Source organism: Flavobacterium amnicola (assembly GCF_004122165.1).
Lineage (GTDB): Bacteria > Bacteroidota > Bacteroidia > Flavobacteriales > Flavobacteriaceae > Flavobacterium > Flavobacterium amnicola.
In genome coordinates, this window is sequence record NZ_SBKO01000005.1 from 57672 (window position 1) to 115342 (window position 57671).

Annotated in this window: 53 protein-coding genes and 3 tRNA genes (2 of these 56 cut by a window edge); 28 read left to right on the plus strand and 28 right to left on the minus strand. The window is 33.9% G+C overall.

What is annotated here, in order from left to right; all coding sequences use genetic code 11:
* The 9 genes from lon to EQG63_RS10790 all read left to right on the plus strand — a co-directional run.
* On the plus strand, positions 1 to 1317 hold the 3' portion of the coding sequence (gene lon, locus EQG63_RS10750; RefSeq protein ID WP_129436381.1) for an endopeptidase La. 1137 nt of this gene lie to the left of the window's left edge; only the last 1317 of its 2454 coding nucleotides appear in the window; its start codon lies off the left edge, out of view; the stop codon is at positions 1315 to 1317.
* Positions 1318 to 1406: 89 nt separating this feature from the next.
* Positions 1407 to 2423, plus strand: coding sequence for a type IX secretion system protein PorQ (gene porQ, locus EQG63_RS10755; protein WP_129436382.1), 1017 nt, complete (start codon positions 1407 to 1409; stop codon positions 2421 to 2423).
* Position 2424: 1 nt separating this feature from the next.
* Entirely contained in the window at positions 2425 to 3108 is a 684-nt protein-coding gene (gene cmk, locus EQG63_RS10760) for a (d)CMP kinase (RefSeq protein ID WP_129436383.1), read from the plus strand.
* Between the two features lie 78 nt (positions 3109 to 3186).
* Positions 3187 to 4440, plus strand: a complete 1254-nt coding sequence (locus EQG63_RS10765; protein WP_129436384.1) for a nucleoside permease — start codon at positions 3187 to 3189, stop codon at positions 4438 to 4440.
* A 290-nt stretch (positions 4441 to 4730) separates the two neighbouring features.
* Positions 4731 to 6503, plus strand: coding sequence for a 30S ribosomal protein S1 (rpsA, locus tag EQG63_RS10770; RefSeq protein WP_129436385.1), 1773 nt, complete (start codon positions 4731 to 4733; stop codon positions 6501 to 6503).
* A 159-nt stretch (positions 6504 to 6662) separates the two neighbouring features.
* Positions 6663 to 8609, plus strand: a complete 1947-nt coding sequence (locus EQG63_RS10775) for a DUF7619 domain-containing protein (protein ID WP_129436386.1) — start codon at positions 6663 to 6665, stop codon at positions 8607 to 8609.
* 188 nt (positions 8610 to 8797) lie between these two features.
* Positions 8798 to 9334: a bifunctional pyr operon transcriptional regulator/uracil phosphoribosyltransferase PyrR gene (pyrR, locus tag EQG63_RS10780; protein WP_129436387.1), complete on the plus strand. Its 537-nt coding sequence runs from the start codon at positions 8798 to 8800 to the stop codon at positions 9332 to 9334.
* A 1-nt stretch (position 9335) separates the two neighbouring features.
* On the plus strand, positions 9336 to 10265 hold the full coding sequence (locus EQG63_RS10785; protein ID WP_129436388.1) for an aspartate carbamoyltransferase catalytic subunit: 930 nt from the start codon (positions 9336 to 9338) through the stop codon (positions 10263 to 10265).
* A 27-nt stretch (positions 10266 to 10292) separates the two neighbouring features.
* Positions 10293 to 10625 (plus strand): ribonuclease Z, encoded by a 333-nt coding sequence (locus EQG63_RS10790; RefSeq protein ID WP_129436389.1) that lies wholly within the window; start codon positions 10293 to 10295, stop codon positions 10623 to 10625.
* Positions 10626 to 10674: 49 nt separating this feature from the next.
* Here the strand turns inward: EQG63_RS10790 and EQG63_RS10795 are convergent, their stop codons facing one another.
* The 4 genes from EQG63_RS10795 to aroB form a co-directional block, all read right to left on the minus strand.
* Positions 10675 to 11073: a DNA primase gene (locus EQG63_RS10795; protein WP_129436390.1), complete on the minus strand. Its 399-nt coding sequence runs from the start codon at positions 11071 to 11073 to the stop codon at positions 10675 to 10677.
* Positions 11074 to 11090: 17 nt separating this feature from the next.
* Positions 11091 to 12065: a deoxyhypusine synthase family protein gene (locus EQG63_RS10800; RefSeq protein WP_129436391.1), complete on the minus strand. Its 975-nt coding sequence runs from the start codon at positions 12063 to 12065 to the stop codon at positions 11091 to 11093.
* 82 nt (positions 12066 to 12147) lie between these two features.
* A complete protein-coding gene (locus tag EQG63_RS10805; RefSeq protein ID WP_129436392.1) occupies positions 12148 to 13548 on the minus strand; it encodes an arginine decarboxylase in 1401 nt (466 codons plus the stop codon).
* 290 nt (positions 13549 to 13838) lie between these two features.
* Positions 13839 to 14891 carry a 3-dehydroquinate synthase gene (aroB, locus tag EQG63_RS10810; RefSeq protein WP_129436393.1) on the minus strand — a complete coding sequence of 351 codons (1053 nt, stop codon included), beginning with the start codon at positions 14889 to 14891 and terminating at the stop codon, positions 13839 to 13841.
* Positions 14892 to 14987: 96 nt separating this feature from the next.
* On the opposite strand from aroB, the gene EQG63_RS10815 reads away from it, so the two are divergent.
* The 4 genes from EQG63_RS10815 to pdxH are packed head-to-tail and all read left to right on the plus strand — an operon-like array spanning position 14988 to position 18384.
* Entirely contained in the window at positions 14988 to 16160 is a 1173-nt protein-coding gene (locus tag EQG63_RS10815) for a proline dehydrogenase family protein (protein ID WP_129436394.1), read from the plus strand.
* On the plus strand, positions 16160 to 17065 hold the full coding sequence (locus EQG63_RS10820; RefSeq protein WP_129436395.1) for a ribonuclease Z: 906 nt from the start codon (positions 16160 to 16162) through the stop codon (positions 17063 to 17065). Before EQG63_RS10815 ends, EQG63_RS10820 begins: the two co-directional genes overlap by 1 nt.
* Before the next feature lie 3 nt (positions 17066 to 17068).
* Positions 17069 to 17737: an SDR family NAD(P)-dependent oxidoreductase gene (locus EQG63_RS10825; protein ID WP_129436396.1), complete on the plus strand. Its 669-nt coding sequence runs from the start codon at positions 17069 to 17071 to the stop codon at positions 17735 to 17737.
* A 2-nt stretch (positions 17738 to 17739) separates the two neighbouring features.
* Positions 17740 to 18384 carry a pyridoxamine 5'-phosphate oxidase gene (gene pdxH, locus EQG63_RS10830; RefSeq protein WP_129436397.1) on the plus strand — a complete coding sequence of 215 codons (645 nt, stop codon included), beginning with the start codon at positions 17740 to 17742 and terminating at the stop codon, positions 18382 to 18384.
* A gap of 224 nt (positions 18385 to 18608) precedes the next feature.
* Here pdxH and EQG63_RS10835 read toward each other — a convergent pair whose 3' ends face one another.
* Entirely contained in the window at positions 18609 to 19859 is a 1251-nt protein-coding gene (locus EQG63_RS10835; protein ID WP_129436398.1) for a DEAD/DEAH box helicase, read from the minus strand.
* Between the two features lie 39 nt (positions 19860 to 19898).
* The gene (locus EQG63_RS10840; protein ID WP_129436399.1) at positions 19899 to 20933 is read right to left on the minus strand and encodes a formimidoylglutamase; all 1035 of its coding nucleotides are present in this window, start codon (positions 20931 to 20933) and stop codon (positions 19899 to 19901) included.
* A gap of 119 nt (positions 20934 to 21052) precedes the next feature.
* On the opposite strand from EQG63_RS10840, the gene EQG63_RS10845 reads away from it, so the two are divergent.
* Positions 21053 to 21946 (plus strand): coiled-coil domain-containing protein, encoded by an 894-nt coding sequence (locus EQG63_RS10845; protein WP_129436400.1) that lies wholly within the window; start codon positions 21053 to 21055, stop codon positions 21944 to 21946.
* Between the two features lie 244 nt (positions 21947 to 22190).
* Here the strand turns inward: EQG63_RS10845 and EQG63_RS10850 are convergent, their stop codons facing one another.
* Genes EQG63_RS10850 through panB form a run of 4 tightly spaced genes read right to left on the minus strand, consistent with a single transcriptional unit; the run spans position 22191 to position 25805 of the window.
* Positions 22191 to 22913, minus strand: a complete 723-nt coding sequence (locus tag EQG63_RS10850; RefSeq protein WP_129436401.1) for a hypothetical protein — start codon at positions 22911 to 22913, stop codon at positions 22191 to 22193.
* A 5-nt stretch (positions 22914 to 22918) separates the two neighbouring features.
* Positions 22919 to 24238: an aldehyde dehydrogenase gene (locus EQG63_RS10855; protein WP_164974502.1), complete on the minus strand. Its 1320-nt coding sequence runs from the start codon at positions 24236 to 24238 to the stop codon at positions 22919 to 22921.
* Positions 24239 to 24265: 27 nt separating this feature from the next.
* Positions 24266 to 24961, minus strand: coding sequence for an RluA family pseudouridine synthase (locus EQG63_RS10860; RefSeq protein WP_129436403.1), 696 nt, complete (start codon positions 24959 to 24961; stop codon positions 24266 to 24268).
* Between the two features lie 25 nt (positions 24962 to 24986).
* Entirely contained in the window at positions 24987 to 25805 is an 819-nt protein-coding gene (gene panB / locus EQG63_RS10865) for a 3-methyl-2-oxobutanoate hydroxymethyltransferase (RefSeq protein ID WP_129436404.1), read from the minus strand.
* Positions 25806 to 25989: 184 nt separating this feature from the next.
* Between panB and EQG63_RS10870 the strand changes: the two genes are divergently transcribed.
* The 5 genes from EQG63_RS10870 (at position 25990) to EQG63_RS10890 (ending at position 31446) form a co-directional block, all read left to right on the plus strand.
* Positions 25990 to 26430, plus strand: a complete 441-nt coding sequence (locus tag EQG63_RS10870; protein WP_129436405.1) for a nuclear transport factor 2 family protein — start codon at positions 25990 to 25992, stop codon at positions 26428 to 26430.
* Between the two features lie 89 nt (positions 26431 to 26519).
* Positions 26520 to 27632: a sensor histidine kinase gene (locus EQG63_RS10875; RefSeq protein WP_129436406.1), complete on the plus strand. Its 1113-nt coding sequence runs from the start codon at positions 26520 to 26522 to the stop codon at positions 27630 to 27632.
* Entirely contained in the window at positions 27625 to 28314 is a 690-nt protein-coding gene (locus tag EQG63_RS10880) for a response regulator (RefSeq protein WP_129436407.1), read from the plus strand. Before EQG63_RS10875 ends, EQG63_RS10880 begins: the two co-directional genes overlap by 8 nt.
* Positions 28315 to 28421: 107 nt before the next feature.
* The gene (locus tag EQG63_RS10885) at positions 28422 to 30356 is read left to right on the plus strand and encodes a KUP/HAK/KT family potassium transporter (RefSeq protein WP_129436408.1); all 1935 of its coding nucleotides are present in this window, start codon (positions 28422 to 28424) and stop codon (positions 30354 to 30356) included.
* 13 nt (positions 30357 to 30369) lie between these two features.
* Positions 30370 to 31446, plus strand: coding sequence for an outer membrane beta-barrel protein (locus tag EQG63_RS10890; protein ID WP_129436409.1), 1077 nt, complete (start codon positions 30370 to 30372; stop codon positions 31444 to 31446).
* On the opposite strand, the gene EQG63_RS10895 is transcribed toward EQG63_RS10890, so the two are convergent.
* Positions 31421 to 31798 carry a ribosomal maturation YjgA family protein gene (locus EQG63_RS10895; RefSeq protein WP_129436410.1) on the minus strand — a complete coding sequence of 126 codons (378 nt, stop codon included), beginning with the start codon at positions 31796 to 31798 and terminating at the stop codon, positions 31421 to 31423. The genes EQG63_RS10890 and EQG63_RS10895 overlap by 26 nt on opposite strands.
* Positions 31798 to 33222 carry an L-serine ammonia-lyase gene (locus tag EQG63_RS10900; protein WP_129436411.1) on the minus strand — a complete coding sequence of 475 codons (1425 nt, stop codon included), beginning with the start codon at positions 33220 to 33222 and terminating at the stop codon, positions 31798 to 31800. Before EQG63_RS10900 ends, EQG63_RS10895 begins: the two co-directional genes overlap by 1 nt.
* A gap of 124 nt (positions 33223 to 33346) precedes the next feature.
* Here EQG63_RS10900 and EQG63_RS10905 point away from each other — a divergent pair, with 124 nt between their 5' ends.
* Together EQG63_RS10905 and EQG63_RS10910 are read left to right on the plus strand one after the other, a co-directional pair.
* A complete protein-coding gene (locus EQG63_RS10905) occupies positions 33347 to 35272 on the plus strand; it encodes an LTA synthase family protein (RefSeq protein WP_129436412.1) in 1926 nt (641 codons plus the stop codon).
* A 4-nt stretch (positions 35273 to 35276) separates the two neighbouring features.
* The gene (locus tag EQG63_RS10910; protein WP_129436413.1) at positions 35277 to 35855 is read left to right on the plus strand and encodes a dual specificity protein phosphatase family protein; all 579 of its coding nucleotides are present in this window, start codon (positions 35277 to 35279) and stop codon (positions 35853 to 35855) included.
* 33 nt (positions 35856 to 35888) lie between these two features.
* On the opposite strand, the gene EQG63_RS10915 is transcribed toward EQG63_RS10910, so the two are convergent.
* From EQG63_RS10915 to EQG63_RS10940, 6 genes are read right to left on the minus strand one after another with little or no spacing between them, the layout of a single operon-like run.
* Positions 35889 to 36251 (minus strand): DUF1304 domain-containing protein, encoded by a 363-nt coding sequence (locus EQG63_RS10915; protein ID WP_129436414.1) that lies wholly within the window; start codon positions 36249 to 36251, stop codon positions 35889 to 35891.
* A 2-nt stretch (positions 36252 to 36253) separates the two neighbouring features.
* On the minus strand, positions 36254 to 36682 hold the full coding sequence (locus tag EQG63_RS10920) for an SRPBCC family protein (protein ID WP_129436415.1): 429 nt from the start codon (positions 36680 to 36682) through the stop codon (positions 36254 to 36256).
* Between the two features lie 11 nt (positions 36683 to 36693).
* Positions 36694 to 37272, minus strand: coding sequence for a TMEM175 family protein (locus EQG63_RS10925; protein WP_129436416.1), 579 nt, complete (start codon positions 37270 to 37272; stop codon positions 36694 to 36696).
* Entirely contained in the window at positions 37269 to 37769 is a 501-nt protein-coding gene (locus tag EQG63_RS10930; RefSeq protein WP_129436417.1) for a DUF421 domain-containing protein, read from the minus strand. Before EQG63_RS10930 ends, EQG63_RS10925 begins: the two co-directional genes overlap by 4 nt.
* Complete coding sequence (gene rimK / locus EQG63_RS10935) at positions 37769 to 39139, minus strand: 30S ribosomal protein S6--L-glutamate ligase (RefSeq protein ID WP_129436418.1); 1371 nt, start codon at positions 39137 to 39139, stop codon at positions 37769 to 37771. Before rimK ends, EQG63_RS10930 begins: the two co-directional genes overlap by 1 nt.
* 58 nt (positions 39140 to 39197) lie before the next feature.
* Complete coding sequence (locus tag EQG63_RS10940) at positions 39198 to 41744, minus strand: ATP-dependent Clp protease ATP-binding subunit (RefSeq protein ID WP_129436419.1); 2547 nt, start codon at positions 41742 to 41744, stop codon at positions 39198 to 39200.
* Between the two features lie 259 nt (positions 41745 to 42003).
* On the opposite strand from EQG63_RS10940, the gene gyrA reads away from it, so the two are divergent.
* Positions 42004 to 44571 carry a DNA gyrase subunit A gene (gene gyrA / locus EQG63_RS10945; protein WP_129436420.1) on the plus strand — a complete coding sequence of 856 codons (2568 nt, stop codon included), beginning with the start codon at positions 42004 to 42006 and terminating at the stop codon, positions 44569 to 44571.
* A 68-nt stretch (positions 44572 to 44639) separates the two neighbouring features.
* The gene (locus tag EQG63_RS10950; RefSeq protein ID WP_129436421.1) at positions 44640 to 45914 is read left to right on the plus strand and encodes a tetratricopeptide repeat protein; all 1275 of its coding nucleotides are present in this window, start codon (positions 44640 to 44642) and stop codon (positions 45912 to 45914) included.
* A 49-nt stretch (positions 45915 to 45963) separates the two neighbouring features.
* On the opposite strand, the gene EQG63_RS10955 is transcribed toward EQG63_RS10950, so the two are convergent.
* Complete coding sequence (locus tag EQG63_RS10955) at positions 45964 to 46725, minus strand: C40 family peptidase (RefSeq protein WP_129436422.1); 762 nt, start codon at positions 46723 to 46725, stop codon at positions 45964 to 45966.
* 78 nt (positions 46726 to 46803) lie between these two features.
* Positions 46804 to 47979, minus strand: coding sequence for an acetyl-CoA C-acyltransferase (locus EQG63_RS10960; RefSeq protein WP_129436423.1), 1176 nt, complete (start codon positions 47977 to 47979; stop codon positions 46804 to 46806).
* Between the two features lie 258 nt (positions 47980 to 48237).
* On the opposite strand from EQG63_RS10960, the gene EQG63_RS10965 reads away from it, so the two are divergent.
* From EQG63_RS10965 to EQG63_RS10980, 4 genes are all read left to right on the plus strand, one after another.
* Positions 48238 to 48321, plus strand: a tRNA-Ser gene (locus EQG63_RS10965).
* Between the two features lie 14 nt (positions 48322 to 48335).
* A tRNA-Pro gene (locus EQG63_RS10970) sits at positions 48336 to 48410 on the plus strand.
* Between the two features lie 31 nt (positions 48411 to 48441).
* A tRNA-Arg gene (locus EQG63_RS10975) sits at positions 48442 to 48515 on the plus strand.
* A 73-nt stretch (positions 48516 to 48588) separates the two neighbouring features.
* The gene (locus tag EQG63_RS10980) at positions 48589 to 49203 is read left to right on the plus strand and encodes a M15 family metallopeptidase (RefSeq protein WP_129436424.1); all 615 of its coding nucleotides are present in this window, start codon (positions 48589 to 48591) and stop codon (positions 49201 to 49203) included.
* Here the strand turns inward: EQG63_RS10980 and EQG63_RS10985 are convergent.
* The 8 genes from EQG63_RS10985 to tsaD all read right to left on the minus strand — a co-directional run bounded on the left by EQG63_RS10985 (position 49184) and on the right by tsaD (position 56931).
* Complete coding sequence (locus EQG63_RS10985) at positions 49184 to 49756, minus strand: hypothetical protein (RefSeq protein ID WP_129436425.1); 573 nt, start codon at positions 49754 to 49756, stop codon at positions 49184 to 49186. The genes EQG63_RS10980 and EQG63_RS10985 overlap by 20 nt on opposite strands.
* 6 nt (positions 49757 to 49762) lie before the next feature.
* Positions 49763 to 50941 carry a THUMP-like domain-containing protein gene (locus tag EQG63_RS10990; RefSeq protein WP_129436426.1) on the minus strand — a complete coding sequence of 393 codons (1179 nt, stop codon included), beginning with the start codon at positions 50939 to 50941 and terminating at the stop codon, positions 49763 to 49765.
* A 3-nt stretch (positions 50942 to 50944) separates the two neighbouring features.
* A complete protein-coding gene (locus tag EQG63_RS10995) occupies positions 50945 to 52033 on the minus strand; it encodes an AI-2E family transporter (RefSeq protein ID WP_129436427.1) in 1089 nt (362 codons plus the stop codon).
* Positions 52034 to 52116: 83 nt separating this feature from the next.
* Positions 52117 to 53082 (minus strand): zinc metalloprotease, encoded by a 966-nt coding sequence (locus tag EQG63_RS11000; protein WP_129436428.1) that lies wholly within the window; start codon positions 53080 to 53082, stop codon positions 52117 to 52119.
* A 292-nt stretch (positions 53083 to 53374) separates the two neighbouring features.
* On the minus strand, positions 53375 to 54343 hold the full coding sequence (locus tag EQG63_RS11005; protein WP_129436429.1) for a zinc metalloprotease: 969 nt from the start codon (positions 54341 to 54343) through the stop codon (positions 53375 to 53377).
* A 178-nt stretch (positions 54344 to 54521) separates the two neighbouring features.
* Positions 54522 to 55160 carry a DUF4159 domain-containing protein gene (locus EQG63_RS11010; RefSeq protein WP_129436430.1) on the minus strand — a complete coding sequence of 213 codons (639 nt, stop codon included), beginning with the start codon at positions 55158 to 55160 and terminating at the stop codon, positions 54522 to 54524.
* Between the two features lie 42 nt (positions 55161 to 55202).
* A complete protein-coding gene (locus EQG63_RS11015; protein WP_129436431.1) occupies positions 55203 to 55907 on the minus strand; it encodes a 16S rRNA (uracil(1498)-N(3))-methyltransferase in 705 nt (234 codons plus the stop codon).
* A gap of 1 nt (position 55908) precedes the next feature.
* Entirely contained in the window at positions 55909 to 56931 is a 1023-nt protein-coding gene (gene tsaD / locus EQG63_RS11020) for a tRNA (adenosine(37)-N6)-threonylcarbamoyltransferase complex transferase subunit TsaD (RefSeq protein WP_129436432.1), read from the minus strand.
* A gap of 177 nt (positions 56932 to 57108) precedes the next feature.
* On the opposite strand from tsaD, the gene EQG63_RS11025 reads away from it, so the two are divergent.
* Positions 57109 to 57671 carry the start of a translocation/assembly module TamB domain-containing protein gene (locus EQG63_RS11025; RefSeq protein WP_164974503.1) on the plus strand. The gene runs 3913 nt beyond the window's last position, so 563 of the gene's 4476 nt are visible here — the first part of the coding sequence; it begins with the start codon at positions 57109 to 57111; its stop codon lies off the right edge, out of view.

The following is a 57671-nucleotide window of genomic DNA, read 5'->3' on the forward strand; positions in this document are numbered from 1 at the left end:
AACGATATGAAATCGCCTATTTTGTGTTTTACAGGTCCTCCAGGTGTTGGTAAAACTTCCATTGGAAAATCAATTGCCGAAGCTTTAGGTCGTGAATATGTGCGAATGTCATTGGGAGGTTTGCGTGATGAAGCAGAAATCCGTGGGCATCGTAAAACCTATATTGGAGCCATGCCAGGTAGAATTCTTCAAAATTTAAAGAAAGCGAAAACGGCAAATCCGGTATTTATTTTAGATGAAATAGATAAATTGTCCTCAAGCAATCAGGGTGATCCCTCTTCTGCATTGTTGGAAGCACTAGATCCAGAACAAAACAAGGAATTTTATGATAATTTCCTTGAAATGGGCTTCGATTTGTCGAAAGTAATGTTCATTGCTACTTCTAATAATATATCGGCAGTGCAACCTGCGCTTCGTGACCGCATGGAAATTATTACCATGTCGGGTTATACCATTGAAGAAAAAATAGAAATTGCAAAACAGCATTTGGTGCCAAAACAAATTAAAGAACACGGATTGACACCAAAGCAATTTGTAATTGGTAAAAAACAAGTCGAAAAAATTGTTGAAGGATATACTCGTGAATCGGGCGTTCGTGGTTTGGAAAAGAAAATTGCCCAAATGGTGCGTAATGCTGCTAAAAGTATTGCTTTAGAAGAAGAATACAACGTAAAAGCGACTGATGAAGATGTGGTTACTGTTTTAGGTGCCGCTCGAATGGAACGCGACAAATATGAAAATAATGAAACTGCTGGAGTAGTTACTGGTTTGGCTTGGACAAGTGTGGGTGGCGATATTTTATTTATTGAATCTATTATTTCGGAAGGAAAAGGAACATTAACTTTTACTGGAAATATGGGAACAGTTATGAAAGAATCGATCACTATTGCGATGGAATTTGTAAAAGCGAATGCCAAACAATTAGGAATTTCTCCTGAAATATTTACCAAATACAATATTCACGTTCACATTCCAGAAGGAGCCACTCCTAAAGACGGTCCAAGTGCGGGAATCGCGATGTTGACTTCTTTGGTTTCTTTATTGACTCAAAAGCGTGTGAAAAAGAATATAGCCATGACGGGAGAAATTACGCTTCGTGGTAAAGTATTACCGGTGGGCGGAATAAAAGAAAAGATTTTAGCAGCCAAAAGAGCTAAAATCAAAGAAATCATTCTTTGCGTGGAAAACAAACGTGATATAGATGAAATCAAAGCCGATTATATTAATGGTTTAACCTTTCATTACGTATCTGAAATGAGCGAAGTTTTAGAACTGGCCATCACAAAAGATAAGGTCAAAAATGCAAAAACATTATAAATTAAAAACGGCTAAAATATTTAGCCGTTTTTTTTGTAAAAAATAATATCTTCGCCCTTGCGTTATATAGAAAACGCAATTTTGTATTAATGCACAAGAAACTAACTTTTCTATTACTCTTTTCTACCGTTATTACTGCCTATTCACAAATAGGAGGGGAAAGTGTGTACCGTTTTTTAAACTTGGTTTCTTCACCCAGACAAGCCGCTTTAGGGAGTAAAACGATTACATTATATGATTATGATGTAAATCAACCGTTGTATAATCCAGCCTCCATTAACGAAGAAATGGATGGGAAATTGGCTTTAAATTATGCCAATTATATCGGAGATGTGAGTTACGGGACGGCTTCGTATGCTTATACTTACGATAAGCATGTCAATACTTTTCATGGCGGTATTACCTATATTAATTATGGAAAGTTTGATGGTCGTGATGAAGAAGGTAACGCTACTGGGACTTTTTCTGGAAGTGAAGCAGCCCTTTCATTAGGCTATGCCTATAATGTACCCTATACCAAATTACATCTTGGCGCCAATGCAAAGATAATATCATCCACTTTAGAAAATTATCAATCTTTTGGAGTAGCTGCCGATATTGCCGCCTCTTATATTGATGATAAAAATGATATTAATTATGCGCTGGTTGTTCGTAATTTTGGAACACAGATAACCACATATAGTGGTACCAGAGAAAAATTACCCTTTGAAATCATTGCCGGAATTTCACAAGAATTAGAAAACGTTCCTGTTCGTTGGCATATTACAGTAGATAATTTGCAAAAATGGAAAGTGGCTTTTTCAAACCCAGCACGTAGCGAAGAAACGATAGATGGAGAAGTGGTGGAAGAAAAAGTGAGTTTTTTAGGAAATGCTTTTCGACATGTAATTGTAGGTGCCGAAATTATGCCGAAACGTGCCATTAGTTTTCGTTTGAGTTATAATTTCCGTCGTGCTGCCGAATTGAAATTGTTAGAGCAACGTACTTTTGCTGGAATTTCAGGTGGTTTCGGAATTCGTTTCGGGAAATTTAGATTCGATTATTCGTATTCAAGATACAGTTTGTCAGCCAATGCTTCCTTATTCGGATTAATGATTAATTTATAAGATGTCAGAAAAAATCACCATAGCCATAGACGGATATTCCTCAACAGGAAAAAGTACTTTAGCCAAACAAATTGCTAAAACATTAGGCTATGCTTATGTAGATACCGGAGCGATGTATCGTGCGGTGACTTTATTCGCTATGCAAAACGGATTTATAGATGAAGTAGAGTTATACAAAGAAGAACTAATCAAAAATTTATCCAAAATTCAATTGCGTTTTCAGTTTAATCCTGATTTGGGTTTTGCCGAAATGTTTTTGAATGATGTGAATGTTGAAAAACAAATCCGTTCGCTTGAAGTTTCTAATTTTGTGAGTCAAGTGGCCGAAGTTTCGGAAGTCCGTGCCATGTTGGTCAAACAACAACAAGAAATGGGTAAGGAAAAAGGAGTTGTGATGGATGGTCGTGACATCGGGACGGTTGTTTTTCCCGATGCCGAACTTAAAATTTTTATGAATGCCCGACCGGATGTGCGCGCCCAACGCCGTTTTGACGAACTAAGCGAAAAAGGACAATTGGTTTCTTACGATCGCGTTTTGGAAAATGTATTGCAACGCGATTATATCGATACTCACCGTGAGGATTCTCCTCTGGTAAAAGCAGAAGATGCTATTGAAATTGATAACTCTGAACTCTCCCGAGAAGAGCAATTTAAAAAAGTACTGGAGTTAGTTAATAACATTTAAGTTAAAACTATTTGTAGATTTAATTTTATTATTAGATTTACCACCCTTTTTAAACCAAACAAAAACCAAATCAAAATTATGAATATTAAATTTAGACTAACCGTAATGAGTTTCCTTCAATTCTTTGTGTGGGGAGCGTGGTTAATTACTGTAGCCAATTATTGGTTCGGTACAAAACAATGGAGTGGTGCCGAATTTGGAGCCATTTTCTCTACTCTAGGAATTTCTTCTATCATCATGCCAGCCATTACAGGTATTGTAGCCGACAAATGGGTGAATGCAGAAAAATTATATGGTGTTTTGCATATTTTAGGAGGTTTAGCCTTGCTTTACATTCCTCAAGTCGATAATCCAACTACTTTTTATTGGGTCATTTTTGCGGCGATGATGTGTTATATGCCAACGATTTCGTTGTCCAACTCGGTAGCTTATAATATTCTGAAAGAAAATAAATTTGATGTGGTTAAAGTATTTCCTCCTATTCGTGTTTGGGGAACTATCGGATTTATTGTTGCAATGTGGATTACGAATCTAACTGGAAATAAGGCATCTTATAATATGTTTTATTTGTCAGCTTTTGCAGCTTTTGCATTAGGGATTTATTCTTTTACACTGCCTAAATGTCCACCACAGAAGCTAATTTCAGAAGATGCTTCATTCGGAGAGAAATTCGGATTGAGTGCTTTTAAATTATTTGGAACTTACAAAATGGCATTGTTCTTTATCTTTTCAATGTTCCTTGGAGGCGCTTTACAGTTAACCAATATGTATGGTGATGTGTATTTGTCAGAGTTTGCGAATGTTCCTGAGTATGCCGATTCTTTTGTGGTAAAATATTCGACTATCATTATGTCGATTTCTCAAATCTCAGAAACTTTATTCATTTTAGCGATTCCATTTTTCTTGAGAAAATTCGGAATTAAGCAAGTAATGTTGATATCAATGTTGGCTTGGGTATTGCGTTTCGGACTGTTTTCTTTCGGAAATCCAGTAGATGGATTGTGGATGATTATTTTATCGTGCGTCGTTTACGGAATGGCCTTCGATTTCTTTAATATTTCAGGATCGTTGTTCGTAGAAACGACTACAAGTCCTAAAATTCGTTCGTCTGCTCAAGGATTGTTTATGATGATGTCTAATGGTTTCGGAGCTTTCTTTGGTGGATTGATTAGTGGTGTTGTTATTGATACCTTTTTTACTAACAATGGAGTAAGAGACTGGCACGGCATCTGGTTAGCGTTTGCAGGATACGCTTTAGTAATTGCGATTGCTTTTGCGGTGTTGTTCAAACACAAACACGATCCTAAAGACGTGGAGAGTGTGAGTCATTAATAAACAAATATAAAAATTATTTAACCCTTTTAGAAATCAAATTCTGAAAAGGTTTTTTAGTAGAATACATTATAATTTTATTTCAATTACCATTATAATAGCCTTTATTCTTTTCTCTATTTTCTTTTTTCTGTAATCTATTTGGTAATTAAGAAATTATGACTAATTTTGCACACCTTTTGGTGGAGAAGCGTTTCCTTTAGGGTTCAATCATTTATGTAAAACACTTCTGTAATTTTCTATCACTGTCAGAAACGCAAGAAAATACAGAATACAAATTTTTATCAGACATGTCTGAAACATTAAAATCACAAGAACAGTTTTTAGCAGATTTCAACTGGCATAACTATGCCGAAGGTATTGATGCAGTTGATGCAAAAAACTTACAAGAATTTGAAGATTTAGTAGCGAAAACTTTCATCTCTACAGATCAAGAAGAAGTAGTAGAAGGAGTTGTAGTAAGAATTACTGAAAGAGATGCTATCGTTGATATCAACGCTAAATCGGAAGGTGTTATTTCTTTAAATGAATTCCGTTACAATCCAGGTTTAAAAGTTGGTGATAAAGTAGAGGTTTTAATTGACGTTCGTGAGGACAAAACAGGTCAATTAGTATTATCTCACCGTAAAGCTAGAACTATTAAAGCTTGGGATAGAGTAATTGCTGCAAATGAAACTGGCGAAATCGTTAACGGTTTTGTTAAATGTCGTACTAAAGGTGGTATGATCGTTGATGTATTTGGTATCGAAGCTTTCTTACCAGGTTCTCAAATTGACGTTAAACCAATCCGTGATTACGATCAATATGTAAACAAAATGATGGAATTCAAAGTTGTGAAAATCAACCATGAGTTCAAAAACGTTGTTGTTTCTCACAAAGCGCTTATCGAAGCGGATATTGAAGTACAGAAAAAAGAAATCATTGGTCAATTAGAAAAAGGACAAGTATTAGAAGGTGTTGTTAAAAACATTACTTCTTATGGTGTGTTCATTGACTTAGGTGGTGTAGATGGATTAATCCACATTACTGACCTTTCTTGGTCTAGAATCAATCACCCAAGTGAAGTTCTTGAATTAGATCAAAAATTAAACGTTGTAATCCTTGATTTCGATGATGAGAAAACAAGAATCCAATTAGGTTTAAAACAATTAAACGCTCACCCTTGGGATGCATTAGATGCTAAATTAGCAGTTGGTGACAAAGTAAAAGGTAAAGTGGTTGTTTTAGCTGATTACGGTGCTTTCATCGAAGTTGCTGAAGGAGTAGAAGGTTTAATCCACGTTTCTGAAATGTCTTGGTCTACACACTTACGTTCGGCTCAAGATTTCGTGAAAATTGGTGATGTTGTAGAGGCAGTTATCTTAACTCTAGATAGAGAAGAAAGAAAAATGTCTTTAGGTATCAAACAAATGACACAAGATCCATGGACAGATATTACATCTAAATACCCAGTAGGTTCTAAACATACAGGTACTGTTAGAAACTTCACTAACTTCGGAATTTTCGTAGAATTAGAAGAAGGAATTGACGGTTTAGTATATATTTCTGACTTATCTTGGTCTAAGAAAATCAAACATCCATCTGAATTCATCAATGTTGGTGAAAAATTAGAGGTTGTTGTATTAGAATTAGACGTTGAAGCTCGTAAATTATCTTTAGGTCACAAACAAACTACAGCTAACCCATGGGACAAACATGAAGATGCTTTCGCTGTTGGAACTATCCATAACGGAGTAATCGCTGAGATTGTTGACAAAGGTGCTACTGTAGATTTCGGAGATGATGTTGTTGCGTTTATCCCAACGCGTCACTTAGAAAAAGAAGACGGTAAAAAATTGAAAAAAGGCGATGCAGCTGATTTCAAAGTTATCGAGTTCAACAAAGAATTCAAAAGAGTTGTAGCATCACATACAGCTATTTTCCGTGAGGAAGAAGAAAAACATGTGAAAGCTGCTGTTGAAACTTCTTCATCTAACAACAACGCACCAGCGTCTACGTTAGGAGATAACAACGACATTCTTGCTGAATTAAAAGCTAAAATGGAAAAAGGAGAGAAAAAATAATTCAACCCTTTTTTAAATATAAAGCCCCACAGTAATGTGGGGCTTTTTTAATTACCTGAAAGTTAGTACTCTATATTTGGAAGTAAAATTTTGTTAAAAAAACACAATAATAGTAAGCAACCCTTACCGAGTTTCTTCATCTATTAGAAAACAAACCCCATGAAAAAATACTTATTATTTTTCTTTTTTTACTGCATCGGACTGAATGCACAAATTATTAATTTCCCGGATGCGAATTTTAAAGCGAAGTTGTTGCAAGCATCAACAAGTAATCAAATTGCTAAAAATGGTAGTGGGATTAGTATTGTAATCGATAGTAACGGTAATAATGAAATAGAAAGAAGCGAAGCATTATTGGTTTACCAATTAAACGTTTCTAATGCTGCAATTTCAAATTTAAATGGTTTAGAAGAGTTCTTAAACTTAAGAATATTAGATGTTCAATTTAATTTATTTTCCACCTTAGATATTTCCACAAATCATTATATAGACGAAATTGACTTTAGTAATAATCCCAATTTAATTTATGCTAATTTAAAAAATAGCGTTATTGGTTATGTATTTGGACCTCCTATGCCTGGTGTACCTTTACAATATATATATAGTATACGTTTTTCAAATTGTAATAGTCTTCAATATGTATGTATAGAAAATAATGAACCCGCAATTGTTCAATTTAATGATCTGGCTATAATGAATTACGGTTATACCAATTGTCACATTAATTCCTATTGTTCCTTCGTTCCAGGAGGTACTTTTTACAGCATTCAAGGGAATAATAAATTTGATTCTAACAATAATGGATGTGATGTTTCAGATATAGTTTATCCTAATTTAGAGTTTAATATTACTGATGGATCAAATGTTGGAAGTTTAATTTCTAATTTTACAGGAAATTTTAATATTCCAGTTCAATCTGGAACATACACGATAACTCCAGTTTTTGAAAATCCAAATTATTTTACGGTTGCTCCACCAAATCTTGTTGTAAATTTTCCAACACAATCGAGTCCATTTGCGCAAAATTTTTGTGTTACACCAAATGGAGTTCACTCCGATGTTGAAATAAGCATTTTACCAATTGATAATGCTAGACCTGGTTTTGATGCCAGTTATAAAATTGCGTTCAAAAACAAAGGAAATCAAGTGGAAAACGGTAGTGTTAATCTAACTTTTGAGGATGCTAAAATGGATTTTGTTTCTTCCAATCCAGTTTTCAATAGTCAAGCTACAAATCATCTAACTTGGAATTACAGCAATTTACAACCTTTTGAAACCAGAATGATTGATTTGATTTTCAATATTAATTCACCAACTGAATCTCCAGCGGTAAATGGTGGGGATGTTTTAAATTATACATCATCTATTACTTCAGTTGCAACTGATGATTTGCCAAGTGACAATACGTTTACCTTAAATCAAACTGTTGTCAATTCTTATGATCCAAATGACAAAACCTGTTTAGAAGGTGCCACTATTCCACCAAGTAAGGTAGGGGATTATGTGCATTATATGATTCGTTTTGAAAACAATGGAACCGCCAATGCACAAAATATTGTAGTGAAGGACATGATCGATTTGACCAAATTTGATAGTAATTCTTTGGTGCCAATAAAAGGAAGTCATTCGTTTGTAACCAACATTACTGCAGGTAACAAAGTAGAGTTCATTTTTGAAAACATCAATCTGCCTTTTGATGATGCCAATAACAATGGTTATGTGGCCTTCAAAATCAAAACAAAACCTACTTTGGTTTTAGGAAATACTTTTAGTAATACGGCTAGTATTTATTTCGATTATAATTTCCCAATTGTTACCAATACCGCTACGACTACCATTGCTGCATTAAGCCGACAAGATTTTGAATTTTCAAATTACTTTAGTGTGTATCCAAATCCAGTTAGTAATGTTTTAAATATTACTGCTAAAGAAACTATAGAAATTAATTCCATCAATATTTACAATACATTAGGTCAATTGGTTTTGGTTATTCCAAATGCAGAGAATATAAAAGTGGTTGATGTTTCTAGTTTGACTTCAGGGAACTATTTCATCAAAATAAATTCGGATCAAGGAACCTCAAATACGAAGTTTATAAAACAGTAATCATACATTACAATTTATATTTACCACGAATACACGAATGAATTTTATTTGTGTACTCGTGGTTTTTAATTATTGGTTAAATTGAGAATTCAATACCTAATTTATAAGCACTTTAATTTCTTAAATAACTTATATGCTTATATTGAAATAAAAATTATAAATTTGTTACCCAAACACAACTAACTACAATGAGTCAAAAAACTTTGCTCACAGCTACTGAAGTCAATATCATACTTCATCGTTTGGCTTGTCAACTCATAGAAAATCACCTCGATTTTAAAAACACGGTTCTGATTGGTATTCAGCCAAGAGGCGCGCAATTGGCTACTCGTTTAAAGCAAATTTTAGCAGAAGAATACAAGGTTACTGATGTTTCCTTAGGTTTTCTTGACATAACTTTCTTTCGAGATGATTTCCGTCGTGGAGAAACCTTAGAGGCCAACAAAACCCAAATCGATTTCTTGGTGGAAAACAAAAAAGTCATTTTTATTGATGATGTCTTGTATACCGGAAGAAGTATCAATGCGGCGCTTTCAGCGATTCAATCTTTTGGACGACCAAGCGAAGTCGAACTGTTAGTGCTAATCGACCGACGTTTTAGCCGCCATTTGCCCATTCAACCCGATTATAGAGGAAGACAAGTGGACGCCATTAATAACGAAAAAGTTGTAGTGAAATGGAAGGAAACTTCCGGAGAAGACTCAGTAGAATTAATTACAAAGTAAGATGAAGGAATTAAGTGTAAATCATTTATTAGGAATCAAATACATCACAGAAGAAGATATTCAACTTATTTTTGAAACCGCCGACCATTTTAAAGAAGTGATTAATCGTCCCATCAAAAAAGTACCTTCGCTTCGAGATATTACCATTGCCAATATATTTTTTGAAAACAGTACGAGAACGAAACTTTCTTTCGAATTGGCTCAAAAAAGACTTTCCGCCGATGTGGTAAATTTTGCCGCCTCGAGTTCATCGGTTACCAAAGGAGAAACATTAATTGATACGGTAAACAATATCCTTTCGATGAAAGTGGATATGGTGGTGATGAGACATTCTTCGCCAGGAGCCGCTGTCTTTTTGTCTAAAAATGTAAATGCGAGTATTGTCAATGCTGGAGATGGAGCTCATGAGCACCCGACACAAGCTTTGCTAGATGCTTATACCATTCGCGAAAAGTTAGGGGATGTAGCAGGGAAGAAAGTGGTGATTGTGGGAGATATTTTGCACTCACGTGTGGCTTTATCTAACATCTATGCGCTACAAAAATTAGGAGCACAAGTCAAAGTGTGCGGACCAAATACGTTGCTTCCAAAATACATTAACGAACTTGGAGTGACAGTTGAGCCAAATTTACGTAAAGCACTGGAATGGTGTGATGTGGCTAACATGCTTCGCGTACAAAACGAACGCTTAGATATGAGCTATTTTCCAACTACTCGAGAGTATGCTATGCAATATGGAGTGGACAAGCAATTACTTGATTCTTTGAACAAAGAAATCGTAATCATGCACCCTGGACCTATAAATCGTGGAGTTGAAATTACTTCAGATGTAGCCGATTCTAAGCAATCAGTTATTTTAGAACAAGTTGAAAATGGGGTAGCAGTGCGAATGGCAGTAATTTATTTATTGGCTTCGAAAATCAAGCAATAAACACTATTTTTGTATAAAGCGAATACAATGAAAGTAGATCATAAAGGACATACAACAATTATAAAAGATACAGAAGGTAACACGGAAGCTTTTTTAAAGAAGCTAACGGATCAATACAATTCTTTTAAGGAAACGAATCTTATCCTGGATATCACACATGATAAATCAGTAGATATGGATGGGATTAAACTTTTTAAAGAGTTGTCTAAAGTCCATAAAAAAGCAAAAAAATCATTTGTAATTGTGGCAGATGAAATTGATTTTAATAAAGTTCCTTCTTCTTTGTTAGTGGTTCCAACGTTATTGGAAGCACATGACATAATCGAAATGGAAGAAATTGAAAGAGATTTAGGATTTTAATATAATCTTATTGTATAAAAAAAACCACGCTTTTCGCGTGGTTTTTTGTTTATTCGTCTTCATCGTCAACGTCAGAGTCGGCTACATCATCATCGTCTTCGTCATCGTCGTCATCAGCATCATCAGCGTCACCTTTTTCTAATTTTTCTTCATCGGCAGCAGTATCATCATCAATTTCGAGCTCTTTTAAAGCATCCAATGAATCTTCTGCACCGTTTTCTAATTCATCATCTTCATCATAATTTTCAATACGATCTGCTAATTTAGTACTGACTTTTACTAAATAGATGGTGTCTTCGGTTTTTACTTCTACGGCTTCAATCGTTTCATTTTTTGCATTTTTAAAACGAACAATATCGGAATCGTCATAACCGTCAGGAAATTTATCTACTAATAGGTTTAATATTTCGCCTGTTAATTTAGAATAGTCTACGATAACTCTTTTCATATGGGGAATTCTTGTTTTTATTGACCTAAAACGTACGCAAATATAAGTGGCGCAACAATTGTTGCATCCGATTCAACAATAAACTTAGGAGTTGTAATGTCTAATTTACCCCAAGTGATTTTTTCGTTTGGAACGGCACCAGAATACGATCCGTAACTAGTCGTTGAATCTGAAATTTGACAGAAATAACTCCAAAACGGAATATCATGCATTTCCATATCTTGGTAAAGCATTGGCACCACACAAATTGGGAAATCTCCAGCGATACCTCCTCCAATTTGGAAGAAACCTACTCCTTTTCCAGCACAATTTTTCGGATACCAATCGGCCAACCACATCATATACTCAATACCACTTTTCATAGTAGTGGCTTTAAAATCTCCTTTAATGCAGTACGATGAGAAAATATTCCCCATAGTACTGTCTTCCCATCCTGGAACCACAATAGGTAAGTTCTTTTCGGCTGCAGCTACCATCCATGAATCTTTCGGATCAATTTCGTAATACTGTTGTAATACACCAGAATTAATCATTTGGTACATGAATTCATGTGGAAAATAACGTTCTCCTTTTGAGTCAGCATTATTCCAAATGTCAAATAAATGTTGTTGTAAACGGCGGAAAGCTTCTTCTTCTGGGATACAAGTATCCGTTACTCGATTGTAATGGTTTTCTAACAAATCCCATTCTTCTTGTGGTGATAAATCTCTATAATTTGGCACTCTCTTGTAAGAATTATGAGCCACCAAGTTCATGATATCTTCTTCCAAGTTTGCTCCCGTACAAGAAATGATATGTACTTTGTCTTGACGTATCATTTCAGCTAATGATTTTCCTAATTCGGCAGTACTCATTGCACCGGCTAGGGTAATCATCATTTTACCGTTGTCTAATAAATGTTCTTCATAACCCTTTGCAGCGTCTACAAGAGCGGCCGCATTGAAATGCAAGTAATGTTTTTCAATAAACTGACTGATAGGTCCTTTACTCATTTTCTGTTTGTGTTTTTCGTTTGTTAACGAGTTTTTAATTTTAATTATTGTTACCTAAAGTTAATAATTTTTTGGACGCAAATTATTTTTTATAGTATCCTAATATTTCTAAAACATCTTCTGCTTTTTGCTGTTCTGAAAAAACTTCGGTAGCAAAAATTCCGTTTTTGTCTTTATCGATTAATATGTGTTTTGGTTGTGGAAGAATACAGTGATGTAATCCACCAAATCCTCCGATAGTTTCTTGATAAGCTCCCGTATTAAAGAAACCGATATACAATGGTTTTTCTTTATTGTACTTTGGTAAATACACGGCATTCATGTGTTGTTCGGAGTTGTAATAATCATCTCCATCACAGGTTAATCCGCCTAAAAGTACACGTTCGTACGTTTCATTCCAACGGTTTACGGCGAGCATTACAAATCGTTTGTTAATCGCCCAAGTATCCGGTAAAGTGGTAATAAAAGACGAATCGATCATGTTCCAATTTTCACGATCATTTTGTTTCTTTTGATACAATACTTGGTACAAAGCACCACCTGATTCTCCAACAGTAAACGAACCGAATTCTGTGAAAATATGAGGTACCGGTACATCAGCTTCGTCACAAGCAATTTTGATCTGATTTAAAATTTCATCGACCATATATTGATAATCGTAATCAAAAGCCAATGAGTTTTTGATAGGGAAACCACCACCAATATTTAAACTGTCTAAAGTTGGACACTCTTTTTTCAAAGCGATGTACACTTTCATACATTTTAAAAGTTCATTCCAGTAATAGGCTGTATCACGAATACCTGCATTAATAAAGAAGTGAAGCATTTTTAACTCAACTTTTTTATTGTCCTGTATTTGTTTACGATAAAAAGGAACGATGTCTTTGTATCCAATTCCTAAACGAGAAGTATAAAACTCAAATTTTGGTTCTTCTTCTGCGGCAATACGAATTCCGATTTTAAATTTCCCTTCAATTTGTTCTTGAAGTAAATCTAATTCTTCGTAATTGTCAATTACTGGAATGGTGTTTTTGTGTCCGTTATTGATCAAACGAGCAATATTAATAACATATTGATCGCGTTTAAAACCATTACAAACGACAAAAGTATTTTTGTTGATTTTTCCATCTTCCATTAGTTTTTCAACGATATCGATATCGAAGGCAGAAGAGGTTTCAATGTGAATATTATTTTTTAAAGCTTCATTTAAAATGAATTCAAAATGCGAACTTTTAGTGCAATAGCAATAATAGTATTTGGCTTCATAGTTATGCTTTTCCATAGCATTACGAAACCACATTTTAGCTTTGTTGATATTATCAGAGATTTTAGGAAGGTAGGTGAACTTTAATGGAGTACCATATTGTTCTACCAATTTCATTAAGTCAATGCCGTGGAATTGAAGATTGTCTTTGTTTAATGTAAATTCTTCCTGTGGAAAATAAAAAGTTTGATTGATTAAATCGTAATATTTTGTATTCATCTAGTTATCAGTAAAGTGTAATTAAAAATAATAAAAAAACTAATACAAATTATTCAAACTCTAATATTTGCGAATATGATTTCTAACTCATTAAAGAGCATAGAAATAGATGCAGTCATTTGATTTTCACAAATTAAAAAAGAACCTCTCTTTTTTTCAAAACAAAACGCACCGAACGTTGGATTCGATAACGATTGATTTTGCAAGGAGTAAAGCGGTACTTTCATATGGCAGCAAATTTAAAAAAATTTAATACTTGATAAAAAAAGATTTCAACAAAAAAATATAAATTAATTATAGTCTTTAAAAGCGTTGATAATAGTTTCGTTATCAGTTGTTTGGTTAATGTTACAACCTCCAATTCCGTTTAAAAGTGCGAATTGAATTTGGCCGTATTCATTTTTTTTATCGTGAATGAGCAATTTAAGTACAGAATTAATGTCGTTTTCAGTAAATAAAATCCTTTCAAAAATGCTGTTTAGGGCGTTTTTAATTTCACTGTATTCTGTTGGTGAAAGTAAGCCTTTTTCAACGGAAATAAAACTTTCTAAAATCATTCCACAAGCAATGGCTTCTCCGTGTAGAATTTTTTCTTTAGTTGGATTTTCCAGAAGGTAGGTTTCTATGGCGTGACCGAGTGTATGACCAAAATTTAAGGCTTTTCTGATTCCGTTTTCTGTTGGGTCTTGCGAGACAATATTGTTTTTAATATTGACCGATTCTTCAATAATTTTCTCAAAAGTTGAAAAATCAAATTGAGCAAAGTCTTTCAATAGATTCCAATGCTTTTTATCGGCTATCAAACCGTGTTTTAGCATCTCTGCTAATCCTGATTTTAATTCTCTTTGGGATAGGGTTTCTAAATATTCGACATCAATAACAATCATTTCTGGATTGGTAATGGTACCAATTTGGTTTTTTAATCCACCCAAATCAATTCCGTTTTTACCCCCAACCGAAGCATCCACCATAGCTAGTAATGTCGTTGGAATATTAATGAAAGGGATACCACGTTTAAAAGTAGCCGCAATAAATCCGCCCATATCTGTCACAACACCACCCCCTAAATTTAAAATGATACTTTTTCTATCGGCTCCTAATTCGATTAGTGCTTCCCAAACTCCTATACAGGTTTCTATTGTTTTGTTTTCTTCACCAGCTTCTAATTCGATGATTTCAATTTCCGACTCTGTTTCTAATAAAGGTAAAAGTTTAGGTAAACAAAATTCATTGGTGTTTTCATCGACAATAATGAAGATTTTAGAAAAATTACTAGTAGCCAAAAAACGATTTAACGCTTCGTAATTGCCTTTGTTGAAATGAATTATAGGATTTGTAACCATTTTTGGTTTAAATGTTAGGGATATAATGCAAAATAAAGTAAAAATACTATAATAAAATAGGGCTGTGTTTTATATTTGCATAACAATTACTACATAATGGAAAAAATTTTCAACAATACACAAAATGCATTCACTTTAAAAAGTGATACGGAACTAGAAAGAGCCTATTTTCTTTTCAAATTAATAGATTCGCAACCTTTGGTTAAAATTGGGACAGCTGTTACCAATTTTGCTTTAAAAGCACATTTGCCAGTGGAAGGATTAATACGCGCTACAGTTTTTGACCATTTTTGTGGTGGCGTTTCTGAAGACGATTGTATCCCAGTAGTCGACAAAATGTTTACTAAAGGTGTTTCATCGGTTCTGGATTATTCGGTAGAAGGAAAAGAAGAAGAAGCAGCATTCGATGATGCGTTGAAAATGACTTTGAAAACCATTGAATTTGCCAAAGAAAAGAAAGCGATTCCTTTCGCCGTTTTTAAACCGACAGGTTTTGGTCGCTTCGAATTGTATGAAAAATTGGGGGAAGGTCAAACCTTAAATGAAACGGAACAAGCCGAATGGAATAGAGTAGTAGAGCGTTTTGACCAAGTGTGTAAATTGGCTCATGATTACGATATTGCGTTGTTAATTGATGGAGAAGAAAGTTGGATGCAAGATGCTGCTGATGATTTAGTAGCCGATATGATGCGCAAATACAACAAAAACAAAGCAATTGTTTACAATACCTTACAAATGTATCGTTGGGATCGTTTGGATTATTTGAAGAAATTGCATGCGCAAGCACAAGAAGAAAATTTCTATATCGGAATGAAATTGGTTCGCGGCGCTTATATGGAAAAGGAAAACAAACGTGCGGATGAAAAAGGGTATAAATCGCCAATTTGTGAATCGAAACAAGCAACCGATTATAATTTTGATGACGCCGTTACGTATATGTTAGAGCACATTGATAAAATGGCCATTTTTGCAGGAACTCATAACGAAGACAGTTCCTATAAACTAATGGAAATGATGGCGCACAAAGGAATTGCAAAAAATGATTTCCGAGTGTGGTTCGGTCAATTATATGGAATGAGCGATAACATCAGTTATAATTTAGCGGCCAATGGTTATAATGTTGCTAAATATTTGCCGTTCGGACCTGTAAAAGATGTGATGCCTTATTTAATTCGTCGTGCAGAGGAAAACACTTCAGTTGCCGGACAAACCAGTCGTGAATTAACACTTATTAAAAACGAAAGAGCCAGAAGAAAAGGGAAAAACTAATGCAGTTAACCATATTAGGTTGTTACGCAGCCACACCAAGAACATTTACCAACCCCACTTCGCAAGTATTAGAAATCAATAACCGTTTGTTTCTAATTGATTGTGGAGAAGGAACTCAAGTACAACTGCGTAAGAACAAGGTTAAATTTTCGGCGATTAATCATATTTTTATCTCTCATTTGCATGGGGATCATTTTTATGGATTAATAGGATTGATTTCCACATTTAATTTGTTAAGCCGAAATAACCCGCTTACTGTTTATGGTCCTGTAGGAATCAAAGAAATCATTAAGTTGCAATTGAAACTTTCCAATTCTTGGCCTCAGTATGATTTACAGTTTGTAGAATTATCTTCAAATCAATCGGAAGTAATTTTTGAAGACGATAAAGTACTTGTCAAAACCATACCATTAAAACACCGCGTTTACACTAATGGATTTTTATTTCAAGAAAAAACCAAAGAACGCAAGCTCAATATTGATAAAGTACAAGAATACGAAGTAGAAAAATGCTATTATCAAAATATTAAAAACGGGAAGGATATTACTTTAGAGGACGGACGTATTATCGCTAATGCAGAATTAACTTTTGATCCGCCAAGTCCAAAAAGTTATGCCTTTTGTTCCGATACGATGTATAATGAAAGTATCATTCCGATTATAAATGAGGTTGATGTCTTGTATCATGAAACCACATTTTTGGATTCGGAAGAGCATTTAGCTGAAAAAACAATGCATTCTACAGCGAAAGAAGCTGCTCGAATTGCCAAACAAGCCAATGTAAAACAATTGGTATTAGGACATTATTCTACTCGTTATGATTCGATTGAATTATTTAAACAAGAAGCACAAACGGTTTTTGAAAACGTACTTTTAGCTGACGATGGAGCTGAATTTCAATTTTAAAAGATGTCAAAAAAAGTAGTCATAACAGGAGGAAACAGAGGTGTAGGATTCGCTTTGGTTTCTAAATTTTTAGCGGAAGGTTTTTTGGTAATGGTCACGACAAGAACTGGTGAAATTGCAATACAGCACCCTAATCTTGAAGTGGTACAATTGGATGTCACTTCTGCAGCTTCAATTCATACTGCTGTTTCTGAAATTAAAGAAAAATTTAAAACCATCAACTTTTTAATCAATAACGCAGGAGTGGGTTTAGATTTAGATCAAAACCATCCCGAAATAGATGTTGTTAAAGCCACTTTTGAAACGAATGTTTTTGGATTGTTAAACTTTACAGAATCTTGTTTGGACCTAATTGTTGATGGCGGAACCATATATAATATTTCTTCCGTAATGGGAATGTTAAACAGGGATAAAATTGTACCGAATGCGACTGCTTACCGAATGTCGAAATCGGCTCTGAATATGTATACTAAAACGCTTTCTGCACGATTGGAAGTACGAAATATTAGCGTAAATTCGATTCATCCAGGATGGGTTAAAACCGATATGGGTGGTGATGATGCAGATATTACCCCTGAATTTTCTGCCCAAAGAATTTTTGAATTGTATCTGAAAAAATTGCCAACCGGCACGTTTTGGGCAGCAGAAAATCAAATTCAATTAAATTGGTAACTATGGAAGACTTAAGTAATTACAGAAAATCTTACGAGAAAAGTGAACTTTTAGAATCAGCAATTCCAGAAGATCCTATCAATCTTTTCAATAGATGGTTTCACGAAGTAGAAGATTTTGGCGGTGCTGGAGAAGTAAATGCCATGACCATTTCTACTATTGGTTTGGATGGATTTCCAAAATCAAGAGTGGTTTTGCTAAAGCAATTTACATATGAAGGATTTATTTTTTATACGAATTACAATTCCGAAAAAGGGAAAGCAATTGAAGCCAACCCCAATGTTTGTTTGTCTTTTTTTTGGCACACTATGGAACGTCAAGTGATTATAAAAGGAACTGCCAAAAAAGTGGCGGCGAACATTTCTGATAATTATTTTGCTTCACGACCTGATGGAAGTAAATTAGGCGCTATAGTTTCCAATCAAAGTGAAGTGATTCCTTCACGTGAATTTTTGGATGAAAAATTGAAAGAATTAGAAGCTAGTTTTGTAGGAAAAGAAATACCACGTCCAACCTATTGGGGTGGATACTTGGTTGAGCCCCAAGAAATTGAATTTTGGCAAGGCAGACCAAACCGTTTACACGATCGTATTCGTTACCAATTGCAATCTGATTTTTCTTGGAAAACAGAAAGATTGTCTTCTTAAATTGTAAGAAAAATAATATTTATCAGTATTTTTTATGTATTTCATCGATTTTATTTGGTATTTAATCGATTTTTTATGTACTATTGTGCTGTATTACAAGACACAATATTTGTTTTAGTGGTAAAACAAATTTGAGATAGTTTAGTTTTTTAGTTTGTTTATTTGATAAAAAGTGCCAAAGGTTCCCCAAACTATGGCACTTTTTTCTTTTCTATACTATTAGTTTAATACCAACGTTTTTTATTCTTTTTAGCTCCGTCCGATTTTCGTGATTTTGGTTTACCACTTCTGTTACTTTTCTTAGGCTCGGCTGTAGCTTCAGGTGATTTTTTTACATTTTGCCAAGGAAATAAATGATCATCAATTGTTTTTACTTTAGCTTTTGTTAGTTTGATAATATCAATCCAATACGGTTCTTCATCTTTTCCGCAGAAAGAAATAGCCAAACCATTATTTCCTGCACGACCTGTACGCCCAATACGGTGAACGTAGGTTTCTGGAATATTGGGTAAATCAAAATTGATTACATAAGGTAACAATTCAATATCAATCCCACGAGCAGCAACATCGGTAGCCACCAAAATATCAATTTTCTTCTCTTTGAAATCATTTAAAACACGCTGACGCGCACTTTGTGATTTATCTCCGTGAATGGCTTCGGCATTGAATCCGTTTTTCTTTAACGATTTTACAATATTATCTGCTCCGTGTTTGGTTCTTGAAAAAACCAATACATTTTTTAAATCTTCTCCTTTTAAAACATGCAAAAGCAATTGTTTTTTCTCAGCTCTTTCCACAAAATACACCTGCTGACTTACCATTTCGGTAGTAGAAGAAATTGGAGTGACTTGTACCGTTTCAGGATTTGTCAAATATTGCTCGGTTAATTCTCTGATTGCCATGGGCATAGTTGCCGAGAAAAGTAGAGTTTGTCTATCGTTCGGAACTAATTTGATGATTTTTTTGACATCATTAATGAATCCCATATCAAACATTTGATCGGCTTCATCCAAGATTAAATGTTGTACATGATCTAAATCTATAAAACCTTGTTTGTGTAAATCCAATAACCTACCTGGAGTAGCAATAAGTATATCAATCCCTTTTCTTAATCCATCCACTTGAGAATTTTGATTGACACCACCAAAAATGGTTAATTGGGTAGTATTGATATATTTTCCATACGTATTGAAGCTATCTCCAATTTGAATGGCTAATTCACGAGTAGGTGTGACGATAAGGGTTTTTATTTTTTTTCCTTTTTGTGATTTGGCCACAATTGGATGTAATAAACTTAAGATAGGAATGGCAAAAGCGGCTGTTTTTCCAGTCCCGGTTTGCGCACAACCTACTAAATCTTTACCATCTAATATAATTGGAATGGCCTTTTCTTGTATAGGAGTTGGGTTCGTATAGCCTTCTTCAGTAATGGCTAATAAGACACTTTTGGATATATTGAGTTCTTGAAATTGCATATGAAAATTTTATGCAAAGATAGGCTTAATACTTTTAACTTACAGATTAGAATTTCCTTTAATGAAATCGGTCACTAAATAACCAATAAGTTTTCCAATTAAATGATTGTTTTTTTCTTCTCCTAATGAAGGAGCACCTTCACAAATATGTAAGTAAGATGCGTTCTTATGATTTCCGAATTGATAAACAAATTGTCGCAATTCTTCTACTGAAAAGCCACTTAAAGTCATGGCACTTGACGCAATATTAGGTAGGGCATCTAAATCGATTTCGACTCCATAGCACTCATTTTTTATGTGTTCGAAGGCTTTATTGATTTCCGATTGGTAGTTTTTTTCCTGGCGAATTTTTATTTGGTCGTAGGTATTGTACTTCACACGTTCGCTGATATTTTTAATAATGTCTAAAACATTTTTGGAGGTGTAACTTTCGTGTAATCCGAAGATAAAATAGTTTTTAAGAAATCCTTCTTCAAAAGCATAGGAAAAACCATTTCCACTGTGTCGGCCTTCTAAAATTCTAAAATCGGAATGGGCATCGAAATTGACAGCATTGATAGATTTTCCTTTGCCAAGAGCCGTTCCTTTAATGTTTCCGTAAGCATTATTATGGCCGCCACCAATTACAATTGGAATTTTTCCTGCTTTGACAATATTGTAGATAATGTGTGAAACTTCCTTATCAATTTGTTCTGTAATTTTAAAAAGTTGCTTCCTTTCCTCCGGAATATTTTCGTCCAGATTTTTGGCAGCTTCCATTTCTTGACTGGTATCGACTTGCCCTAGTACAATAATTTGAGAACCTTTACAAAACCGATTGTGCTGAATGTTGGCGATACTTTTTATAGCACTTTCCCAAGCGGTATTAGCACCACCACGACCAAGATTGGCTCGAACTCCTACATCTTCAGGAATACCTAAAAGGACATATTTTGCTTCACTATTTTTTAAAAATTCAAAAATATCTTCATCTTTTGGGGTAATGAGCATTTTTTCACCAAACTTCACTTCTCCATTTCTGAAAGCTGTCATTTTTGATAAATCAGATTGTCTAAATCGAATTAGGTTTTCCATTGTTAAAAATAATAGGTATCCAAAAATACTATTTTTATATAAACTTGCGTTAAGGTTTGTAATGTTTAATAAAAAAATTAAATTAGCATCAAATTGTATTCAACCAAATAAACAAAATAATGACATCTGAAACAACAACAAACAAGTCCAACAATTCAGGATTAAAGGCAATTATTGCCATTTTAGCACTTTTACTTTTAGGAAGTTTAGGGTATATGTATAAACTTTCTACGGATTCTCAAAATGCCCTATCACTTGTGAAAGGAGAAAAGGAATCAGTAATGAAAGATTTAGAAGTTTCTAAGCAGTCTTTAGATGAAGCTATTGCTTCCAATACAACGTTGTCTGATGAATTGATAGCAGAACGCGATAAAATCCAACAATTAATGGCCGATTTAGAAAAAACTAAAGGTAATGATGCTGCTACCATTTCTAAATATAAAGAAGAGGCAAAAAGAGTACAAGCTAAAATTGCTGTTTTGATGAAGCAAATTGAAGGGCTTCAAAAGGAAAACGCTAATTTGAATACAAAAATAGATAGTACTAATACGGTATTGACACAAACAAGAACTGTGAACGATACTTTAATGTCACAAAATAACAATTTGGCTAAAACTGTTGAGAGAGGTTCTAAATTATCAGTATTGAATTTACAAACTCTTGCAGTAAAGCAAAAAAGTTCTGGTAAGCAAGTGGAAACGGATAAAGCGAATAGAGCAGACGTTTTGAAAGTGAGTTTTATGATTGCTGAAAATCAAATTGCAAAATCAGGTGATAAAGCTTACTATGTGCAAATTATTGACAGTAAAAGCAATGTTTTAGGCGACAAGAAAACGGAAAGTTTTGGTGAAAAATCTTTGACTTATAGTTTTATTGCCACTGTTAAGTATGAAAACAAAACGGTAAAAATTGAAAAAGATTTACCAGTTACAAATATTCAAGAAGGTACATTCTTTGTGAATGTTTTTGATAAATCAGAATTGGTTTCTAAATCAAGTTTTACTTTGAGATAATAAAGATAAATTGATAACAAAAATATAGCCTCCATTCGGAGGCTTTATTTTTGTCAGACTAAAACGACATATATGTAATTAAACGTTTTTTTATGCTGAATAAAGGATATGTTTTGTTTTAAGAAATACGTTGTGTAAATTTATGTAGGTTAAAAATGTTATTAATTCTATAGTTAACACAAGTTTATTTTACTAACGGGTTAAAGCGGAAAGACCGAAGTTGATGACTTCGGTCTTTTTGGCTTTAATTTAAATCTTTATAGATACAATATTGTACTGCAAAATAAATGGGAAATGTGAAAAATACTCCGATGCAAAACGCCAGTAATCCTATATAGCCTATAACTACTGCAATTAAAAGCAATAACAATATTTGAAAAAAGTTGCTACTAGTGTCAGATATACTATTTTTTATAGCACCAACAACTCCCATTTCTTTAAATATGATATTAGGAATTGTTAAAAAACTAAGTATTGAAAAAATAACGGATAATGACATTGAAATTATACCACCAATAGATTTGTCGGTAAATAATTTTTGTGCTCCAATATTTAATCCAAAACTGATTAATGCTAATATAACAGAAGCAAAGATGATGGAAGAGTAAAAGGGGCTATTTACGTAATAAAATAATGTTGAAAAAGAAACTTCTTCACCATTATCTGCATCATTCATCATCTTTAGAATACCAGCTGTAAACGGTGCGGTTAATATTGTTGTTAGAATTCCGCAGGCTACATAAATTATAGTTCCTTTTAAAGATAAATTTGCTGGATCAAATGTTTTCATTTGTTCTGCAGCGACCTCAAAACCAATAAAAAAGTTAATTCCAATAAAGACAATTGCCACTAATAATGTAGTTATAAATAAAAAGGCTAATCCGCTAACTAAATATGTTTTTTTAAATATTTCAATGGCATTATTTAGAGTTGTACCTATTTCAATTCTTTTTGTTGAGTTTTCCATTTACGTTATATCCAGTTTAAAATTCGTTTAATCATTTTTAATTTCCCTTTATACGGAGCATATCGTAATGGAATATCCAACCAGTTGGCTTTTTTCACGATCGACTTTTTATGCGAAAAGGTATCAAATCCTAATTTTCCATGATAGGCACCAATACCGCTATGTCCTACACCTCCAAAAGGCAATCGTTTATTACTGAAATGGACCAATGTATCGTTAATGCATCCACCACCAAAAGAATATTTATTTAGTATTTCTTTGTGGAAAGAGCTGTTTTCTGAAAATAAATATAAGGAGAGTGGTTTTTCATATCTCGAAATTATTTTGTGCAATTCTGCTTTATTTTCATAGGTGATAATTGGAAGTATGGGACCAAAAATTTCTTCTTGCATAACAGTACTCTCGGCCATCGGTTCGTCCAATAAAGTTGGTGCCATGTATAATTCTTCTTCATTATGTTGCCCGCCATAAAGGACATATTGGTTTTCAATTAAAGCTACTTGTCTTCTCCAGTTTTTTAAGTTAACAATTCTAGCAAAATCTTTAGATTCCTGTGGATTTTCTCCTAAAGCAGCTTCGATTTCTTTTATTAATAGCACCACTAATTTATTTTTCATTCGGTAATGCACCAAAATATAATCGGGAGCAATACAGGTTTGACCTGCATTAAATAATTTTCCCCAAATAATTCGTTTTGCCGCCAGCTCTAAATTGGCGGTTTCATCTACTATACAGGGACTTTTTCCTCCTAACTCTAAAGTTACTGGTGTTAGATGTTCAGCAGCAGCTTTGGCCACAATTTTGCCAACAGGTACGCTTCCCGTAAAGAAAATATAATCCCAACGTTTTTTTAATAAATCTTGGGCAATGGTAGCATCACCAGTAACCACTAAAGCTTGTCTCACATCAAATGACTCTCTAACAATTTTAGATACTATAGCAGAGGTGTACGGAGTTAATTCGGATGGTTTTAATGTAACGCTATTGCCGGCAGCAATAGCTGCAATCAAAGGAGAAAATGCTAATTGAAATGGATAATTCCAAGGAGAAATGATTAAAACTCTTCCATAGGCATCCGAATAAATATAATCCGAAGAAGGAAAATTTAAAAGCGAAGGAAATACGCGTTTGGGTTTTGACCAAAAAGCAATATTTTTAATGGTATGCTTTAAATCATTAATGACATACGAAGTTTCTGAAATTACTCCTTCGAATTTCGGTTTCTTGAAATCTTTGTACAAAGCTTCCAGAATTTCTTCTTCATGAATAATGATATTCTTTAAAAGCTTTTGTAAGGCTGCTTTTCTTTCTTGTACTGAATACATTGTAGTAATTTTTTCTAAAGATAAAAATTAAATTGATTTCCAAATCACATCCTCAGGAACTGGAGCAATAATTTCGATATTTTCTTTAGTAACAGGATGAATAAAAGTCAATTTTCGAGCGTGAAGATGTATGCCGCCATCCGGGTTACTTCTGTCGAAACCATATTTTAAATCGCCTTTAATCGGACAACCAATGGCTGCTAATTGCGCTCTAATTTGATGATGACGACCGGTGTGTAGATTGATTTCTAATCCGAAATAATTATTAAGCGTGGCAATAATTTTATAGTCCAAACTAGCTTTTTTGCTTTCCGGAACTTCATTTATATGCGCTTTTGAAGTATTGTTTTTCTCGTTTCGTTTTAAAAAATGACTTAAAGTAGCTTCATTTTTTTCGGGTTTGTTTTTTACGACAGCCCAATATGTTTTTTGTGTTTCTCTGTTTTTGAATAAATCATTCAAACGAGTTAAGGCTTTGCTAGTTCTGGCAAAAACCACAATTCCAGTTGTAGGGCGATCCAAACGATGTACCACGCCTAAAAAAACATCACCAGGTTTGTTGTATTTTTCTTTAATGTATTCTTTTACAACATCTGACAATGGTTTGTCGCCCGTTTTATCGCCTTGAACAATATCGCCTACACGTTTGTTAATCACAATGATATGATTGTCTTCGTGAAGGATCTGGAGATTGTTTTTGGTGGAGATTATTTTTTCTGCCATCTGTTAACTGAATACTGCTAACTGATTAATATTGCTCATTCGCATTTGGAAAATCAACTGCTTTTACATCAGTTACATATTGTCCAATTGCTTTGGTCATGTCTTCGTATAAATTCATGTAGCGACGTAAAAAACGCGGGCTAAATTCATGCGTCATTCCAATCATATCGTGTAAAACCAATACTTGTCCGTCAACACCACTTCCAGCTCCAATTCCAATTACTGGAATCGAAATGCTTTCAGCCACTTTTTGCGCTAATGCAGAGGGTATTTTTTCTAAAACAAGTGCAAAACATCCTAGTTTTTCTAATAATTTGGCATCTTCTAATAGCTTTTCTGCTTCTTCTTCTTCTTTAGCTCTAACGGTATACGTTCCAAATTTATAAATGGATTGAGGTGTTAAACCTAAATGTCCCATCACAGGAATTCCAGCGTTAAGAATTTTCTTGATGGAATCTTTAATTTCACTGCCACCTTCTAATTTCACTGCATGTCCACCGCTTTCTTTCATGATTCTAATCGATGAACGTAAGGCTTCTTTTGAATCCGATTGATACGAACCAAAAGGTAGATCTACAACAATTAAAGCTCTCTCTGCCGCACGTACTACAGAAGAAGCATGGTAAATCATTTGGTCTAAAGTGATTGGTAAAGTGGTTTCGTGTCCCGCCATAACATTACTAGCAGAATCGCCTACAAGAATTACATCAACTCCAGCCGAGTCCACAATTTTGGCCATGGTGTAATCGTATGCGGTTAGCATAGAGATTTTTTCACCTTTGACTTTCATATCTATTAACGATTTGGTCGTTACTCTTTTGTAATCACTTTTAGCAGTTGACATATTTCAAACATTTAGGAACTGTAAAATTACTAAAAAGAATGGTTTTGTAACAAAATACTTAAGTTTTCGTCAAATGATTAAAAATCAAAAAACTATGAAATCCCCACTGAAAAAAGTTTGCAATAGCAAACACAAATAAAAATAGGGGATACCTTATGACATATTAAACAAATATTATACACATATGAAAAAGATTATTATTTACTTGTTGATTCTTCTGCCTTTTTACAGCAACGCACAGAATCAAGAAATTGAAAGCGCAGTGAAAACTTTTTTTGAAGGTTTTCATGCAAAAGATACCGTGAAAATGAAAACGGTTTGCCATGAACGCATGATACTTCAGTCAATTATGGAAGGCCAAAAAGGAACCAAATTATTTGACGAAAAAACTACCGAATTTTTTAAATCGTTTGCTACTTTTCCAGTCGATATGAAATTTGAAGAAAAAATATTGGGGTATAAAGTTCAAATAGATGGCGCTATGGCACATGCTTGGACGCCTTATGAATTTTATATCAATGGGAAATTAAGTCATTCGGGAGTAAATGCGTTTACTTTTTTCAAAGAAAATGGGAATTGGAAAATTATCCACCTGATTGATACTAGAAGAAAAAGTACCAAATAAATCTTTATAAAATCTTTATACAATACCACTATTCTATTATAAAATACTTACAAGAGATGCTTTAACTTTGCAGAGTAAATCAGTACCAAGTGAAAAGTATCATTAAATATAAAAAACCAAAAAGTCAGTATCTTATAAGTGTACTTTCTGTTGTTCTAGTATCACTGCTTTGTTTGTTCGTTAGAGATATTATTGAATATAAAGTGGTCGGATACATATTGCTAGTAACTGTTTCTTTACTGGCTATTTTTTTGGAAATAAAACCAGTTTTAGTTGGTGCTGTTTTGAGTGCTTTGGCTTTAGACTACTTATTTATAAAGCCTTATTATACTTTGCATATCGATAATGCTGAAGATGCTTTTTTATTGGTTATGTTTTTCATCATTGCTTTGATTAATGCAGTTTTGACAAACAAATTCCGAAGAATGCAACGCGCCATTCATATCATTGAATCCAGAGCGAGTACCATGAAATTATACAATACGCTTTTGGATTCCCTTTCTCATGAACTGAGAACTCCTATTGCTGCTATTTTAGGTTCGATAGACACATTGCAGCAAAAAAGCGTCAATTTATCTTCCGAAACCCAAGAAAAACTTCATAGCGAAATTGAAAAAGCTTCAATGAAACTCAACTATCAAGTGGAGAATCTATTGAATATGTCCCGATTAGAATCCGGTTATATTCAACCAAAATTAGATTGGTGCGATGTTAAAGAAATTATCTATAATGTTTGCAATCGATTAACAGAAGAAACTAAAGATCATAAAATCACATACTATATTGATGATAATCTGCCTTTGTTTAAATTGGATTATGGTTTGATGGAGCAAATCATTTATAATTTAGTATACAATAGCGCTCAGCACACTCCAAAAGGTGCAAACATTACTATCAAAGCTGAGTATGATGTTGATGCTGATTATGATCAACACATCGATTTAATTAAAAAATGTGTCATTATTATTGCTGATGATGGCTATGGTTTTCCCGAAGCCGAAATTGACCGTGCCTTTGATAAATTTTACCGATTTAAAAGTGCTAAAACTGGTGGAACCGGATTAGGTTTGTCTATTGTAAAAGGATTTGTACAAGCTCAAAATGGTACGATTAGTTTGAAAAACAGGGATGAAGGTGGAGCAGAATTTACGCTAGAATTTAATGTTGATTGTTTACCTATAAATTCTTTAAAAAATGAATAAAGGCTTTTCAATATTAGTGATTGATGATGAAGTTCAAATACGAAAACTACTTGAAATTTCATTGGAAGCTAATGATTATAAAGTGCTATTTGCTACTGATGGAAAAGATGGTATTACAATGGCTGCCAGCCACCAACCAGATTTGATTTTATTAGATCTAGGATTACCAGATGAAGATGGTCAAGAAATTTTGGTCAAATTGCGCGAATGGTTTCAAAATCCAATCATTATTTTAACGGTTAAAAGTGCCGAAGAAGAAATAGTAAAGGCCTTAGATCATGGTGCTAATGATTATTTAACGAAACCATTTCGAACTCAGGAATTATTAGCCCGAATGCGAACTGCTTTGCGTGGCAATACGATTAAAAATAACAACGAACCCATTTCAATATTTGGTGCCGTTTCAGTCGATTTTGTCTCTAGAACTGTCAAAGTGAATAATGAAAACGTAAAGCTTACCGCTACCGAATATGCATTACTGACATTGCTCTTAAAAAACGACGGACGAGTTTTAACTCATCAATATATTCTAAAAGAAATCTGGGGACAAAGTTATTCGGAACAAACACAATACTTACGGGTTTTTGTGGCACAACTTCGAAAGAAATTGGAAGAAGATCCTAACCGACCTAAATACATTTTAACTGAATCGGGGGTAGGCTACCGATTCAACTCTGGATAATTAAACCTTTTCATATTAAAAAATTGCTATTACGAATACCTTTTCATCGTGATCAGGCTTTGTTATGCTCAAAAATGAACTCAATTAAATTTTAAAACAATAATAAAATGAATAAATCAACAATACAGAAAGTCAGTGCCGCGTCACTTTTAGTCGCCCTTGGGATTATTTACGGAGATATTGGAACAAGTCCGTTGTATGTAATGAAATCTATCATTGGCGATAGAGCCATCACCGAATTATTAGTCTATGGTGGAATTTCATGTGTGTTTTGGACACTAACTTTTCAAACGACTTTCAAATATGTATTTCTAACACTTTCTGCTGATAATCAAGGAGAAGGAGGTGTATTCTCTTTATATGCATTAGTTAAACGTTTTGGAAAAGGAAAATTAGTCATTCCTACCATCTTGGGAGCGACAACTTTATTAGCTGACGGAATTATTACACCTCCTATTTCTGTAGCCTCGGCTGTTGAAGGTTTAGAGGCCATTGTTCCCAATTTACCTACCATACCAATTGTAATTGCCATACTTTCAGCTTTGTTCGCTTTTCAGCGCTTTGGGACTCAAAAAGTAGGATACATATTTGGACCTGCTATGGTAGTTTGGTTTACGATGTTATTGGTTTTAGGACTTTCTCAAATTGTACATCATCCAGATATTTTAAAAGCATTAAATCCGATGTATGGCTATAAATTACTAGTAGAATATCCTCATGGGTTTTGGTTATTGGGTGCTGTATTTTTATGTACAACAGGGGCCGAAGCTTTGTATTCTGACTTAGGACATTGTGGAAAGGAAAATATTAGAATTACCTGGATTTTTGTAAAAATTGCTTTAGTAACTAATTATTTAGGACAAGGGGCGTGGTTAATGCATCAAGGAAATGAGTTTTTGAACGGACAAAATCCTTTTTACACAATAATGCCACAATGGTTTTTAATCATTGGAATTACAATTGCTACATTGGCAGCTATTATCGCTTCGCAAGCTTTAATTAGCGGTTCGTTTACTTTAATTAATGAAGCGATATCCTTAAATTTTTGGCCTCGTGTGGCTTTGAAAAACCCAACTAATTTAAAAGGACAAATATATATTCCTTCTGTGAATACAATACTTTGGGCGGGTTGTGTCTTGATGATTTTATACTTTAAAAATTCGGCACACATGGAAGCAGCCTATGGTTTTTCTATCACCATTGCCATGTTAATGACCACTTTGTTACTCTCTTATTATTTGGTTTTTATTAAGAAGATTAAAATGGGATGGGTGGCCATTATACTGTTCGTTTTTTCAATTATTGAAGTGTCATTCTTTATTGCCAATGTGGTTAAAATTAAAGAAAGATGGATGTTTTTATTCTTTGAATTGTTCATTTTTATGGTCATGTACGTTTGGTACTATTCTCGAAAAATTAATAACCGATTTTTAAAGTTTACCAATTTAGTAGAACAAACTCCAATGCTAAATGAATTGAGTGATGATGATTCCATTCCGAAATATTCTACACATTTGATCTATTTGTCCAAAGCCGATAAAACCTATGAAATAGAAGAAAAAATAATAAAATCTATCTTCGCCAAAAAGCCTAAAAGAGCCGATGTGTATTGGTTTTTACACATCAATAGAACCAACGATCCGTTTACTTTAAATTATGAAATAGTTGAAATCCTAGATGATAAAGTCATCAAAGTAATCTTGAATCTTGGTTTTAGAGTCCAACCTAAAGTGGAATTGTATTTCAAAAAAATTGTACAAGAATTAGTAGAGCGAAAAGAATTGAACTTGCATATTCGTCCTGATGGTTCCACCAAATACAATGCCGAGCCTGATTTCAAATTTATTATTATCGAAAAGTTTTTATCGGTTGAAAATGATTTCGAATTGAAAGATGGTTGGTTGTTGACTTCTTATTTCTGGCTTAAAAGACTTTCTATTTCCGATGAAAAAGCCTTCGGTTTAGATAAAAGTGATGTGGAAATTGAAAATGTTCCGATGATTTATAGTCCAGCAACAAACCTAGAATTAAACAGAAAATAAATTAAATTTGTTTATGAAAAAAATTATTCACCTAACGAGTATTATCGTATTCCTTCTGATTTTTATTCAAAAAACAGTGGCACAAGATTCAATAAATAATGAAAAACCTAAAATAGACATTTCGGGCTACATAGACACCTATTATTCGTACGATTTTAGCAATCCAAAAGCAACAAGCAAACTTCCGTTTTTGTATAATTACAACAGACATAATGAATTTAATGTTAATATCGGATTAATTAGAGCCAGTATTTCCTATCAAAATGTTTATGCAAAAATTTCAGTTCATGCAGGAACTTATGTTGAGGATAATTATGCGGCGGAAGATTTGAAAATTTTTAATGAAGCATATTTGGGAATATTTCTAAACAAATCGAAAAAAACATCAATTGAAGCAGGAATACTACCTAGCTATATTGGTTTTGAAACTGCTACCTCACATTCCAATTTGACCGCTACACGTTCTATTTTAGCTGAAAATTCTCCTTATTTTATGACAGGAATTAAGCTAAATCATCAGTTTACAGATAAATTTTCAGGAGCAGTTTTACTTACTAATGGTTGGCAACGAATCAATAAACCAAATAAAGCAGTACCACCAGCATTAGGAACACAATTGGTATATAAATCTTCTGAAAAATCTACTTTAAATTGGAGTACGTTTGTGGGAAAAGAATTTAATGGAACCAATTTTACCATGCGTTATTTTAATAATTTATATTGGGATAAAACATGGAATGATAAATGGCGAACTATTTCTGGATTCGATTTTGGAATTCAAGATATTTCTTCTAATAATGACGAACATAAAAGTTGGTTAAGCCCTCTATTAATAACACAACTTACTTTTTCAACTAAGTGGCAAATGGCACACAGAATTGAATATTATGAAGACAAGAATAATGTAATCATTTCATCAACTGTTCCATTTAAAACGATTGGGAATTCATTGAATTTAGATTTCTTACCTAATTCTAAAATGAAAATTCGAATGGAAGGGAAGTGGTATCATGCCACAGAAACAATATTTGTTTTAAACACTAAACAAGATAATTTTTCAGCAACTACAACGATGAGTTTTGAGTTCTAATTTTTTTATCAATGTAAATTGCGATGGAAACCCCGATGGCATAACAGAGTAAATCACTCCATAAAAACCCTTGTCCTAATACATAATGGCCAAGGGTTGTTTTTCGTAAAGAAAGCATCCAAGGCATTTGGCACAACTGTAAATATTCAATGATAAAGCAAAAGGTGAGCGATAGTAAAGCGTTGATTTTTGGCTGTAAATTCAGAAATAGAAAACACATTCCGAAGTAAATTAAAACCGCGTATAGCACATCCCCAAAGAATAAAGGAATTCCGTTTGTTTTTCTAGATAAAACACCTAGAATTAAGATTAGAAGTGTTAAAACGAAATAAAATTTCCGATTGATTTTCATTAACAATCGGCCATATTAACTGCCACAGCTAATCCTCCTTCGGAAGTTTCTTTGTACTTGTTGTTCATATCTTTGGCGGTTTGCCACATCGTGTTGACAACTTTGTCTAAAGGTACTTTAGCATTTTTAGGATCGGTTTCCATGGCTAGTTCGGCGGCATTGATGGCTTTAATCGCACCCATGGTATTTCTTTCAATACAAGGAATTTGAACCAAACCTCCAATAGGATCACAAGTTAAACCTAAATGATGTTCCATGGCAATTTCGGCAGCCATAAGGACTTGTTCTGGCGTGCCACCCATGACTTCGCACAAGGCTGCTGCGGCCATTGCTGATGATACGCCAATTTCTGCTTGACAACCACCCATTGCTGCGGAAATAGTAGCGCCTTTTTTGAAGATACTTCCAATTTCTCCAGCCACCATTAAGAACTGTTTGATTTCCTTTTCTCCAGCCTGATGATTTTCAATCACCATATAATACATTAAAACGGCAGGAATCACTCCGGCACTTCCATTGGTTGGAGCTGTAACGACACGTCCCAAAGAGGCGTTAACTTCATTAACAGCTAGTGCAAAGCAAGAAACCCATTTTAAGATTTGACGAAATTTGACTTCCGTTTTACGGATGGTTTCCAACCATTCTTGTGGGTTGGAATAATTGGCTAAACCAATTAAATTTTGATGCATGTCAAAAGCTCTTCGACGCACATTCAAACCACCTGGTAAAATTCCTTCGCTATGACATCCAATATACATGCATTCCAGCATTGTGTTCCAAATGCGCATTAATTCGTGATCAATGTCTTCTTCAGATCGCATTGCCTTTTCATTGTCATGTACAATTTCCGATATTTTTCGATTTTGTGTTTGACAATACTCCAATAATTCTGAAGCAAGTGTTATAGGATAAGGGAAAGCACATTTTATAGCTTCTTTTGCTTTGGCATTGGGTCTTTCTTCTTTTACCACAAATCCACCACCTATCGAATAAAAAGTAGATTCGTATGAACCTTTTTCATGAAAAGCGGTAAATGTTATTCCGTTGGCATGAAAAGGAAGGAAGTTTTTATTGAAAATAATGTCTTTTTCAATTTCAAAATCAATAGCTGGCTGATTAGCTAAATTGAGTTTATGAGTCGTTTTAATGTTTTTAATAATTCCGTCAATATCTTGAACCGGAATGTATTCCGGGTCTTGCCCACTTAAACCTAACATCACTGCCAAATCCGTTGCATGTCCTACGCCTGTAAGGGACAAAGAACCGTATAAGTCTACTTTAACACGAGTAGTTTTTTCTAAAATGTTTTCGTCTCTTAATTCCTTTAAAAATCGCTCGGCTGCACGCCAAGGCCCAAGAGTGTGCGAACTGGATGGTCCGACACCAATTTTTAACATATCAAATACCGAAATACATTCTTCCATATACTAGCAACGTTTTGTCTTACAAAGATAAGCTCAATATACTAACAAAAAAGGCATAAAATTTTAAATTTTAGCAGTAATTGTATTTTTCGATTTACATTTGTACTAGAAAAACAAATTGCAAATGTTTAAAGATTTTAGAATTCAGGAATATAAAGTACTTTTTTATAGGATATTTTTGGCGTATGTGTTTTATTCTATTTCAAGATTATTTTTCTTTTTATACAATTACAAATCATTAAAAGTTGATTCGGTAGCCCAATATTTAGATTTAAATTACCATGGATTAGCATTTGATACCACTGCGATTTTATATTTGAATGGCTTATTTATTTTGCTTTCCGTTTTGCCTTTCGTTATCAATACAAAAGCCAATTTTCAAAAAGTATTGATGTGGATTTATTTTATTTGTAATGGCATAGGTTTAGCATTTAATTTTTTAGATTTCATTTATTACCGATTTACTTATAGCAGAACAACAATTGCCTTCATGGATATTGTCGAAAACGAATCCAATAAAAGTAGCTTGTTTATTCGATTTATAGGGACCTATTGGCATGTATTTGCTTTGTTTTTTATAACCTTAGGATTATGGATATACCTATACAGAAAAGTTACAGTTGAAAATAAAAATTACGAGAATAAGCCTAAATATTTTGGATATTCTATTTTAGGTTTATTGATAATTGCAACAATGGCTATTGGAGGAATTCGCGGTGATTTTAAAAAGAGTACACGTCCCATTACCATGATTGATGCGAGCCGAAATGTAACTCAGCCACAACACGCGGATATTGTTCTAAACACACCATTTGCCATACTTCGAACCATTGGTAAAAATAGTATTAAGAAACTCAATTTGGTTACCGATGCTGAAATCAATCAGTATTTAAAACCCATCAAACACTATACAATAAACCCACCTACAAAACCCAATATTGTAGTCATTATTACCGAAAGTTATGGTCGTGAATATTTGGGTGCTTTTAATAAAGATTTAAAAATCGAAAATTATAAGAGCTACACGCCATTTTTGGATTCATTAGCGCAAAGCAGTATGATTTATACTAATGCCTATGCTAATGGAAGTAAATCCATTCACGGAATGTCTTCTGTAATAGCAGGTGTGCCTTCATTTAGAGATGCTTTTACTTCTTCACCTTATTCCAAACAAAAAATTGAATCGTTGGTTTCATGTTTGAATGATTTAAATTATGATACTTCTTTTTTTCATGGCGCCGCTAATGGTTCGATGGGATTTTTAGGGTTGAGCAATATTTTAGGTTATGATCATTATTATGGTCGAACGGAATTTAACAATGATAATGAGTTTGATGGTTCGTGGGGAATTTGGGACGAACCTTTTCTGCAGTTTATGAAACAGGAATTGGATAAAAAGAAAGGACCTTTTTTCAGCACTATTTTTACCGTTTCTTCACATGAACCTTTTTTACCACCAGCAAAATATGCCAGCAAATTTCCAAAAGGAGATATTCCGATGCATCAAGTGGTAGGGTATACCGATTATGCTTTTAAGAAATTTTTTGAATCCGCAAAAAAAGCACCGTGGTTTAAAAATACGATCTTTATTATTACTGCCGATCATTGTAATCAAGTCTACTATCCTTTTTACAATCAAGTAGTCAATCGACAAGCAGTGCCAATTATGATTTACAAACCTGATGGAAGTTTGAAAGGTGTCAACAATGATTTTGCCCAACAAATAGATATTTATCCAACGATTTTAGATATGATTGGTTATCATAAACCCTTTAGAAGTTGGGGTAGAAGTTTATTTAATGAAAAAGAAATCGCGCCTTTTGCTTTTAATTTTAATGGCGGTTTGTACCAATTCATGCAAGGAAATTATATATGTTTGTGTGATGGTAAAAATGTGACCGCCGTTTATGATAAAAGTGATTTCGGATTGGAGAAAAACATCATCAGTAAAGTTTCAAAGGAGGATTTTGTAAAGCTTGAAAAAGGAGCGAAGTCGTTCCTACAAGATTACATGAATCGAATTGTAGATAAAAAAATGTATACAAAATAATCATATGAAAACGTATAAAAAAATAGTTGTTATCGTATTGTCATTGGGTGCTCTTTTTGGCGCTAAATATTATTATGATATGAATATCAATCATAATTTTGAAACCATTACCGAAGGAAAAGTATATAAAAGTGGTGTTATTCCACCAGATGAAATTGAAGAATATGTAAAGAAATACAAGATTAAAAGTATTATTGATTTGCGTTTTCCAGGTACTGCCGATTTAGTCAATAACCCTGAAATCCCTGAAGAATTAACTGCAGAGCGAGAAGCAGTGGCTAAAATTGCTGGCGTTACGTATTTTAATAACGGTTCGGATCAAGTTCCGAAACAAGAAAATTTGGATTCTTTTTTTACGATAATGGACAATAAGGATAATTATCCTGTACTGATTCATTGTTACCACGGTGTGGGTCGTGCTGAAATGTATTCGGCGATTTACCGAATTGAATACGAAGGAATGGACAAAGATGAAGCTAGAACGAGTACTCGTTTTTTAACCAAATTTAGTTCTTTCGATTTAGGAAAACCAAAAGGTGACTATTTGCATAATTACGTGAAAAGAAACGATAAGCAGGAATAAAAAAAAGGGCAGAATTTTAAATTCTGCCTTTTTTTATAAAAACAATACCGCTAAAATCCCCAACACAGCTGGAACTGTTTGTACGTATAAAATACGTTTAGAAGCGGTTATGGCTCCGTAAATTCCAGCTACTGCCACACATCCTAAAAAGAATAGCGCAATATTTTTTGACCACTCAGGATTGCAAATTAAAAGCGACCAGATTAACCCAGCTGCTAAGAATCCGTTATATAATCCTTGATTAGCTGCCAACACTTTTGTTGGTACAAATAAATCTTTTGGAATCGTTTTAAATACTTTGGGGGCTTTTGTCGTCCAAGCAAACATTTCTAACCACACAATATAAATGTGGATAAAGGTTACCAATCCGATAATAATTTTTGCGATGATGTTCATAATTAGCTTCTTTCGTTAAATGGTGTGATAATTCCTTTTTCTAAGTATTGTTTCATTTGACGAAGCAAATCCGCCCAACAAAAATTCGCTACTCGATATTCTTTGCTGATTTCTGTCCAATCTTTATGATAAAATTGAACTGAAGTTACTTCTGGTTTTTCTTCTTTTAAAATAAATCCGAAGCTAGTGGGTAACCATTCTTCCATAGCTTTTGTCATTTTAAATTCTACTTGTTCATTGTGTTTTAAAATGGAGATTTCGGCAAACCAATTGTATTCTTCAGTAAAATATAAATTAAAAATGGATCCAATTTCTTGTTTTCCGCTACTTCTTTGCGTCCACCAATTGTCTAAACCATAAGGAGTGCTAATAGCTTCAAATACTTTTTCTTTAGATGTATTAATCGTAAAATCGTGGTAAATTGTTGGCATGAAAATTTGAATTAATCGTTGTCTAAAAGTTTTTCGATTCGCTTATCAGGAATTAACCACATTAAAGCTACTAAAATATATATTACCGCCGAAATAACTTCATGATAATAGGTAGATAAAATGGCTAGAACATATAAAACAACAGAAACTTTTCCTTTGAAATCTTTTCCGATTGCTTGAGCTAATAAAGATTCGTTTCCGTGTTTTTTTATGATTTGATGTTGCAGGATAAAATAGGCGAGGGCACACATCAAAAGGACAAAGCCATAAAAAAGCATGGGGAAAGCTGCAAAATGATGCTCGCCAATCCAAGCTGTCGAAAATGGAATAAGGGAAAGCCAAAACAACAAATGTAGGTTGGCCCAAAGAATTCCTCCTGTTACTTTTTTTACCGTATGCATCATGTGGTGGTGATTGTTCCAATAGATTCCCACGTATATAAAACTTAAAACATAACTGATAAAGACAGGGAATAATTTTAAAAGCGATTTAAAATTGGTTCCGTCTGGAGTTCGAATTTCTAAAACCATGATAGTAATAATTATGGCTAGTACTCCGTCACTAAAGGCTTCTAGTCTGTTTTTATTCATGTTAATGATTTGTGAATTTTCTTTTTGTGTTTGGTTTGTTTGATGTCATCTCCCGAAATAATACTAATGTTTCCGTCAATTTCAAACATGGCCAATTTTACATCATTTTGATGTTCTACACCATGTTCTCGAATGGCTTCTTCCAATTCTTCTGAAGTTATTCCCAAACGCGCTAACGTTTTATAATAGGTTTTTCCGTTGTGAATCAGTATTTCCGGTTTGTCTTGCACAATATTTTTAATAAAATTTGATTTGAGCATTACCTTCTTAAAAATAAAATTGATTGAAAATAAGGCAAGAGCAGCGACTATTCCACCAAGTAAGCTAGAATTACTACCAACCATGGCATTTTGAACCGAATTACTGATCAACAAAATCAAAATGACATCAGCAGTGTTTAATTGTGATAATTCTTTTTTGCCAAATAGACGCAAAGCAATTATCATAAAAAAATAAACAGCTACACTTCGTAGCGTGATGTCAAGAAATGGATTCATTATTTGATTTTAAAATTTTTCTCAATCGCTTTAATCATCTCCCCAGCAATATCTTTATGAGTAGCGCCTTCAATCCCTTCCAATCCAGGCGAAGAGTTTACTTCTAGTAATAATGGTCCTTTAGAAGAACGAATGATATCTACTCCAGCCACTTTTAGATCCATGGCTTTTGCCGCTTTGATGGCTATTTTTTTCTCTGCAGCCGTTACTTTTACTACCGAAGCTGTTCCTCCCATGTGAATATTCGCTCTGAACTCGCCAGGAGCAGCTTCACGTTGCATCGAAGCAACTACTTTACCATCTACCACAAATAGACGTAAATCTTTACCATTGGCTTCTTTAATGAATTCTTGCACTAAAATATTGGCATTCAAACTCTTGAAAGCATTGATTACTGATTCGGCTGCTTTTTTGGTTTCCGCCAAAACAACACCTTTTCCTTGTGTGCCTTCCAATAGTTTTACGATTAAAGGAGAGCCGCCTACCATTTTAATCAAATCATCGGTATCTAAAGGAGAATTGGCAAAACCTGTGGTGGGAATATCCACCCCGTGATTTAAAAGTAATTGTAGTGAAAATAATTTATCTCTCGATTGGGTGATGGATGCCGCAGAATTTAACGTATACACTTTTAACGCTTCAAATTGACGAGTTAAGGCACAACCATAGAACGTAATACTCGGGCGAATACGAGGAATAATCGCATCGAAATCGTTTAATACTCTTCCGCCACGGTAATGAATTTCCGGTGTGGTCGCATCGAGTTTCATATAACATTCTTTAATATTCAAGAAATGCATTTCATGACCACGTAATTCTCCCGCTTCCATAATTCTGCGGTTACTGTATAATTCGGGATTACTAGCTAAAACACCAATTCGTAATCCGTTTTTTACCACTTCTGACGATTTGTAGTAATTTTTTATTTCATCGAAAGAGGCTTGTCCCAATTGATATTTTTCTTCCGGATCCACTACGATTCTTCCCATCATTGCTTCTCGTCCCAAAAGCATACGGAAACCCATCGAATCTCGATTGGTAAGTGTAACTTCTATTGTCCAAGTTTTCTCGCCTAATTGTAATTGGGTTTGTATCACATAACGTTGTTCACGAAAACCACTGGAACTTTTCACAACGCGTTTATCAATTAATCGTGCTTCGCAACGTTTGGTTATTTTGGTGTTATTTTGAAGGGGATTGACTTCAAACTGTACCCAATTTTCATTATTTCTTAAAAATGGAGTAATATTTAAAGCGTGTAAGGCTGAAGTTTTAGCACCAGAATCTACACGAGCTTTGATGTACGGAATTTGCAATTCGGGAAAAGAGCACCATTCTTCACTTCCAATAATTACTTTGCTAGAAGGCATAAAATGTTTTTTATATTAAAGAACTAAGTTAGTATATTATTTTCAATAAAAAAACCTACTAATTAGTAGGTTTTTGAGCTTTTTTGACTTTTACTTTGAGTTCTTGTAAATCAGAATCCAAATCCATTTCTATGGTATCGCCTTCGTGAATTTTGGAGGTGATAATTTCTTCCGCCAAAGCGTCTTCCACATATTTTTGAATGGCACGCTTTAAAGGTCGCGCTCCAAATTGTTTGTCGAAACCTTTATCGGCAATAAAAGCTTTGGCTTCTTCTGATAAAATTAATGTGTATCCTAAATCTTTTACTCTTCCAAATAATTTTTTTAATTCAATTTCGATAATTAAATTAATGTCTTCTTTTTCCAAAGCATTGAAAACAATAACATCATCAATTCGATTTAAAAATTCAGGAGCAAATGTTTTTTTCAGAGCATTTTCAATTACTCCTTTTGAATGTTCATCTGCTTGATTGGTTTTTGCACTTGTACCAAAACCAACACCTTGCCCGAAATCTTTTAATTGACGTGCACCTACATTAGACGTCATGATAATGATAGTATTTCTGAAATCAATTTTACGTCCCAAACTATCGGTTAAATAACCATCGTCAAGTACTTGTAACATCATGTTAAATACATCTGGATGCGCTTTTTCAATTTCATCTAGAAGCACTACACAATACGGTTTGCGACGTACTTTCTCCGTTAATTGTCCACCTTCTTCATAACCTACATATCCCGGAGGTGCACCAACCAATCGTGAAATAGCAAATTTTTCCATGTATTCACTCATGTCGATACGAACTAAAGCATCTTCAGAATCAAATAATTCTTTGGCCAAAACTTTCGCCAATTGTGTTTTACCTACACCAGTTTGACCTAAGAAAATAAAAGAACCAATTGGTTTGTTTGGGTCTTTCAATCCTGCACGGTTTCGTTGTATGGCACGAGCAATTTTTTGAACCGCTTCTTTTTGTCCAATAACTTTGTTCTCAATTAATTCAGGTAAATGCGCTAATTTGTTACTTTCGGTTTGTGCGATTCGATTTACAGGAATTCCTGTCATCATAGAAACCACATCAGCAACGTTATCTTCAGTAACTTGAATACGATTGTTTTTTGAATCTTCTTCCCATTGCTCTTGCGCAATAGCTAAATCTTTTTCTAAACGTTTTTCATCATCACGAAGCTTAGCTGCTTCTTCGTATTTCTGACGTTTGACAACTGTATTTTTTAACTCACGAACTTCTTCTAATTGACGCTCTAAATCTAAAATTTGTTTTGGAACATCGATATTCGTGATGTGTACGCGAGAACCGGCTTCGTCTAATGCATCGATAGCTTTGTCTGGTAAAAAGCGTTCGCTCATATAGCGTTCGGTTAGTTTTACACAGGCTTCAATTGCTTCAGGTGTATACGAAACACTATGGTGGTCTTCGTATTTACCTTTGATATTGTTCAGAATTGTAATCGTTTCTTCAATAGAGGTAGGATCGACAATCACTTTTTGAAAACGACGCTCTAAAGCACCATCTTTTTCGATGTACTGACGGTATTCATCTAAGGTTGTGGCACCAATACATTGTATTTCACCTCTAGCTAAAGCAGGTTTAAACATATTGGAAGCATCTAGGGAACCGGTAGCACCACCAGCGCCAACTATCGTATGAATTTCATCTATGAAAAGAATGATATCGTCATTTTTCTCCAATTCATTCATAACTGCTTTCATACGCTCTTCGAATTGTCCACGGTATTTTGTTCCGGCTACAAGCGAAGCCAAATCAAGGGTGACTACACGTTTTCCGTATAAAATTCTTGAAACTTTCTTTTGTATAATTCGAAGTGCTAAACCTTCTGCAATGGCTGATTTCCCCACTCCTGGTTCACCAATTAATAGCGGATTGTTCTTTTTTCTTCGGCTTAAAATTTGAGAAACACGTTCTATTTCTTTTTCACGTCCTACTACAGGATCCAATTTCCCTTCTTCGGCCATTTCGGTTAGGTCACGCCCAAAGTTATCTAAAACAGGGGTTTTAGATTTTTTATTTGATTTATTGGCAGGATTATTAAAATTGCCTTCTTTAAAGCTGTCATCTTGTCCTGAATCGTCTCCATAGGAAGACTCGTTTTTCGGGAAATTGTCTTGAAAATCTTCTTCGTTTGGTTGCATAGTCAAATATTGTTCTTTAGCTATATCGTAATCGATTTTTAGCTTGTTTAATAATTTAGTGGTTGGGTCGTTTTCATTGCGTAAAATACACAGTAATAAGTGAGCAGTACTTATAGAGGAACTTTGAAAAACCTTAGCCTCCAAAAATGTGGTTTTTAGCGCTCTTTCGGCTTGACGCGTTAGGTGTAGGTTTTTCTTGTCATTTCCTGCTATCGGATTAGGATTGGCAGGGCTTAAGATTTCAACTTTTCTGCGTAAATGTTCTAAATCAATAGAAAGATTGTTTAATATATTAATGGCAGAACCATTTCCGTCTCTCAAAATCCCAAGCATAAGGTGTTCAGTCCCGATAAAATCGTGACCCAAACGTAATGCTTCTTCCTTGCTGTAAGTAATTACATCTTTAACTCTTGGTGAAAAATTATCATCCATATCGTTGTGATTAGTATTGTAAATTTAGTGATTTATGATAGGAAATGCAAAAATCATTCCTCTCTTGAGGTACTGTCATGCTAATTGACGAAAAATATTGGGAAACAAAAATTAAATAGGCTATAATTTATTAACCAAAGTACTACTACTTTTTGTTAATAAATAGTTGAAATCTGACAATTGAAATACTATTAAAAAAGTCAGAAATGCGTATATTAGCGCGTTTAGAAAATAATTTAAATACATAATATAAATACGTATGTCTGAAGGAGAAAAGTTAATTCCAATTAACATTGAAGACGAAATGAAATCAGCTTACATCGATTATTCGATGTCGGTTATTGTATCACGTGCGTTACCTGATGTAAGAGATGGTTTGAAACCTGTACACCGTAGAGTATTGTTCGGTATGCACGAATTAGGAGTTTATTCAAATAGAGCCCATAAAAAGTCGGCGAGAATTGTCGGTGAAGTATTGGGTAAATATCACCCACATGGAGATACATCAGTATATGATGCGATGGTTCGTATGGCTCAAGAATGGAGTTTACGTTACTTAATGGTTGACGGTCAAGGGAACTTTGGTTCGGTTGATGGAGATAGCCCAGCAGCAATGCGTTACACCGAGGCGAGAATGAAAAAATTCTCGGAAGAAATGTTGGCCGATATCGAAAAAGAAACAGTTGATTTTCAATTAAATTTTGACGATACGTTAGAAGAACCAAAAGTAATGCCTACTAAAGTACCTAACTTATTAGTAAATGGTGCTTCGGGTATTGCAGTAGGTATGGCTACTAATATGGCGCCGCACAATTTAACGGAAGTTATCGATGGTACTTTAGCATACATTGATAATAATGATATTGAAATAGATGAATTAATCAACTATATAAAAGCGCCAGATTTTCCAACCGGAGGTATTATCTACGGAATGGATGGTGTAAGAGAAGCATTCAAAACAGGACGTGGACGTGTAGTAATGCGTGCTAAAGTTGGTTTTGAAGAGGTTGATGGTCGCGAATGCATTATCGTGACTGAAATTCCGTACCAAGTCAATAAAGCCAATATGATTAAACATACGGCCGATTTGGTGAATGATAAAAAAATTGAAGGGATTTCGACTATTCGTGACGAATCGGATAGAAATGGTATGCGTATCGTTTACATTCTAAAACGTGATGCTGTTCCAAACGTAGTTTTAAATACTCTTTATAAATATACGCAATTACAGTCTTCTTTCAGTGTGAATAATATCGCATTGGTGAAAGGAAGACCTCAAATGTTAAACTTAAAAGACTTAATTCATTATTTCGTAGAGCACCGTCATGATGTAGTAACACGTCGTGCACAGTTTGATTTACGTAAAGCAGAAGAAAGAGCACATATTTTAGAAGGTTTAATTATTGCTTCCGATAATATTGACGAAGTAATTCAATTAATTAGAAGTTCTAAAGATGGAGACGAGGCACGAGCAAAATTAATTGAACGTTTTAATTTATCTGAAATTCAAGCACGTGCCATTGTAGAAATGCGTTTGCGTCAGTTAACGGGTCTAGAGCAAGATAAGTTACGTGCAGAATTCGAAGAAATCATGAAAACCATCAACTACTTAAAAGAGTTATTGGCTAGTAAAGAAATGAGAATGCAAGTAATTAAAGATGAATTAGTAGAAATCAAAGATAAGTACGGAGATGCCCGTCGTTCGACTATCGAGTATTCTGGTGGTGATGTAAGTATTGAAGATTTAATTGCCGATGAGCAAGTGGTGATCACTATTTCTCACGCGGGTTATATCAAACGTACTCCTTTATCGGAATACAAAACACAAAATAGAGGAGGAGTCGGACAAAAATCAGCTGGAACGCGTGATGCCGATTTCTTAGAACATATGTATGTGGCAACAAATCACCAATATATGTTATTCTTTACGCAAAAAGGGAAATGTTTCTGGATGCGTGTGTATGAAATTCCGGAAGGAAGCAAAACAGCCAAAGGACGTGCAATTCAAAACCTTATCAACATCGAAAATGAAGATAAAGTAAAAGCATTTATTTGTACACAAGATTTAAAAGATCAAGAATATATTAACAACCATTGCGTTATAATGGTAACTAAAGAAGGTCAAGTGAAGAAAACTTCTTTAGAGCAATATTCTCGTCCAAGAGTTAATGGTGTTGCTGCCATTACCATAAAAGATGGTGACGAATTATTAGAAGCAAAATTAACGACTGGAAATAGTCAAGTTTTAATTGCTGTGAAGTCTGGTAAATTGGTTCGCTTCGAAGAAGAAAAAACAAGACCAATGGGGCGTACTGCTTCGGGAGTTCGCGGAATTACATTGGCGGATGAAAAAGACGAAGTAATCGGAATGGTATCAATTGATAGAGATCATGTTAACGATTCGCAATTGTTAGTTGTGACCGAAAATGGTTATGGTAAACGTACCAAATTGGTAGATGAAGATGGAGAAGATGTGTATCGTATCACCAACCGTGGAGGTAAAGGGGTGAAAACTTTAAACATTACTGAGAAAACTGGAGCGTTGATTTCTATCAATAATGTAACTGACGAAGATGATTTAATGATTATTAATAAGTCTGGTTTAACGATTCGTATGAAAGTTTCCGATTTACGTGTAATGGGACGTGCAACGCAAGGGGTTCGCTTAATCAATATCAAAGGAAACGATTCTATTGCAGCAGTTTGTAAAGTAATGCGCGAAGATGAAATTGAAGAATCGGAAGAAGGTGTAATTGATGTTGAGGCGGTTGAAGGAGAAGAACCAGAAACAAATGAAACATCTGAAGATACTCAAGATAACGAATAAAAATTAGTATAAAAATAGAATAGGCATAGTTATTGTAAATTCTATAATCAAATTTAAAATCACAAATAATGAAAATTAAAAATTTAGCAATAGCAACTGCTTTGTTTGCATCGTTTGCAACATTTGCTCAAAAAGACGAAGTTAAAGCAGCTGATAAATCTTTAAAAGCTGGAAATGCGGCAGATGCAAAAGCCACTTTAGATGCAGTAGCATTTAAAATTGTGAATGGAGACGATGCTTTAAAAGCGCAATATTATTTCATATTAGGAAATGCAAATTTAGAATTAGCAAAGAAAAATGTAGACGAAGGAAAAAATCTTTTAGAGGCTGCCAAAGCATTTAATGAATTAGTTGCTGTTGAAAAAAGTTCTGGGAAAGCTAAATTCACTGAGCAGGCACAAACGTCTTTAATTGATGTAAAAGGACTTTTGACAAATAGTGCAGTAACAGATAGTAATCAAAAGAAATACAAAGAAAGTGCATTGAAATTATATGAAGTGTATCAATTGGATAAAAAAGATACCACCATGTTGTATTATGCAGCTTCAACGGCAATTAACGCACAAGATTATGATATGGCGCTAGACTATTATAATAAATTGAAAGGGCTTAATTATTCGGGGAAAGGCGTTACTTATTCGGCTAAAAATAAATCAAACAATCAAGAAGAAACTTTTTCTACTTTGAAAGATAGGGATTTTGCTATAAAATTAGGTACCCACTCAGATCCTAAAACAGAGCAAATTCCTTCTAAAAGAGGTGAAATTTATAAAAATATTTCTTTGATTTATATTCAAAAAGGAGATGCTGCAGCTGCTAAAAAGGCAATTGTAGATGCTAGAAAAGCGAACCCTGATGATGTTTCTTTAATTATGTCGGAAGCTGATTTATATCTTCAAGCAAAAGACTATGTGACGTATAAAAATTTGGTTACTGAAGTATTGGCTAAAGACCCAAACAATGCTGATTTGTATTATAATTTAGGAGTTGTTTCCTCACAATCATCTGATAAACAAACCAAAATTGACGCTGAAGGATATTATTTAAAAGCAATTGCTATCAATCCGCAATATAAAAACGCCTACATGAATTTAGCTGTTTTAAAATTAGACGGTGAAAAAGAAATTGTTGATGCCATGAATAAGTTAGGGACTTCAGCGGCAGATATGAAAAAGTATGATGCTCTTAAAGCGAAAAGAGAAGTGATGTACAAATCAGCTATTCCTTATTTAGAGAAAGCCTACGATTTATTTGTTGGAGATAAAGACATCAAGTCAACTCTTTTAAACATGTACAACGCTTTAGATATGACTGAAAAAGCAAAAGCATTAAAAGCAAGATAATACTCTTTATAAAGAATAAAAAAAGTCCTGAATTTCAGGACTTTTTTATTTATATTATTTTCTTTATTACTCTTAGTTTGTGAGTGTGTCTGTTAAGTTCGGCGTTATAAATGCCCAAATGATCCAAACGATCAATACGAACTTTGCCACTTGCATGAATGATGTAATTATCTTCCATAATAATGCCTACATGAATGATATTCCCATCTTCATTGTCAAAGAAGGCTAAATCTCCAGGTTCGCTTTCTTCTATGAAACTTAATGGATCTCCTTGATTAGCTTGTTGTGAGGCATCTCTTTGTAATTTATAACCATTTAGTTTATACACCATCTGAGTAAATCCAGAGCAATCAATCCCAAAAGGCGTTTTTCCGCCCCATAAATACGGAGCGTGCATGTACATAAACGCGGTATTGATGATTTCCTTTTTTGCTTTTTCACCACTGGTTTTTAAGCCTTCAAAATTTAAATTATCGGTATTGATGGTATCATAATTTAAAAATGACAAGGAGGCTCCTAACGGAATTGGCATTAACAAATTATTCGGAGAGGTGATATATTCTATTAAATCAGCATTTAAAACAATCGAATCTTTTGAAAGTTGATGGAACTGTTCTTCTGTAATGGCTACAAATTGCTTGTTGTCAATCCAACCTTCATAATCATCATAAGCCAGTTTTATTTTAGACCATTTTTGATTTTGTTCTAAAATAGTGAAATGTTCTCCAAACAACACTTGCGAAACTAATTCGCTTCTGTCACTTGGTTCTAAACGTAAAGGGATATTGGCTAGATTGCAAAGTCCAAACATTGGCTATTCTTGATAATTAACAATTGATAATAAAGTTTCTATTATCAATTGTTAATTGTTAATTCTATAATCTATTACTTAAGCTTTTTCGATAACAATTGCTGAAGCACCACCACCACCATTGCAAATAGCAGCTGCACCAATTTTGGCATTGTTTTGTTCTAGAACATTGATTAAAGTCACAATGATTCTTGCTCCAGAACATCCAAGTGGATGACCTAATGAAACGGCTCCACCGTTTACGTTAACTTTATCATTATCCAAACCTAAAATTTTGGCGTTGGCTAAACCTACCACTGAGAACGCTTCGTTGAACTCAAAGAAATCTACTTCAGACAATGAAACTCCTGCTTTGTTTAATGCAATTGGTAGGGCCTTAGCTGGAGCTGTAGTAAACCATTTTGGTTCTTGTGCAGCATCGGCATATCCTTTAATATAAGCTAATGGTTTTAATCCCATTGCTAATGCTTTTTCTTCGCTCATTAAAACTAAAGCAGCAGCACCATCGTTGATTGTTGATGCATTGGCAGCAGTTACAGTTCCCTCTTTAGTGAAAACGGCATTAAGAGCCGGGATTTTATCTAATTTTACATTAGTGTATTCTTCGTCTTTAGAAACCACAATAGGGTCTCCTTTTCTTTGTGGAATTGTTACCGGAACAATTTCAGAATTAAATTTTCCAGCTTCCCAAGCCTTTGCCGATCTTGTATACGATTGAATAGCAAAATTATCTTGTTCTTCACGTGAAATTTTATATTCTGAAGCACACAAATCAGCAAAAACACCCATGGCTTGTTGATCATAAGCATCTACTAATCCGTCTTTTTGCATTCCGTCTTGCATCGAAGTTGGACCAAATTTAACACCATTTCTTAGGTGAACATAATGTGGAATTAAACTCATGTTTTCCATTCCACCTGCTACAACGATTTCTGCATCACCACACATAATAGCTTGTGCGCCTAACATTACCGATTTCATGCCGGAAGCACAAACTTTATTAACTGTAGTACATGCAACATCATTTGATAATCCTGCAAAAATTGCAGCTTGTCTCGCAGGAGCTTGTCCTACACCAGCTTGAACAACATTACCCATATATACTTCATTTACTAAAGCTGGGTTTAAATTTATTTTGTCTAAAGCACCTTTAATAGCCACAGCGCCTAATTGTGGAGCAGAAACACTAGATAACGCTCCCATAAAACTTCCAATTGGAGTACGAGCCGCTGATACTATAACAACTTTTTTCATTTTGAATGATTTACTAAATTATAGGTGCGAATTTACTAATTTTAAAAAGATTTTATAACTCCTTTTTAACTTTATTTATTCGGATTTTTGTGTATTTTTAGTTTTTATTTGTGGAATAGCGATTAATGTATCCTGTTGATTTTAAGCAGTTTCAAAAAATATGTAAAAAATCTATCAAAAAAGTAACTTAAAAAGTTGGTAATAACGGTTTGATACATTACATTTGCAACCGCAAAAAAGGTTAAGTTCTTTGCAACAGGAGAGGTGCCAGAGCGGTAATGGAGCAGATTGCTAATCTGTCGACGGGTAACTGTCGCCAGGGTTCGAGTCCCTGTCTCTCCGCTTTTTTTTGCCTTCGGGGTGTAGCGTAGCCCGGTTATCGCGCCTGGTTTGGGACCAGGAGGTCGCAGGTTCGAATCCTGCCACCCCGACAAAATAAAGCATTGCTTTTTAAAAATTTTAGGTTGCGTAGCTCAGCTGGATAGAGCAACTCACTTCTAATGAGTAGGTCCTAGGTTCGAATCCTAGCGCGATCACAGAAAAGTCTCGTATTTACGGGGCTTTTTTTATTCCTATAAGTTAACTATCTTTCTCCTAAAAAAAATCTTGATGAAAACGATATTTTCTTTTGTGTGTTTCTTTTTTGCAGTTAGTTTACAGGCGCAAACTGTTGTTGCCGATTCAACTTTTGTGAATTTAAAAGAATATTCACAAGATTTTGTGTTGGATATGAAATATGCAACGACTGATAATTTTTTAAAGGCAAAAGTGTATGAATGTGAAGCGTGTTATTTGCGATTTAAAACTATTAAAGCGTTAGTTGAAGCCAATAATGATTTTATCAGAAAAGGATATCGCATTAAAATTTTTGATTGTTATCGCCCTTTGGATGTTCAGAAGAAAATGTGGAAAATAGTTCCAGATGCCAATTATGTAGCCAATCCCGCTCGTGGTTCTATTCACAATAGAGGAGGAGCTGTTGATATTACTTTAGTTGACGAAACAGGAACAGCACTCGATATGGGTACTTCTTTTGATTTTTTCGGACCCGAATCGGGACATGACTTCAAAGAATTTGCGAAACCCATCTTAAAAAACAGAAAATTACTCAAAAAAATAATGCTACGAAATGGTTTTGAATCGTTTGATTCTGAATGGTGGCATTATAATTTAGAAGGGGCGAAAAAAGATAAATTGTCTAATTTTAATTGGCAATGCAATTAAAGTTGTCAATAAAGAAAGAATCGGGTTTATAGGTTTCTTTCAATGTTTCAGACGTTAGTTCTTTGTGAAAAACATAATCTTCAGAACTACCAGAAAAACGGATTCGCATTAATGAAATCGAATGTTTTGTAATTTCTTCAAAATCATCTTTTAAAAACAAAAAACTAGCCTCTAGAAATCGATTATTGGTTTTTTCTTTTTCATTGTAAACCAAATTATCACATTTCGGTTCTTCGCCGTTAATTAACGTATAGATTTTTCCGTTTGATAACTGGAAAATAATTCTTGAATTTTTATCTAGACATTTAGGAGCATCGAAATCGTTACTTTTTTGAATGTATTCCATTTTCAAAACCGGAACACCATTCACCGATTGTAGTGACATAAAAATCAAAGTCGATTTGTTTCCAAATACTTTTTCATAAACCAAACAACTTTTGGTTTCTTTCAATGTACCAATAGAATCGGTTACGTTAACTGCATAATCGCAAGGTTTTTGAGCAAAAATGAAGGTTTGAATAAATAAAAAGAAAAAAAGTATTTTGATTTTCATGAGGCCTTAAATTTTGGCGCAAATTAAAACAATTTTATTATTATTCATATCTGTTGTGAAAAAAGTATAGACGTCACCTCCGTCTTTAATTTTCCATTTTTTTCGAATGTAATCTACGGTTTCAGGAAAGTTTCGGGTGGTAATATTGGCTTTGGTATTTTCTAAAAATTGTTTCATCTCTTTTTTATTGTATTCAAAGCAATTTTTAATTTGAAATCGTCTGCCGGTAAATTCAATTAAGTGTTCAGATGTATAGAGATGTGAGTGTTGCTGTAGTTTTTCGAGATTAAATTTTGAGGGAATTAAATCGAAAGCTCCTGATTTTAAAATGGCACTATTGGGTTCGTATAGGTATTCTTTGGGTAAGGAATAAGTATAGTTATCTGGTAGTTGATTCAGATTGAAATCAAATTTTTCTTCCGTTTCTTTATTGAAATTGATCGTTTTTATGGTGGTATCGCTGTCAAATCCTTTTTCCAAGACCCAGAGTAACTCTTTCACTTCATTGTTTAGGGCAACAATATGAATTTCTTTTACATTTTTCAATTCCGATAAACCTGCTGTAATGTCTAATATTGGCGCTGTTTTAATTAAAATGTTTGTAGAAAATGAAAAATAAAAATCTAAATTTTCGGGAACATTGGGAAGACAATCAGCTAGCATAAAAACCTTGCCTTTTGCGTCGTTTCTTCTGGAAGGATCAATATAAATCCAATCGAATGGTTGATTTAATTCCTTTAAAACGATACTGCTGTCTTTGTTAATGCATTCAATATTGGAAACGTTTAGTATTGAAAAATTATGCGAAACAATTTCAGATAATTCTTTTTTCAATTCACAATGAACGACACGATTTATTTTTTTTGAAAAATAATAATCATCAACCCCAAAACCTCCAGTTAAATCAATTAATGTTTTGCCTTCAACTAAATTGGCTTTATATTTTGCAGTGATTTCAGAGGAAGTTTGTTCTAGTGAAATTTTACTCGGATATAAGATGTTTTCAGAAGTAAACCAAGAAGGTAATTTGTCTTTTGCTTTTAGTTTACACCCGATTTGAGTTAGTATATCACTCCATGCAATATCTGAAAACGGATTTTTTTGTAAGGCTAATTTAGAGAAATTAACACTTAAAGATTCGTTTATAAAATCCTGAATTTCGGGTTCTAGTAATCGCTTGTCCAAAGGTTATAAATCTTTTGTTAATGATTGAATGATGCGATTGTCGGGCAAAAACTCTTTTCCAATTACTTTCAAGATGGTGTAGGAGGGAACGGCCAAAATCATTCCTGTAATACCGAATAGGAGTCCAAAAATTAAGATAATCAGAAATATTTCTAACGGATGTGATTTGGTGCTGTTTGAAAAAATATAGGGCTGACTGAAATTATTGTCAATAAACTGAACGATAAAGAACCCAATCATGACATAAATGGAAGTATATAACATGTCGGAGGTGAACTCACCATTAAAATTTCCTAACAATGTCAAAATTACCGCCAACACGCTACCAATTAGTGGACCAATATAAGGGATGATGTTTAGGATAGCACATAAAAAAGCAATAATTAGTGCATTTTCTATTCCGAAAATCATAAGTACGATAAGATATAGGACAAAAACGATAAAGAGTTGGAGTAAAATACCTAAAAAATAGCGGGACAGCAGTTCGTTAATTTGGGTGATAGAATTTAAAATTTTCTCTTCATGATCATCAGGAATAATGTAATTGAATATTCGGATAAAAATCACCCTGTCTTTTAAAAAGAAAAATGTAATGAAAAAGACAGAAGCCAATCCCATTCCTAAGTTACTAATGGTACTCAGTAGTGAATTTAAAAAATCAGATAAAAAATTGAAATTTAATTTCGAAATGACATTGTAATCTTTTAGAACTCGATCTCCGTTGATTCCTTTGGTGGTAAGGTAATTTTTTACTTGTAAAATTAATTCGTTTAATTGTGTCTGAAATGTGTTCACATCTAAGAGAGAAAGTTTTTCACCTTGTGAAGTAACTAAGGGGATAAACATTAGAATAAATCCGAAAATAATCAATCCGTAAAACAGTAGTGTTGTAATAACAGCTGAAGTATTCTTGAATTTTAGCCTCCTTCTCAGAAAATCAACTATTGGAGTTCCAATCATGGTTAGAACTATTGAAATTATTATGTAAACAATAATCAATTGAATTTTAAATAAAAAGTAAAGTAATAAAACTATTGCTGATAATATAAGTACTGCAGATACAATTCCTTTGGCAACAATTTTTGAAGTCATAATTACAAATTATTTATGAAACGAATATAATAAAAAAAATCCCACGCATGGCGTGGGATTTTAAATATCTATTTAGAATAATATTATCTGAAAGAAGCTCTAGAACCTCCAGTTGCGAAAATAGCATTCATTCTAGTTTTTTGTCCAATTGAGAACATATACATTCCTCTGTCGTCAGTATAATCCATGTAGTTCATATACATTTCTAATGGAGTACCTGAACAAGTAGATCTGTGACCAACTGCAGGAACACCTCCGTTAGCTGCATTGTGAGTTGGAGTATCAGATACTAAGTCAGAACCACATGTTGCATCTCCCCAAATGTGACGTAAGTTCATCCAGTGTCCTACTTCGTGAGTAGCTGTTCTTCCTAAGTTGAAAGGAGCGTTAGCACTTCCTGATAATCCAGTGTATTTGCTATCACAAACAACTCCATCAGTAGCAGATGATCCTCCAGGAAATTGAGCATATCCTAAGATTCCACCACCAATTGTACAAACCCAAAAGTTAAGTTTAGTAGTTGGAGAAGTTGGAGCGATACCACCAGAAGCTGTTTTTTTCATAGCGTCATTAGTTCCCCATGAAGTTTTGGTTGTTGATTTACGAATAACTTGATCTAATACGAATCTAATGTTTGTATTACCACTACGAACAGAAGAATAAGGATTGTTTGCAGTATTATAATCAGAGTTAGTAGCCGAGAAATCTTTGTTTAAAACATCAATTTGTGATTGTAATTGTGCTAATGAAATGTTTTCAGCAGTAGTTCTGTATAATACGTTGAATACAACTGGAATTTCCATAACACCGTTTACTAAACGTCCAGATTGAATAGTTTCGTTTGTGAATTTTTCAATTTGAGCCATTCTTGCAGCCAATGTTGGGTCTGCTTTCATTTGCGCTTCCAATACTTCATGAGAAGCACATCCTCTGTGAGCTGATGCATTTACAGGAGCAGCATCTTGATTTGTTAATTCGGTTGTGTTGTTGTCATTTTGACAAGAGAACATTAATAAGGCTGCAGCAGCAGACATTAATAATTTTTTCATAATAGTTTGTTTGGTTTGGTTAATAAATTTGTTTTTTAATTGCTAAAAGCGATGCGATATTAATTAATGTTTATGAATTAACCAAATTTTTAGGAATAAAATTAAGAATAATATAATTTATGTATTGATAATTAAATTGTTAATAAGTCATAAAAACCTTACGAATATTCAATGTTTAGCTCATATTTTGTTAATAAGTATTGAATTTATAATTAGGCTTTTTTTTAATAAAATAACAGAATAAAAAAAACTCGCTCATTAAGAGCGAGTTAGTTAAAGAAAAATTCTTTATTTATTGTCCAAAGGAATATCTTGCGCCACCAGAGACAAAAATGGCATCCATTCTTGATTTTTGACCTAATGAGAACATATACATTCCTCTGTCATCTGTATAATCCATATAATTCATGTACATTTCTAATGGAGTACCAGTACAAGTAGATCTGTGACCTACAGGAGGAACACCATAATTAGCAGTATTGTGAACAGGTGTATCTGCTACTAAATCAGAACCACAAGTAGCATCTCCCCAAATATGACGTAAATTCATCCAGTGGCCTACTTCGTGAGTAGCTGTTCTTCCTAAGTTGTATGGGTAACTTGAGCCTGAATTACTTGTTACACCAACATATTTAGAATCACAAACCACTCCATCAGTTGCAGAAGAACCTCCAGGAAATTGTGCATACCCTAAAATACCACCGCCAATCGTACAAACCCAAAAGTTTAATTTGGTTGTTGGTGAAGTAGGGTCTAATCCACCTTGTTTTGTTTTTTTCATGGCATCTCTAGTTCCCCATGAAGATTTAGTGGTTGATTTTCTAATAACTTGATCCAATACGAATGAAATGCCAACATTTGCTCTTACTGAAGAATAAGGATTGTTAGCCGTATTGTAATCAGAATTAGCAGCATTAAAATCTTTGTTCAAAACATCAATTTGAGATTGTAATTGCGATAATGAAATGTTTTCAGCTGTAGTTCGGTACAATACATTAAATACTACTGGAATTTCAACTTTTCCATTAACAAGTCTTCCGGCTTGAATCGCATTTGTAGTGAATTTTTCAATTTCATCCATTCTTGTTGCTAGTGTAGGGTCGGCTTTCAATTGAGCCTCCAATACTTCATGAGAAGCACAACCTCTGAATGTTGAAGTGCTGTTTGTTGCTTGTGTTGTAAATTCGTCTGTTGTGTTGTTGTCTTTTTGACAAGAAAACATTAATAAAGCAGCCGTAGCTGATAATAACATTTTTTTCATAATTTTTTTGGTTTAGTTGGTAAAACAATAATTTTTTATATAATTATTTAGCAATACTATAATTAATTATGAAAATAAGCAAAGTATTTTTAATAAAATCTATGAAGTGTGTGTTATTATCGTTGTGTGTAAAGTGTTGAAAATTAAATATTTAAGAACGCAATAAAAAATGCTTTTTTTAGTTAGTAAAGACGAAATTAAGGATATTAGCACCCATTTTTAATGCTTTTTCTCTTGTTTCTCTGGGATCGTTATGCACTTCAGTATCTTCCCATCCATCGCCTAAATCACACTCGAAGGTATAAAGTAAAACCAATTTATTGTTGATAAATATTCCGAAAGCTTGTGGTTTCTTTCCTTCATGCTCGTGAATTTTTGGAAGCCCAGATGGAAAAACGAATGGTTTTTGAAAAATAGGATGTGAAACCGGAATTTCTAATAATGGAGTATTAGGAAATATTTTTTTTATCTCAGTTCGTATGTAAGTGTCCATTCCGTAATTGTCGTCAATATGAAGAAAGCCACCAGAGGCAAGATAATTTCTTAAATTTTCAGTTTCTTGATTGTTGAATACAACATTTCCATGTCCAGTCATGTGTATAAAAGGATAGGAAAAGATATCGGAACTTCCAGGAGAAACGGTAGCAGGTTTGTTTTTAATTCTGGTGTTGATATTTAAATTAGCAAACTTAATTAAGTTCGGTAACGAAGTCGGATTAGCATACCAATCGCCACCGCCATTGTATTTTAAAAGCGCAATTTCTTGGGGAAAAGTGAGGGTGGTTGTAAAGAGGAATAAATAAAATATTTTTCTCATTCTTAAAAACTTATGCCTTTTGCCTTATGGCTTGTTATTAATTTACTCGTTCGCAAAAACTATACTATGACACGCCACAACTGCAGCGGTTTCGGTTCGTAATCTTGTATTTCCTAAAGATACTGGGATATACTTGTTTTCTAATGCTAATTTAATTTCTTTTTCCGAAAAGTCGCCTTCCGGACCAATTAGAACTGTGTATTTTTGATTTTTAGCGATACTATCTTTTAGTAATTTTTTTTCGGTTTCTTCACAATGCGCAATAAACAAATCACCTTCGTTTTTTTGATTGATAAAAGTCGAAAAGGGAATTGGCTCATTCAATTTGGGTAAATGGAATTGTAACGATTGTTTCATGGCCGATTCAATAATTTTCGCAAATCGTTCGGTTTTAATGATTTTTCTTTCGGAATGATCGCAAATAATAGGTGTAATTTCTTGTACTCCAATTTCGGTTGCTTTTTCCAAAAACCATTCAAAACGATCGTTCATTTTTGTCGGAGCCACAGCGAGATGTAAATAGAAATCATTGGGTTGATGAAATTCCGAATGAATGATTTTAACAGTACACTTTTTTTCGGAAGCAAAAATAATTTCAGTAGTAAATAAAAATCCCAAGCCATTAGTGACATGTAAGGTGTCTAGCTCTTTTTTGCGTAATACTTTAACGATATGCTTGCTTTCTTCTTTGTCAAAAGAAAATTCAGTAACACTAGTATTTATGTCTGGATTGTAAAATAATTGCATGTTAAAATTCTATTCGTGCTTTAGAGACCACCGAAGCAGTACTAAAATGATTTTCTAAATATTTATGATAACCCACAATACCAATCATAGCAGCATTATCAGTCGTATATTCAAATTTAGGAATAAATGTTTTCCAACCGTATTTGGCTTCGGTTTCTTTTAACGCCGATCTAATTCCAGAATTAGCAGAAACACCACCACCGATAGCGATTTGTGTAATTCCAGTTTGTTCAACTGCCATTTTAACTTTTTCCATCAGAATTTTGATAATAATATGCTGAATGGAAGCACATATATCATTCAAATGTTCTTCGATAAAATTCGGATTTTCCTTCACGTTTTTCTGAACAAAATACAAAATTTGCGTTTTTAAACCACTGAAACTAAAATCCAATCCATCTACTTTTGGTTTTGTAAAAGGGTAAGCTTTCGGATTTCCTAATTTCGCATATTTATCAATTAATGGTCCACCAGGATAAGGTAATCCTAAAATTTTTGCACTTTTATCAAATGCTTCTCCTACAGCATCATCAGTGGTTTCACCAATGATTTCCATATTAAAAAAACTATTGACTTTCACAATTTGTGTATGTCCGCCAGAAATGGTTAAAGCTAGAAAAGGGAACTCAGGTTTGTCAAATCCTTCTTCGTCTATAAAATGAGCCAAAATATGTGCGTGCATGTGGTTGACAGCAATTAACGGAATCTCTAAAGCCATGGCCATACTTTTGGCAAACGAGCTACCAACCAATAAAGAACCCATTAATCCTGGACCTTGTGTAAATGCAATGGCAGATAGTTGCTCTTTAGTAATCCCTGCTTTTTTTATGGCAACATCTATAACTGGTACAATATTTTGTTGGTGGGCACGCGACGCCAATTCAGGAACAACGCCACCATATTCTTCATGTATGCTTTGACGAGCGACTTCGTTAGATAAGACTTTATCATTACATAAAATGGCAGCAGCAGTATCATCGCAAGAGCTTTCGATGGCAAGAATATATGTTGACTTATTGTACATAAAGGCACGGAATTTGCGTTATATTTGAAAAACCGATATAAAATATATATTTTTACATCGAAAGCCCAAAAATACAGATTTTTATCTAAATATTTTAGGACTATTGGTCCTTTTCGAACTTAATATTCTTTGGAAGAAACTAAAAAAAATACTGGCCTCAAAAAATTTCTGAAATACATGCTATTTTTCCTTTTAGGAATTATTTTGCTATTATTAGGACTGGCTATTGCTTTAAATACACCTTCTGTTCAAACCCGTTTGGGAAAATATGCCACCGAATGGCTTAACAAAGAATTTAAAACAAATATCACAATAGATGAAGCTAGTTTCACTGTTTTTGGTGGTGTTAAACTAAAAAACATTCTGATTCGAGATTATAAAAAAGATACCCTTTTTCACATAAAAGTACTAAAAACGAATATCCTTGATGCCAAAAAAATGATTGATGGTGATTTGCATTTTGGAGAAGTTCGATTGGATGGTTTGTACTTTAAATTAAAAAATTACAAAGGGGAAAGGGATACTAATCTTGACAAGTTTGTAGAGCTATTTGAAGATGGAAAGCCCTCTACATCCAAAAAGAAGTTTTTGTTGACGGCGCAAAAAATGCATTTAATTGATAGTAAATTCATATTTATTGATGAAAACGCGAGCGAAAAATTGGTTTTCAGTGCCAAAAAATTAAATGCAGAGACCTCTAATTTTAAAGTTTTGGGTCCCGATGTAACCATGAAAATCGA

Coding starts and splice junctions, on each gene's coding strand:
- EQG63_RS11010 (WP_129436430.1), bottom strand. CDS start 55,160: ATGAGAAAAATATTTTATTTATTCCTCTTTACAACCACCCTCACTTTT.
- EQG63_RS10950 (WP_129436421.1), top strand. CDS start 44,640: ATGAAAATTAAAAATTTAGCAATAGCAACTGCTTTGTTTGCATCGTTT.
- cmk (WP_129436383.1), top strand. CDS start 2,425: ATGTCAGAAAAAATCACCATAGCCATAGACGGATATTCCTCAACAGGA.
- EQG63_RS10925 (WP_129436416.1), bottom strand. CDS start 37,272: ATGAATAAAAACAGACTAGAAGCCTTTAGTGACGGAGTACTAGCCATA.
- EQG63_RS10870 (WP_129436405.1), top strand. CDS start 25,990: ATGAAAAAGATTATTATTTACTTGTTGATTCTTCTGCCTTTTTACAGC.
- EQG63_RS10800 (WP_129436391.1), bottom strand. CDS start 12,065: ATGAGTAAAGGACCTATCAGTCAGTTTATTGAAAAACATTACTTGCAT.
- EQG63_RS10775 (WP_129436386.1), top strand. CDS start 6,663: ATGAAAAAATACTTATTATTTTTCTTTTTTTACTGCATCGGACTGAAT.
- EQG63_RS10790 (WP_129436389.1), top strand. CDS start 10,293: ATGAAAGTAGATCATAAAGGACATACAACAATTATAAAAGATACAGAA.
- EQG63_RS10765 (WP_129436384.1), top strand. CDS start 3,187: ATGAATATTAAATTTAGACTAACCGTAATGAGTTTCCTTCAATTCTTT.
- EQG63_RS10840 (WP_129436399.1), bottom strand. CDS start 20,933: ATGGAAAACCTAATTCGATTTAGACAATCTGATTTATCAAAAATGACA.
- EQG63_RS10900 (WP_129436411.1), bottom strand. CDS start 33,222: ATGGAAGAATGTATTTCGGTATTTGATATGTTAAAAATTGGTGTCGGA.
- EQG63_RS11015 (WP_129436431.1), bottom strand. CDS start 55,907: ATGCAATTATTTTACAATCCAGACATAAATACTAGTGTTACTGAATTT.
- gyrA (WP_129436420.1), top strand. CDS start 42,004: ATGTCTGAAGGAGAAAAGTTAATTCCAATTAACATTGAAGACGAAATG.
- rpsA (WP_129436385.1), top strand. CDS start 4,731: ATGTCTGAAACATTAAAATCACAAGAACAGTTTTTAGCAGATTTCAAC.
- panB (WP_129436404.1), bottom strand. CDS start 25,805: ATGTCAACTGCTAAAAGTGATTACAAAAGAGTAACGACCAAATCGTTA.
- rimK (WP_129436418.1), bottom strand. CDS start 39,139: ATGCCTTCTAGCAAAGTAATTATTGGAAGTGAAGAATGGTGCTCTTTT.
- EQG63_RS10930 (WP_129436417.1), bottom strand. CDS start 37,769: ATGAATCCATTTCTTGACATCACGCTACGAAGTGTAGCTGTTTATTTT.
- EQG63_RS10920 (WP_129436415.1), bottom strand. CDS start 36,682: ATGCCAACAATTTACCACGATTTTACGATTAATACATCTAAAGAAAAA.
- EQG63_RS10890 (WP_129436409.1), top strand. CDS start 30,370: ATGAAAAAAATTATTCACCTAACGAGTATTATCGTATTCCTTCTGATT.
- EQG63_RS10880 (WP_129436407.1), top strand. CDS start 27,625: ATGAATAAAGGCTTTTCAATATTAGTGATTGATGATGAAGTTCAAATA.
- EQG63_RS10915 (WP_129436414.1), bottom strand. CDS start 36,251: ATGAACATCATCGCAAAAATTATTATCGGATTGGTAACCTTTATCCAC.
- porQ (WP_129436382.1), top strand. CDS start 1,407: ATGCACAAGAAACTAACTTTTCTATTACTCTTTTCTACCGTTATTACT.
- EQG63_RS10845 (WP_129436400.1), top strand. CDS start 21,053: ATGACATCTGAAACAACAACAAACAAGTCCAACAATTCAGGATTAAAG.
- EQG63_RS10895 (WP_129436410.1), bottom strand. CDS start 31,798: ATGAAAATCAATCGGAAATTTTATTTCGTTTTAACACTTCTAATCTTA.
- EQG63_RS10995 (WP_129436427.1), bottom strand. CDS start 52,033: ATGACTTCAAAAATTGTTGCCAAAGGAATTGTATCTGCAGTACTTATA.
- EQG63_RS10960 (WP_129436423.1), bottom strand. CDS start 47,979: ATGAAAAAAGTTGTTATAGTATCAGCGGCTCGTACTCCAATTGGAAGT.
- EQG63_RS10815 (WP_129436394.1), top strand. CDS start 14,988: ATGGAAAAAATTTTCAACAATACACAAAATGCATTCACTTTAAAAAGT.
- EQG63_RS10905 (WP_129436412.1), top strand. CDS start 33,347: ATGTTTAAAGATTTTAGAATTCAGGAATATAAAGTACTTTTTTATAGG.
- aroB (WP_129436393.1), bottom strand. CDS start 14,891: ATGGTTACAAATCCTATAATTCATTTCAACAAAGGCAATTACGAAGCG.
- EQG63_RS10910 (WP_129436413.1), top strand. CDS start 35,277: ATGAAAACGTATAAAAAAATAGTTGTTATCGTATTGTCATTGGGTGCT.
- EQG63_RS10860 (WP_129436403.1), bottom strand. CDS start 24,961: ATGGCAGAAAAAATAATCTCCACCAAAAACAATCTCCAGATCCTTCAC.
- EQG63_RS10885 (WP_129436408.1), top strand. CDS start 28,422: ATGAATAAATCAACAATACAGAAAGTCAGTGCCGCGTCACTTTTAGTC.
- EQG63_RS11005 (WP_129436429.1), bottom strand. CDS start 54,343: ATGAAAAAAATGTTATTATCAGCTACGGCTGCTTTATTAATGTTTTCT.
- pdxH (WP_129436397.1), top strand. CDS start 17,740: ATGGAAGACTTAAGTAATTACAGAAAATCTTACGAGAAAAGTGAACTT.
- EQG63_RS10820 (WP_129436395.1), top strand. CDS start 16,160: ATGCAGTTAACCATATTAGGTTGTTACGCAGCCACACCAAGAACATTT.
- EQG63_RS10805 (WP_129436392.1), bottom strand. CDS start 13,548: ATGAATACAAAATATTACGATTTAATCAATCAAACTTTTTATTTTCCA.
- EQG63_RS10795 (WP_129436390.1), bottom strand. CDS start 11,073: ATGAAAAGAGTTATCGTAGACTATTCTAAATTAACAGGCGAAATATTA.
- tsaD (WP_129436432.1), bottom strand. CDS start 56,931: ATGTACAATAAGTCAACATATATTCTTGCCATCGAAAGCTCTTGCGAT.
- EQG63_RS10940 (WP_129436419.1), bottom strand. CDS start 41,744: ATGGATGATAATTTTTCACCAAGAGTTAAAGATGTAATTACTTACAGC.
- EQG63_RS10985 (WP_129436425.1), bottom strand. CDS start 49,756: ATGAAAATCAAAATACTTTTTTTCTTTTTATTTATTCAAACCTTCATT.
- EQG63_RS10955 (WP_129436422.1), bottom strand. CDS start 46,725: ATGTTTGGACTTTGCAATCTAGCCAATATCCCTTTACGTTTAGAACCA.
- EQG63_RS10855 (WP_164974502.1), bottom strand. CDS start 24,238: ATGTATTCAGTACAAGAAAGAAAAGCAGCCTTACAAAAGCTTTTAAAG.
- pyrR (WP_129436387.1), top strand. CDS start 8,798: ATGAGTCAAAAAACTTTGCTCACAGCTACTGAAGTCAATATCATACTT.
- EQG63_RS11000 (WP_129436428.1), bottom strand. CDS start 53,082: ATGAAAAAATTATTAATGTCTGCTGCTGCAGCCTTATTAATGTTCTCT.
- EQG63_RS10825 (WP_129436396.1), top strand. CDS start 17,069: ATGTCAAAAAAAGTAGTCATAACAGGAGGAAACAGAGGTGTAGGATTC.
- EQG63_RS10850 (WP_129436401.1), bottom strand. CDS start 22,913: ATGGAAAACTCAACAAAAAGAATTGAAATAGGTACAACTCTAAATAAT.
- EQG63_RS10980 (WP_129436424.1), top strand. CDS start 48,589: ATGAAAACGATATTTTCTTTTGTGTGTTTCTTTTTTGCAGTTAGTTTA.
- EQG63_RS10835 (WP_129436398.1), bottom strand. CDS start 19,859: ATGCAATTTCAAGAACTCAATATATCCAAAAGTGTCTTATTAGCCATT.
- EQG63_RS10785 (WP_129436388.1), top strand. CDS start 9,336: ATGAAGGAATTAAGTGTAAATCATTTATTAGGAATCAAATACATCACA.